Source organism: Trichocoleus sp. FACHB-262 (genome assembly GCF_014696035.1).
GTDB lineage: Bacteria > Cyanobacteriota > Cyanobacteriia > FACHB-46 > FACHB-46 > Trichocoleus.
On record NZ_JACJPK010000017.1, the window covers coordinates 1 to 57,671 of the forward strand.

At 49.2% G+C, this 57,671-nt stretch carries 48 protein-coding genes and 2 pseudogenes (1 of these 50 running past the window's edge); 21 read left to right on the forward strand and 29 right to left on the reverse strand.

The annotated features are described in order from the left end of the window. Positions 1-308, forward strand: a pseudogene (locus H6F68_RS29705) (IS1 family transposase); the annotation flags it as partial. 33 nt (positions 309-341) lie between these two features. Here H6F68_RS29705 and H6F68_RS01165 read toward each other — a convergent pair. Beyond that, a pseudogene (locus tag H6F68_RS01165) lies at positions 342-788 on the reverse strand (ISKra4 family transposase); the annotation flags it as partial. A gap of 74 nt (positions 789-862) precedes the next feature. Here H6F68_RS01165 and H6F68_RS29710 point away from each other — a divergent pair. Beyond that, entirely contained in the window at positions 863-946 is an 84-nt protein-coding gene (locus H6F68_RS29710) for a hypothetical protein (RefSeq protein ID WP_399312812.1), read from the forward strand. Positions 947-981: 35 nt separating this feature from the next. Here the strand turns inward: H6F68_RS29710 and H6F68_RS01175 are convergent, their stop codons facing one another. The 5 genes from H6F68_RS01175 to opgC all read right to left on the reverse strand — a co-directional run bounded on the left by H6F68_RS01175 (position 982) and on the right by opgC (position 8,880). Then, positions 982-3,600, reverse strand: coding sequence for a chloride channel protein (locus tag H6F68_RS01175; protein WP_190555869.1), 2,619 nt, complete (start codon positions 3,598-3,600; stop codon positions 982-984). Between the two features lie 299 nt (positions 3,601-3,899). Next, entirely contained in the window at positions 3,900-5,234 is a 1,335-nt protein-coding gene (locus tag H6F68_RS01180; protein WP_190555871.1) for a TldD/PmbA family protein, read from the reverse strand. Between the two features lie 111 nt (positions 5,235-5,345). Then, positions 5,346-6,209, reverse strand: a complete 864-nt coding sequence (locus H6F68_RS01185) for a Tab2/Atab2 family RNA-binding protein (protein WP_190555873.1) — start codon at positions 6,207-6,209, stop codon at positions 5,346-5,348. A gap of 125 nt (positions 6,210-6,334) precedes the next feature. Next, positions 6,335-7,657 (reverse strand): DUF3131 domain-containing protein, encoded by a 1,323-nt coding sequence (locus H6F68_RS01190; RefSeq protein ID WP_190555875.1) that lies wholly within the window; start codon positions 7,655-7,657, stop codon positions 6,335-6,337. A gap of 41 nt (positions 7,658-7,698) precedes the next feature. Then, positions 7,699-8,880, reverse strand: a complete 1,182-nt coding sequence (gene opgC / locus H6F68_RS01195) for an OpgC domain-containing protein (protein WP_190555877.1) — start codon at positions 8,878-8,880, stop codon at positions 7,699-7,701. 423 nt (positions 8,881-9,303) lie between these two features. Between opgC and H6F68_RS01200 the strand changes: the two genes are divergently transcribed. The 7 genes from H6F68_RS01200 to H6F68_RS01230 all read left to right on the forward strand — a co-directional run bounded on the left by H6F68_RS01200 (position 9,304) and on the right by H6F68_RS01230 (position 19,349). Further along, positions 9,304-9,948: a pentapeptide repeat-containing protein gene (locus tag H6F68_RS01200; RefSeq protein WP_190555879.1), complete on the forward strand. Its 645-nt coding sequence runs from the start codon at positions 9,304-9,306 to the stop codon at positions 9,946-9,948. A 75-nt stretch (positions 9,949-10,023) separates the two neighbouring features. Continuing rightward, positions 10,024-11,568, forward strand: coding sequence for a hypothetical protein (locus tag H6F68_RS01205; protein WP_190555881.1), 1,545 nt, complete (start codon positions 10,024-10,026; stop codon positions 11,566-11,568). Positions 11,569-11,731: 163 nt separating this feature from the next. Continuing rightward, a complete protein-coding gene (locus tag H6F68_RS01210; RefSeq protein ID WP_190555882.1) occupies positions 11,732-13,198 on the forward strand; it encodes a DUF3131 domain-containing protein in 1,467 nt (488 codons plus the stop codon). A 39-nt stretch (positions 13,199-13,237) separates the two neighbouring features. Beyond that, positions 13,238-16,159 (forward strand): DUF3131 domain-containing protein, encoded by a 2,922-nt coding sequence (locus H6F68_RS01215; protein WP_190555884.1) that lies wholly within the window; start codon positions 13,238-13,240, stop codon positions 16,157-16,159. A gap of 63 nt (positions 16,160-16,222) precedes the next feature. Continuing rightward, a complete protein-coding gene (locus tag H6F68_RS01220) occupies positions 16,223-18,199 on the forward strand; it encodes a glycosyltransferase (protein ID WP_190555886.1) in 1,977 nt (658 codons plus the stop codon). 81 nt (positions 18,200-18,280) lie between these two features. Continuing rightward, on the forward strand, positions 18,281-18,601 hold the full coding sequence (locus tag H6F68_RS01225) for an STAS domain-containing protein (protein WP_190555888.1): 321 nt from the start codon (positions 18,281-18,283) through the stop codon (positions 18,599-18,601). Between the two features lie 325 nt (positions 18,602-18,926). Continuing rightward, a complete protein-coding gene (locus H6F68_RS01230; protein WP_199299849.1) occupies positions 18,927-19,349 on the forward strand; it encodes an anti-sigma regulatory factor in 423 nt (140 codons plus the stop codon). Positions 19,350-19,394: 45 nt separating this feature from the next. Here H6F68_RS01230 and H6F68_RS01235 read toward each other — a convergent pair whose 3' ends face one another. The 4 genes from H6F68_RS01235 to H6F68_RS01250 all read right to left on the reverse strand — a co-directional run bounded on the left by H6F68_RS01235 (position 19,395) and on the right by H6F68_RS01250 (position 23,613). Continuing rightward, on the reverse strand, positions 19,395-20,036 hold the full coding sequence (locus H6F68_RS01235; RefSeq protein ID WP_190555890.1) for a pentapeptide repeat-containing protein: 642 nt from the start codon (positions 20,034-20,036) through the stop codon (positions 19,395-19,397). 139 nt (positions 20,037-20,175) lie between these two features. Further along, positions 20,176-21,903, reverse strand: a complete 1,728-nt coding sequence (locus H6F68_RS01240; protein WP_190555892.1) for a succinate dehydrogenase/fumarate reductase flavoprotein subunit — start codon at positions 21,901-21,903, stop codon at positions 20,176-20,178. A 190-nt stretch (positions 21,904-22,093) separates the two neighbouring features. Beyond that, on the reverse strand, positions 22,094-22,405 hold the full coding sequence (locus tag H6F68_RS01245) for a hypothetical protein (protein ID WP_190431802.1): 312 nt from the start codon (positions 22,403-22,405) through the stop codon (positions 22,094-22,096). A gap of 224 nt (positions 22,406-22,629) precedes the next feature. Further along, positions 22,630-23,613, reverse strand: coding sequence for a GntR family transcriptional regulator (locus H6F68_RS01250; RefSeq protein ID WP_190431801.1), 984 nt, complete (start codon positions 23,611-23,613; stop codon positions 22,630-22,632). Between H6F68_RS01250 and H6F68_RS01255 the strand changes: the two genes are divergently transcribed. From H6F68_RS01255 to H6F68_RS01265, 3 genes are all read left to right on the forward strand, one after another. Continuing rightward, positions 23,599-23,751: a hypothetical protein gene (locus H6F68_RS01255; protein WP_190555894.1), complete on the forward strand. Its 153-nt coding sequence runs from the start codon at positions 23,599-23,601 to the stop codon at positions 23,749-23,751. The genes H6F68_RS01250 and H6F68_RS01255 overlap by 15 nt on opposite strands. 145 nt (positions 23,752-23,896) lie before the next feature. Then, positions 23,897-24,646 carry a dienelactone hydrolase family protein gene (locus tag H6F68_RS01260; protein ID WP_190555896.1) on the forward strand — a complete coding sequence of 250 codons (750 nt, stop codon included), beginning with the start codon at positions 23,897-23,899 and terminating at the stop codon, positions 24,644-24,646. A gap of 103 nt (positions 24,647-24,749) precedes the next feature. Beyond that, a complete protein-coding gene (locus tag H6F68_RS01265) occupies positions 24,750-26,135 on the forward strand; it encodes a serine/threonine-protein kinase (protein WP_313929993.1) in 1,386 nt (461 codons plus the stop codon). 49 nt (positions 26,136-26,184) lie between these two features. Here H6F68_RS01265 and H6F68_RS01270 read toward each other — a convergent pair whose 3' ends face one another. Further along, complete coding sequence (locus H6F68_RS01270; protein WP_190555898.1) at positions 26,185-26,784, reverse strand: VWA domain-containing protein; 600 nt, start codon at positions 26,782-26,784, stop codon at positions 26,185-26,187. Between the two features lie 119 nt (positions 26,785-26,903). Between H6F68_RS01270 and H6F68_RS01275 the strand changes: the two genes are divergently transcribed. Then, complete coding sequence (locus H6F68_RS01275; protein WP_190555900.1) at positions 26,904-28,250, forward strand: serine/threonine-protein kinase; 1,347 nt, start codon at positions 26,904-26,906, stop codon at positions 28,248-28,250. Here the strand turns inward: H6F68_RS01275 and H6F68_RS01280 are convergent. Further along, positions 28,225-30,492, reverse strand: a complete 2,268-nt coding sequence (locus H6F68_RS01280; RefSeq protein ID WP_190555902.1) for a recombinase family protein — start codon at positions 30,490-30,492, stop codon at positions 28,225-28,227. The two genes, H6F68_RS01275 and H6F68_RS01280, sit on opposite strands and share 26 nt — an antisense overlap. Before the next feature lie 118 nt (positions 30,493-30,610). Between H6F68_RS01280 and H6F68_RS01285 the strand changes: the two genes are divergently transcribed. Then, positions 30,611-31,633 (forward strand): S1 RNA-binding domain-containing protein, encoded by a 1,023-nt coding sequence (locus tag H6F68_RS01285; RefSeq protein WP_399312429.1) that lies wholly within the window; start codon positions 30,611-30,613, stop codon positions 31,631-31,633. Positions 31,634-31,745: 112 nt separating this feature from the next. Here H6F68_RS01285 and H6F68_RS01290 read toward each other — a convergent pair whose 3' ends face one another. Then, complete coding sequence (locus tag H6F68_RS01290; protein WP_190555904.1) at positions 31,746-32,444, reverse strand: hypothetical protein; 699 nt, start codon at positions 32,442-32,444, stop codon at positions 31,746-31,748. Positions 32,445-32,650: 206 nt separating this feature from the next. On the opposite strand from H6F68_RS01290, the gene H6F68_RS01295 reads away from it, so the two are divergent. Both H6F68_RS01295 and H6F68_RS01300 read left to right on the forward strand, forming a co-directional pair. Next, a complete protein-coding gene (locus H6F68_RS01295) occupies positions 32,651-33,775 on the forward strand; it encodes an alpha/beta fold hydrolase (protein WP_190555906.1) in 1,125 nt (374 codons plus the stop codon). Between the two features lie 251 nt (positions 33,776-34,026). Beyond that, on the forward strand, positions 34,027-34,647 hold the full coding sequence (locus tag H6F68_RS01300; RefSeq protein ID WP_190431786.1) for a TMEM165/GDT1 family protein: 621 nt from the start codon (positions 34,027-34,029) through the stop codon (positions 34,645-34,647). A 132-nt stretch (positions 34,648-34,779) separates the two neighbouring features. Here the strand turns inward: H6F68_RS01300 and H6F68_RS01305 are convergent, their stop codons facing one another. Then, positions 34,780-35,676, reverse strand: coding sequence for a tetratricopeptide repeat protein (locus tag H6F68_RS01305; RefSeq protein ID WP_190555908.1), 897 nt, complete (start codon positions 35,674-35,676; stop codon positions 34,780-34,782). 486 nt (positions 35,677-36,162) lie between these two features. On the opposite strand from H6F68_RS01305, the gene H6F68_RS01310 reads away from it, so the two are divergent. Continuing rightward, on the forward strand, positions 36,163-37,284 hold the full coding sequence (locus H6F68_RS01310; protein WP_190555910.1) for a hypothetical protein: 1,122 nt from the start codon (positions 36,163-36,165) through the stop codon (positions 37,282-37,284). Between the two features lie 74 nt (positions 37,285-37,358). On the opposite strand, the gene H6F68_RS01315 is transcribed toward H6F68_RS01310, so the two are convergent. Both H6F68_RS01315 and H6F68_RS01320 read right to left on the reverse strand, forming a co-directional pair. Continuing rightward, positions 37,359-38,558 carry a homocysteine biosynthesis protein gene (locus tag H6F68_RS01315; RefSeq protein ID WP_190555912.1) on the reverse strand — a complete coding sequence of 400 codons (1,200 nt, stop codon included), beginning with the start codon at positions 38,556-38,558 and terminating at the stop codon, positions 37,359-37,361. A gap of 88 nt (positions 38,559-38,646) precedes the next feature. After that, the gene (locus tag H6F68_RS01320; RefSeq protein ID WP_190431778.1) at positions 38,647-38,841 is read right to left on the reverse strand and encodes a hypothetical protein; all 195 of its coding nucleotides are present in this window, start codon (positions 38,839-38,841) and stop codon (positions 38,647-38,649) included. A gap of 491 nt (positions 38,842-39,332) precedes the next feature. Between H6F68_RS01320 and H6F68_RS01325 the strand changes: the two genes are divergently transcribed. Then, the gene (locus H6F68_RS01325; protein ID WP_190555914.1) at positions 39,333-39,818 is read left to right on the forward strand and encodes a Coq4 family protein; all 486 of its coding nucleotides are present in this window, start codon (positions 39,333-39,335) and stop codon (positions 39,816-39,818) included. A 106-nt stretch (positions 39,819-39,924) separates the two neighbouring features. Here the strand turns inward: H6F68_RS01325 and H6F68_RS01330 are convergent, their stop codons facing one another. Then, a complete protein-coding gene (locus H6F68_RS01330) occupies positions 39,925-40,176 on the reverse strand; it encodes a hypothetical protein (protein ID WP_190431775.1) in 252 nt (83 codons plus the stop codon). A gap of 192 nt (positions 40,177-40,368) precedes the next feature. Here H6F68_RS01330 and glcD point away from each other — a divergent pair, with 192 nt between their 5' ends. Continuing rightward, positions 40,369-41,838, forward strand: a complete 1,470-nt coding sequence (glcD, locus tag H6F68_RS01335; RefSeq protein WP_190555916.1) for a glycolate oxidase subunit GlcD — start codon at positions 40,369-40,371, stop codon at positions 41,836-41,838. On the opposite strand, the gene H6F68_RS01340 is transcribed toward glcD, so the two are convergent. The 3 genes from H6F68_RS01340 to H6F68_RS01350 are packed head-to-tail and all read right to left on the reverse strand — an operon-like array spanning position 41,818 to position 46,597. Then, the gene (locus H6F68_RS01340; protein WP_190555918.1) at positions 41,818-42,936 is read right to left on the reverse strand and encodes a response regulator; all 1,119 of its coding nucleotides are present in this window, start codon (positions 42,934-42,936) and stop codon (positions 41,818-41,820) included. The two genes, glcD and H6F68_RS01340, sit on opposite strands and share 21 nt — an antisense overlap. Further along, on the reverse strand, positions 42,929-44,074 hold the full coding sequence (locus H6F68_RS01345) for an ATP-binding protein (RefSeq protein ID WP_190555920.1): 1,146 nt from the start codon (positions 44,072-44,074) through the stop codon (positions 42,929-42,931). The genes H6F68_RS01340 and H6F68_RS01345 overlap by 8 nt, the downstream gene beginning before the upstream one ends. Positions 44,075-44,089: 15 nt before the next feature. Further along, on the reverse strand, positions 44,090-46,597 hold the full coding sequence (locus H6F68_RS01350; RefSeq protein ID WP_190555922.1) for a PAS domain-containing protein: 2,508 nt from the start codon (positions 46,595-46,597) through the stop codon (positions 44,090-44,092). A 344-nt stretch (positions 46,598-46,941) separates the two neighbouring features. On the opposite strand from H6F68_RS01350, the gene H6F68_RS01355 reads away from it, so the two are divergent. Both H6F68_RS01355 and H6F68_RS01360 read left to right on the forward strand, forming a co-directional pair. Next, on the forward strand, positions 46,942-48,297 hold the full coding sequence (locus H6F68_RS01355) for an FAD-binding oxidoreductase (RefSeq protein WP_190555924.1): 1,356 nt from the start codon (positions 46,942-46,944) through the stop codon (positions 48,295-48,297). A gap of 5 nt (positions 48,298-48,302) precedes the next feature. Beyond that, positions 48,303-49,691 carry a (Fe-S)-binding protein gene (locus tag H6F68_RS01360; protein WP_190555926.1) on the forward strand — a complete coding sequence of 463 codons (1,389 nt, stop codon included), beginning with the start codon at positions 48,303-48,305 and terminating at the stop codon, positions 49,689-49,691. Here the strand turns inward: H6F68_RS01360 and proC are convergent. The 9 genes from proC to H6F68_RS01405 form a co-directional block, all read right to left on the reverse strand. Then, positions 49,688-50,500 (reverse strand): pyrroline-5-carboxylate reductase, encoded by an 813-nt coding sequence (gene proC / locus H6F68_RS01365; RefSeq protein WP_190555928.1) that lies wholly within the window; start codon positions 50,498-50,500, stop codon positions 49,688-49,690. The two genes, H6F68_RS01360 and proC, sit on opposite strands and share 4 nt — an antisense overlap. Positions 50,501-50,650: 150 nt before the next feature. Further along, positions 50,651-51,232 carry a cell division protein SepF gene (locus tag H6F68_RS01370; RefSeq protein ID WP_190431762.1) on the reverse strand — a complete coding sequence of 194 codons (582 nt, stop codon included), beginning with the start codon at positions 51,230-51,232 and terminating at the stop codon, positions 50,651-50,653. A 410-nt stretch (positions 51,233-51,642) separates the two neighbouring features. After that, entirely contained in the window at positions 51,643-52,326 is a 684-nt protein-coding gene (locus tag H6F68_RS01375; protein ID WP_190555930.1) for a YggS family pyridoxal phosphate-dependent enzyme, read from the reverse strand. Between the two features lie 36 nt (positions 52,327-52,362). Then, positions 52,363-52,632 (reverse strand): transcriptional coactivator PipX, encoded by a 270-nt coding sequence (gene pipX, locus H6F68_RS01380; protein ID WP_190555932.1) that lies wholly within the window; start codon positions 52,630-52,632, stop codon positions 52,363-52,365. A gap of 210 nt (positions 52,633-52,842) precedes the next feature. Further along, positions 52,843-53,265, reverse strand: a complete 423-nt coding sequence (gene acpS, locus H6F68_RS01385; RefSeq protein ID WP_190555935.1) for a holo-ACP synthase — start codon at positions 53,263-53,265, stop codon at positions 52,843-52,845. A 127-nt stretch (positions 53,266-53,392) separates the two neighbouring features. Then, a complete protein-coding gene (locus tag H6F68_RS01390; RefSeq protein ID WP_190555937.1) occupies positions 53,393-54,898 on the reverse strand; it encodes an anthranilate synthase component I in 1,506 nt (501 codons plus the stop codon). Between the two features lie 15 nt (positions 54,899-54,913). Beyond that, on the reverse strand, positions 54,914-55,939 hold the full coding sequence (locus H6F68_RS01395; RefSeq protein WP_190555939.1) for an energy-coupling factor transporter transmembrane protein EcfT: 1,026 nt from the start codon (positions 55,937-55,939) through the stop codon (positions 54,914-54,916). A 36-nt stretch (positions 55,940-55,975) separates the two neighbouring features. Beyond that, entirely contained in the window at positions 55,976-57,337 is a 1,362-nt protein-coding gene (der, locus tag H6F68_RS01400; protein WP_190431754.1) for a ribosome biogenesis GTPase Der, read from the reverse strand. Positions 57,338-57,526: 189 nt separating this feature from the next. After that, a protein-coding gene (locus H6F68_RS01405; protein WP_190431753.1) for a hypothetical protein crosses the window boundary here: on the reverse strand, positions 57,527-57,671 show its 3' portion. It continues 62 nt past the right edge of the window; only the last 145 of its 207 coding nucleotides appear in the window; its start codon lies beyond the right edge, outside the window; the stop codon is at positions 57,527-57,529.

Here is a 57,671-nt window from a genome sequence, read left to right on the forward strand (position 1 = left end):
CGATACTCCTACCTAGACCATTTGCCTGAGGTCAAGCAAAGGATTAGTGAGATGGCAATCAATGGCAGTGGCATCCGAGATACGGCACGAGTGCTCAAGATTAGCCCCACAACGGTGATTGAAGAATTAAAAAAAATTGTTACCTCGAACAGGTGAATCGCTCGCTGTTGGAACAGGAGGTGAGTTGCCCCGAGCCTGTGATGGTGGTGAAAGTTGATGAAGCTGAAATGGACGAAATGTGGAGCTTTGTGCAGTCTAAGAAACAGCAACGCTGGCTTTGGTTAGCGATTGACCACCGAGGTGGCAAGGGGTGCGTGTCACCTTCTCTAGAGAAAAATACATTACAACTGGTTATTGAGGTAAGCACACCGATGCGCTAAGACGTTTGGAACATGTTTCGGCTTCCATCGTGCCCCTGGAATTTTGAGCCGCTGATCAATTTGTTTAACCGTTGATTCAACGGCTCCAGAACCAATCGAGCAAATGCCTTCTGCTTGCAAATAACCATAGTTGACAATGCGATGCCGATGCTTTCGCAAATACTGACAGAAACAGCTAGCTTGATGGTCTTGACAACATTCAAACAACGCCAAGGTCTCATCCACGTTTCCCTGCCACAACAGGGAACGAGCCTGCGCTAAATGCTGGAATGACTTGCCAACTTTTCCCAGGTTCTCCATCAAGTGATACCAATCCAAAACTTCACGACGCTCGGTATCTCCCCTCATCTGCTCAAACAAATTCCAAATGCCATCATGCCCGTCTCCTAAACAGGTCACAACCGAAGAGAAGAGTTGCTCAATAAGCAACTCCAATAAGGCGCAATTGTCATCGAGCCACCCTTGATGAACCTCGTAAAACGATTTGTTTCTCTAAATCCATCTGGCTACATGATGTTGTCATTGGATTGTTCATTAATCGCCATAAGTTTGGTCGAGCCGTTTGACTACTTCCACAGGTCTAGAACACTACCGGCTAAATTTAGGCGATCGCACGGCGCACCAGGATTACGGTGCATTGACTATTGCGGGCGATCGCTTCGGGAATGTTACCCTTAATTGCTTGTTGCAACATGCCTTCCCGACTGGCTCCTAAGGCAATGACATCGCAGCGTTCGTTCTGGGCCAACTTCACCACCGCCTCGGACACCGAAGCGCCCCAAACCGGGGTCACGATAACGGGAGTCGCCAGGCGACGATCCAGCGATCGCGCCGCTTGGTCGAGAATGGCTGTGTTGGGTTCTTGCTGGCTGGGCTCAAACACCTGACAAAGTTTGACCAGCGGTGTTTCTCCGAGAGAGGTAAGAGCAGGTAGCAGTTGCACCGCATATTGAGCATTCGGTCCACCCGCGATTGGCACGAGCCAGCGATTAAAAGTTTCGGTGCCACGCAGTCTGGCTAGGACGACATCACAAGAGGCTTGGCGGATTACGGTATCGACAGCTCCCCCAAACACTCGCCCCGGAGTCGCAGTTGTGCCTTTCCAGCCCATTAAGATTAGGTCAATGTGACGGTCTTTAATGGTTTCTAGAATTGCTTGCGACACGTCATGGGCCACACGAATTTGCGTATGGACTGGAATCTGCCAAGCTCGGCCCAAGTTTTCTGCCTGCCGTAACAATCGCCGACTCTTGGCAGTGCTGACAGCAGTTTCTGCCGGAGAATTACTGCGCGGAATGAGTACTACTTGCAGACATTCAATTTCTAAGTTGCGATCGCGGGCAATGGCAGTAGCTAGGCGAATCAGAGAAGCTGCGGTTTGAGGATTGCTCAAAGGTAACAATAAGCGACCCCGACCCAAGGCGGGCGATCGCGTTTGGTACACCACATAGGACGCTTCCGGTTGCGGCCCCAACTGCTCCGTCTTACCACTCAGTTGATCCGATTGCGCCCGAATGATATCGGCTCGCGTAATAATGCCCACCAGCTTGCGGCCTTCGGTCACAGGCAAACGGCTGATTTTGTAACTGTTGAGCAAGTACAGCACATGAGACAGCGGATCTTTCGGGTTGACGGTGACAGGCTGTGGGGTCATCAAGGCACGAAGCGGCATGGTCTCAGATAGTTGCTGCTGAGCAATATTGCCCAAATCTGTTTGAGTGACGATGCCCACCAATTTCCCTTGATCCACCACTGGGAAGCCCCGGTGATGCGATCGCGAAAATGCTTGCACCACTTCTTCCAAAATCATCTGACTCGACAGCGTTTCCACCCGTCTTTGCATAATATCGGCTGCCGTCAAACCAGATAAACGGCCTTCAATCGGGGCTTCTTGCTCCAAATAAATGCCATTCCAAGCTAAGAGCCGCTTGTAAATCGAGCCACTGGCGATCGCTTCTGCCACCAAGTAAGCCACCACCGACCCCATCATCAGCGGCAGCACCAGATTGAAGTCGGTGGTCATCTCAAACACAATCACGATCGCAGTAATGGGGCCGCGGGTCACCGCACTAAAGAAAGCGCCCATTCCGGTTAGGGCGTAGGTGGTCGGAGAACCAATCGCGATCGCCAAATCAGGTGGGACTCCTAACGCCGTCTGTAGAGCTTCGGCACCAAGGCTGACCAAATACCCCAAGGCTGAGCCAAGAATTAGCGATGGCGCAAATAAGCCACCGGGTGCCCCGGAACCGTAAGCCACCAAAGTCAGCAAGAATTTGGTTACAAACGCCAGGGCCGTGATTTGCCAACCTGCTCCTCCTGTCACCAGAAACTCTTGCAGCCCAGTGTTGTCGCGCAGAGAAGCGGGCAAAAAAGCTAGAACCAGACCCGACAGCAGCCCAGCCAAACCGATTCGCAGCGGCAACCCACCTGTGCGCAGCAACTTACGGTTTAGGTCTAAGCTGACAAAAATCCCCTTACAGAATAATGCGCCCAACAACCCTGCTAAGACCCCCAACAGTAGAAACAGAGGAATTTCTGCCAGAGAAAATTTGGCATTCGAGGTTGTCAGGATCATATTCAACCCATGCCCCCCTAGTAAGCGAGACACCACCCCACCCACAAAGGAAGCCAGAATTGCTGTGCCCAGCGTCAGGTTAGACACATCTTGCAGCAGTTCCTCCACGACAAAGATCACCCCCGCGATCGGGGCGTTAAACCCAGCCGCCAAACCTGCTGCCGCTCCTGCCGCTAGTAACTGGCGTTGGTAGTCGGGAGAGGTAGGTACCCAACGACTAAACTGCGCGGCCAAAGCTGCTCCCACTTGCACCGTCGGACCCTGCCGCCCCAGGGTTAATCCAGACCCCAGTGACAACATAGTGGTCACCAGCTTGACCAATGCCACCCGTAAATTTAGGGCGATCGGCACGTAAGCCAAAGCCGCTTTGACTTGGGGAATGCCACTTCCAGAAGCTTCCGGGGCTAAGCGCTGAATCAACCAGCCTGTTAAGCCACCGCCAATCAAACCAATCGTTGGTAAAACTAGCCAAGCTGGAAATGTATGTCCCGCCATAATGCGCCAGCCACCCAACCACCCAGACCCCTGCTTGAGCAAAACCGCTGCTAAGGCAGAGACCAACCCAATCGCACAAGCTTCAAAGATAGCCAGACGCTTAGGCCGCAAAAATTGACGCAGATGCTGGGGAAGGGAAAGATACCACATCAGGCCGACGGCTCAATAGGAAGACTTGGACTCGGATAAACATCACGCTGGGGCGATGTCGTGTTTGCTTAAGGCGCAATAGGTAAACAGCAAATTAAGCCTGAATGATGCCAAGAGCCCACCCAGCAATCACTAGATCTCAGTATCAGACGGAAACTTGCTGTCGGTAGATTCCTCTTGGAGCAACTTGCATCAGCGCTTTACTCAAACTGCATTCAAGTTTCCCAAATCCTTAAAATTGAACTAGCGAGTGAACGACATCAGTCAGAGCCGCGATCGCTTGATTCTGGCCTCATGGCCTAGTGCCGCCCCGTTACAGACAGCCCTTCCACAATCAACGAAGGGGTATAGCAAGCACCGTTCCAGTCGGCATCACTGCCAATATCTACCAGTTGATTCAAGGCTGTGTAGACATTGCCAGAAATCATCGTGTCCTTGACACGGCCCACAATCTGCCCCTGCTTGACGCGGTAGCCTAAATCCACATTCACTGAGAAGTCCCCAGAAATGCCCGCGCCACCTCCCAACATCTGATCGAGCACCAATCCTTCATCAAGGCTGGCGATTAAATCTAGGAGAGACTTGTTGGCAGTCGAGCTAGCCATCATCGCACTAGGTTCGATCAACAAGTTAAACAAACCGGGTGTGGGATAACTGCCTAAACCAGGACGGAAGCCGTTGCCTGTCGTTCCGCTCCCCAGCAAACGCCCGCTGGTGCGATCGGTATAGAACAATTGCAACACTCCGTCTTGGATGAAAACCAGAGGCCGAGTGGGTGTGCCTTCATCATCAAAGGGGCAACTAAAGGGACCGCGACTGGGATGCTGAGAGATGGTTAGCGCATCGGAAATCACTTGTTCGCCCAAGCGATCGCTCCAAGGAGAGGCCCGCTCAATTACCTGCTTACCGCTCAGTGCTGCTTGCACCGTGCCCCAAATCATGTCGGCGGCTTTGGAGGTAAATAGAATCGGCACCCGACCGCTAGGGGTTGGCACATTTTCTTTCGCCCACTCCAAGCGTTGCAACACTTCCTGAGCCAAAGCCACTGGGTCTAAATTGCCACGTTGGATTTGCCCATCTGAGACGCTAAGAAAATCGTCACCGCGAATCCACTCAGCCGATAAAAAGCAGCTCAGGGTAGTGTCGGTATAGCTAAAATCCAATCCTTCTGAGTTGAGCAACCGGGTGCTCTCAGCTTCGCACTCCCACTCAGCGGTACAGAGACTTTCTGGGTAAGCCTCCCGGACTAAGGCGATCGCTTCCTTGCCCCAACCCACGAGCTGCTCAACGGCGATCGCCTCCCCTACATCTGGGTAAAACACTTTAGAGCCTGTCGTTAGCTCGATTGCCTCTGGCTCATTCAGTTGGCTGAGCGCCAAAGCTCGGTCCACTAGGGCTTGTGGCTCTACAGGACCATAGGCTACGGCTAAACCAGGACGGCCATCTTGCCAAAGGCGCAACGCCGTACCTTCAGACTGAGTACTCTCTAGCTGCTTGAGGCGATTGGCTTCAAAGAAAACAGGACGGGAAAGCGATCGCGATTGAAACACTTCCGCTGCTTCGGCACCTGCGCGGGCGGCTAGCTCCAACAGTTGTTCTGCTGGCATCTCTGGCTGTAGTTCGTCAAGACCCATAAAATCTGTGGACGAGTGAAGCTAACGGGGAAGCAGGCGGAGATTACATGACTCAATTAATCGCGTCACTTCATCCACCTGGGATCACTTTACGCTAGTTTGGAACCCAATTTAAGCCAGATTTAGTTCCTGCAATAACCAAAATCCCGCAAAAGATTCGGCTTCCGGATCAGACTGCACCGCCACAAAATGCACTTGTTGCGCGGCTTGTTTGGCTTGCTCGAATCCTTGCGCTTCCGCTTGCAGTTGTGGCGTGGTGAGATTGGCTAAAATCCAGCGATCGCTTAAGCCTGTTTCGAGCAACAATCTTGGTTTGGTGGTGCTATCCATTTTAAGAAAGGCCAACTCTAAACCAGACATCCAACCCGCCAAGGCTAAGGCTCTATGCGAAAAAATGATCAGTCCTGGAATTTTGGTATCAGGGGCTAGTTTCAGAATTTCTAGAGGAAAAGCCCTTGTAAAGGCAATTTCCCACTCTGCCATTTCTGCAAAGGCGCTAGCTTCGAGGGTGACAAAGGCCCACTGCTGACCGATTAGCGCATCGGGTAGCGGTTGTGGAGTGGTGGTTTCGTAACTAACTGACGGATTCGCTCCTGGTTGGAATCCTGGTTGATCGGGATAGACAACTTGCTCTCGCTCTTGCAACCAATGATTGAGGGCAAAGGTGCGGCGGCTGACTTCACAAGCAATGCCTAAATCTTCGCAGGCTTTGTTGATCATGTTCGTCATCTGACGACGAAAGAAACGAATCTCATTCGGGGGTTGAGGCGCTTGGGCGATCGCGTTTTGCAATGCTTCCTGCAACCACAGGGAGTTTACCTGGGTGCTGGGGCAATACTGGGCATAGCGAAAGAGGGTTTCGGGCTTTTGGCCTGCCTCCAAGGGGCTTTCACAGACCAGTACTTCCCACAGTTTTTTGCCACTTTCGTCCAGAATCGGACGTGAATAAAAATCTAATTCCCAGACGATACCCATACAGCCACACGTAAATCATTGAGCCAGAGCAGAACCAAACTATCTGCCCCATTACCAGTATCGGTGACGCTGGCTCTTAGAGGTACGACAACTATAGGGAGGGCGATCGCCTTACGTAGCTGTTTCTACTCTTCAGTCAGCCTAGGGCTATTGAATGATGCGGAGGAAGGTTGGGAACTAGTAGCCCAAACCTCTAAAGGTTGTGACGTCTGGTTATAGAGCAGCGCTTCCAAAATAATGGCATTGGTATTTAGGGTCAACGCTCGGTTGGGCTGTTGACTCTCTTCGTAGAAGCCAGCGAATACTCCCTGTTGGGGATCAGCCAGCCAGCGCATTCCCTTGTAGGTTCGCTCGGTGTAACGAGTGCGGAACAAGACATTCCAGGCGATCGCAATCTTGGTACTACTGCCTCGAAAAGCAGCCGCATCCTCTCCCCCAGGAGTCACAGTTTGCCAAGGACGACCATTCGCCACTACACAGTTATGGACCTGCCAAGGAGCCTGATCCAAATTCGTTTCCGACCAAGCTGTAAGTTGATTTGTCACTAAATATCGCTGCTGTTGAGCTTGGAGTAAACGAGCGGCATATTCTACGGGCAGCGCTTTAAAGCCGCTTTCTAGGCCATCCAAGACATAAGGTTCACTCACAACACAGTTGGGCTGCGCTCCCTGCTGATCGGTTGGCACCTCCACATTCATCACATCGACGAGTTGAGTTTGCGTCTTTACATCCAAAGCTTGAGTTAGCTTCAGGCCCAGCTTGCTCAACCCATAAGCCGCGTATTGCTCGTAGCCCAGCGTGCCTTCTGGCTGCCAAACTTCCTTACCAGAGGCAGTAGTTGCTGCCATGATCTGGCCATCCTTCACCAGTCGGCCCAACTTCCAACGACTGGTCACCGCTCGGCTAGCGGCAGCATGTTGGGGATAGCGTACTGCCACAATATCTAGCCAACGAGCCAATCTGCCCAGGTCTACTGCCGAAAAGCCAACCTCCTGCCGTTTTTCTGGTTGTCCGTAATCAATCGGCACCAAAGTCGTAGCGTTGTAGGCTTTGTTGGGCAACTCGTTACGATACAGCGGCAACTTTTGGAGAGTAGTTAGAACTTGAGTCATCCAGGGATCAAACTCTTGCAGAGAAATCAGACCCAGTTCTCGTGCTGCCACCATCCCTGCTAACTGATTGGCAACATCCCACATCGTCGTCGCGGGGAAGCCTGCGGCTGAAGTGACGAGTCCAGTCTGGGAGCGGTTTAATTCAAAATAGCGCCAAGCGTTGCGAGCCAGGTTTTTATCTTCGCCACTCAGGGGAATCTGTCGGGTGATAGGAACAGGCAAAACCGAGGTTTCGCGCCAAGCTAATGCTTTATGGACGCCAAAAGCAACCAAAAAGATAGCACTGCACAGGGCAACCTGCTGAATCAGATTGAAACGGCGATCGGATGTTTCCATAACAACTTTTTTAATAATGGAGCTAGCGAGGGATACGTCGTTTAGCGAGGCACCACATTGAACAGAAATTGTTTTTTGATGAGGAACCAGAAGAATCCGATCGCGATCGCCTGTAACAGGGTTGTCACTAGGGCGTTCCCTGTGGTGAGCCCCGGAACCATAAACCACAACACCGTCAGGGGCACATGCATCACATAGACATAAAGGGAGTTTTGCCCTAGAGGAATCAAAAGTTTGCCTAGTGCTTTATTAAGGGGGAGCCAAAATGTGTTGACCACCATATACAGCAAAGGAAACAAGCCTAATAAAGTCACTAAACGAATGGGACCATTGATACTGCGGTCAGTCCAGTGCAACCACTGCACCCGCTGGGAGACATTCGCAGGCCAAACGCCTAATTGCATGTCATACTGAGCCGCCACCATCGCCGCAATCACAATCGTGACTAGAACTGTAACCAGTGGCAGTTTAGGAATCCGCGCCCAAAGTTGCTGCAACTGCGATCGGTAGTAGCCTGCCACTAACCCATGCACATACAAGATCTGCCAAGAAGCAAAGGAGAAATAAGGATGGTCGCGATCGAGCGGATGGAAGCTGAGTGCGTAAGGATGCAACTGCTGCAAACTCCACACAGACCAGGAAATGGCCAGAAGTGGTGCCCACAGCCCTCTGCGTAACAGCCAAAACATACCGGGAGAGGCAACTAGGCACAAGACGTAGAGCTGCAAGATGTCAATTACTGGAGGAGCTAAATGCAATGTGGCAGCAGCTAAGAGAATTTGCCACCAACTTCCGGGAGCCGCTTCAAAAGCAGGGCGAGTCCAGCCTGGAAAGGAGATTGACAACAGCCCTAAGGTCGCCATCAGGATAAAGCTAGTTTTATACAGTGTCCAAGCTCGTTCTAATAGCTTTTTCATGGCTTCAGGTAAGCCAATCTTTTGAATTCGCTGGCGTGTCACCAACCCCAAAACCATGCCCGATAGAAAAACGAATCCTTCCGCAGAACTGGCGTAGATGTGACCCTGAGTAATGTTGTTGAAGTAAGAACGGCTCTCCAAGTGATTGATCACCATTGATGCGATCGCTAAGCCTCGCAGAAAATCTAGGCGGAGATCTCGCTTGGCATCCACGCTAGGGTCATAAACCCACTGCTTTCGGGAAAACACGTAGGTATTAGGAGTTGCCGTATCAGCCATGATCGGCTTTAGCTCTGAATCAGACATTGAGTGTAGGAGGAAGAATTACCAGGAACGAGCAGGCATGCAGATCGAGGCAGGCCTATTTTGTTATCCAGGTTACCGTCGTCTCTCCGCGTCCATCAAATGGCTGAACTCTTGCTGAATTTGCTACCACTACTGGTATCGGAGAGGAAAATAGCTTTGGACTACAGCCCGTCCTATGACTAAGAATCTGAAGACGTTACAGCCAGAGCAGGGCGATGCATCATCCTTCGAGCTTGAAAACATCCCACCTTAAGGAGCAATCGATGGCAAAACAAAAGAAGATATCTTAGCGCTAGAACTTAGTTTCAAATTTTACCAGTGGCGATCGCCCCTACGTGGAAAGCGAGTCGGGATTTAGCTGCCACTCTTTTCTCAACCAGCCTAGTTTGTTAGTAATCAATTAATCAGCCAAATATAGGATTTATGGATACTGCGACGCTCCAGAAACAATATGACTCCGGACAACGAGATTTTAGTCAGATTAATTTGGTAGGCGCTAATTTAACGGATGTAAATTTAGCTGGAGCCAATTTGAGCGGAGCAAACTTGATGGCGGCTAACCTCAGCAATGCCAATTTGATGGGTACAGACTTGTCCAAGGCCAATCTGATCGTCACTAAACTCGTAGGAGCCAACCTCACAGGGGCCAATCTTGTAGGGGCTAATTTGGATGGAGCCAATGTTAGTCAGGCTAACTTAACGCGATCGCATTGTAGTGAGGCCAACTTGACAGGGGCCAATCTCTGCATGGCTAATCTGACAGAAGCCAACTTCCAAAAAACTACTTTAAAGGGAGCAGTGCTGCTGATAGGAGCCGATTTAATTCGGGTAGACTTCAGTGGAGCTAACTTAAGTGGTGCAGTTTTAAGCGGGGCTAATTTAACAGCCGCTAACTTGGTAGGAGCAAATTTGAGTGAAGCCAATTTAAGCGGAGCTAATCTACGCCGAGCCAACTTTGATGGAGCCAATTTGCGTGAGGCGAACTTGCTGGAAGCAGACCTCACCGAAACCAATTTAGAGACAGCCAATGTGTTTGGCGTCAAACGCTCAGAGTCCTCAACAACATAATTAAAATCGCGTCATGCAGATGTCTAGAAAACCTGTGAGGAAAGCTTCCAAGTGAGTTTGCAGGATAGGATTACCATGTTTTTTCCAAGTTCACGACATCTGCGATCGCCTTCATTACCTTTTTGGAGTTTAGGCATCTGGATATTAGGTGGAACCGGAGTTCAAGCGATCGCTACAACTTCTATCTCCTTAGATCCCGAATCCTCCGCAATTTTGGCCGAGCTACAGCCTCGCCCAGAGCAATTTACTTCAGAAATAGATAATCACGCCGCTACAGAAACAGACATCCAGACGGCATCTTCACTTCCAGCACATCGCTCATCTGCCTCAGCACTATCTTTAGAGCCAGACCCTACCCCAAGCGCCAGCTTAGAGAATGCCGCGATCGCCCCAGGGAAGCCCAACTCTTTAGAGCCTGAATCTTCAGGTCTTCCTAACTCGCAAGCTTTAAATTCTGAAGCGGCAATCATGTCTGCGATAGAACATCAAGCGCTGGCAGAGTCTGACAGGCCGCAAGCTCGTTCTGTTACCTCGCTCTTCCCCACTCTTGCAGTTGAGCCAGAAACTATTACTGGCGTGGCAACGACAACCTACATTGCCACTTCAGGACCAGAAAACTTTAACCCTGAATTACGAGTACCACCGCCACCGCCACCGCCGCCACTGCCACCCCCTGCCCTACCCGCACCAGCACCAGCGCCGTTAGAGATACCACAGGAGACAGAACCAGGTACAGCTTCCCAAGAGCCTAATTCCTTTAAATTAGAAAATCTGCAAATTAATTTTCGTGATAACCAAGATCAATCTGGGCAACATAATCAGTGGATAGAGCCAACCGCTCAATTTCAACTGGGTAATAAGGGTGATCGCCTTCTAGTCAAAACGGGATTCAACACGTTTGAGGAGCCAGAAACTGAAACTATCACCAATATCCCCATTCAAATTGGCTGGCAGACCAAGGTCGGTAAATCAACTTTACAAGTGGCAGCGGGTGTAGACTTCTTCAACCGTTTGCCTGCGGCCCTCAATCTAGATGTTCAAGCCAGTGTGCCTCTCACGCCTTCCCTGACAGTAACGGGAGTTCTAGAACAAGGCCCTTATAAAGCCAATGCCAGAACGTTAGAAAACCAAATCACTGCTTGGAGATTTGGGCCTAATTTGTTTTGGCAAATCGATCGCAAAACAACTCTTTTTTCGTCATTCCGGGTAGGACTTTATAACGACGGCAACAGTGAGACACAGTCCTTTAGTCGATTAGAACGAAAATTTGGCCAATTTCATGTTGCGGCCAACTTGTTCTCTTGGAATGTGAGAAAGGATATGCAAGCGCAGAGCGGCTACTTCTCACCCCCAAATTTTCTTGTCTACAACGGAGAAATCGGGTGGCAGGGTAAGCCTTTTGACTTTCTCACCTGTCGGTTAACTGCCAATTTGGGAGGCCAGCGCTTAAAAGATACCAGTACCAACGGTTACAGCTATCAAGGTCTTTGCACAGCTGAGTTATCACCCTCTATTGAGATAGATCTTGGCTATACCGTTAGCAATATTTTTACTCGAGAAACAGGAGAAAGCGGTGCTCAAAGTGATGCAGTAGTCAGCCAACTTCGGGTCAAATTTTGACTTGATTCAGCCTAAAAGCCTAAGTAAATCTCCTATAGGGTATATTCCAAGCGGAGGTTCCTCAAGTATAAAAAGTATTGAAGATTACATAGTACGCTTACACGACCTTAATCTCTGTATTCCTTAAACAAACGTCATTCTTGTAGTTGAACTTCTTGACTCAATGGATTTTGAACCTCCTTCTAAAAGATTATCGTTACTAGCAATAGTAGGTGGAGTCCTCACCGCTGCCATCGCGATCGCTGGATTAGAAACACTGTCCCGTAACTCTCGGCAAGCTCCACAAGTCGTGACCTCCCCTAAACCGATTGCCAAACCGTTACCGTCTCTCCCTCCGGGTTTGCCACCTGAAGCTACAGAGATCGCAAAGCTAGATTCAAAATCCTGGAGTTTGCAAGGCACGCCTGTTTCTCAGCAACAACTTCAAGCAGTCAAAACGCCTTATGTAGCGGCAGGGGCAGGAGCAGGTAGCCTGACTCCCGAAGAACAGGCGATCGCTCAGACAGCCTGGAAATATTTTGAGGCCAACTGGAATGAAAAGACGGGACTAGTCAATGCGGTAGATGGTTTTGCTTCAATCACGATGTGGGACCAAGCCGCAGCACTAGCGGCATTAGTCAGTGCTAAAGAGCTTGGCATCGTTCCAGAAACGGAATTTAACGCCAAAATGAGCGTTAGCTTGAAAACCTTGGCAACAATGCCTCTCTACAAAGGCGAACTACCCAACAAGGTCTACAACGCTAAAACGCTGCTTCCTGTGGGCTATGGGCAGTTAGACAAGCGGCAGGAGATTGGCTGGTCTGCCCTAGACATCGGACGTATGGCTATATGGCTGAAAATCATTGGCGCTAAATATCCTGAGTTTCAAGAGCAGACTGAAGCCGTCTGGAAACACTGGAAGGTTGACCGACTCACCAAAGATGGTGATATGTACGGCACCGCAGTAGTTAAAGGCAAAGAACAGGTCAATCAGGAAGGCCGTTTAGGATATGAAAATTATGCCGCTTTCGGGCTAAAACTTTGGGGCATGAAAGTTGATAAAGCCTTGGACTATCAATCCAAAGTTGCCTACGTTAACCTCTACGGGCAAGGAGTCCCCTACGATCGCCGAGACTACTCCAATAGCCAAGCCAACAACTATGTCCTCAGTGAGCCTTTCATTCTAGATGGTATTGAAACAGGCTTTCAATCATTACCAAAGCCTTTTGCAGATCGAGTTCTTGAAGCTCAGGCGGCTCGTTATCGCACCACCAAGAAACTCACTGCTGTCACTGAAGACAACCTCGATCGCGCTCCCTACTTTGTCTACAGCACCTTGTTTGTGAACGGGGAACCCTGGTCAACCATTACCCCTGAGCAGAAATCACAATACCATCTCCGCTTCCTTAGCACCAAAGCGGCAGTGGGCTGGCATGTCCTCTACAACAACGACTACACCCAGAAACTATTCGATTTTGTCAACACCAATATGAAAGCCGAAAAAGGTTGGTACAACGGCTTTTATGAGTTGCTCAATGAACCGAATGCAGCGCTTACAGCCAACAACAACGGGGTAGTACTAGAGAGTTTGTTGTATCGAAAAGTGGGCAAACCCCTCACGGTATGGGCAGGAGTGCAAGCTACACCGTAAATCACAGCAATCATATCCGTCCCTAATTTGGTTTCCAGCATGCGGAGAACTTTTCAGCCCAAATGGATTCGAGCGATCGCCCTATTTTTAGTGGGGGTCTGCTTTCAATTCCTGCTCAATACTTATCTTTCCAAACCAGTAGTTGCTCAGCAACCCGTTGCCACAGGTGGCGCTTGTGCCGAAATCACAGTGCCTCTAACGCCAGAAGAGCAAGCCTACGCCACTACAGCTTGGCAATACTTCGTCAAGAACTATCAGCCCGCCACAGGATTAGTGAATTCTGTCGGCAATTATCCCTCTAGCACCTTGTGGGATATGGGGAACTACTTGACGGCTCTGAATTCGGCTCGTTGGTTGAATCTGATTGACCAAAAAGAATTTGATACCCGTCTGAATAAGTTCTTGACGACGCTCGCTAGCTTAAGACTATTTGAAGACACCTTACCCAACAAAGTCTACAACACTGCTACTGGGGCTTTAGTAGACTATGGCAATAACCCCATAGAACGGGGTATTGGCTGGTCTGCCCTTGACATTGGGCGTTTGCTCGCCGCCATGCACATTATTCGGACTTGCCATCCTCAATACGCCGACTGGACAAAAGGTGTTCTGTCTAAGTGGCAGTTGGCTCGCTCCATAAAAGATGAACAGATGTATGGAGCCGCAGTCCTAGAGGATGGCAAAACTCTTCCTGTACAAGAAGGACGATTAGGGTATGAGGAATATGCTGCTAGAGGCTATGAGCTTTGGAATCTGAAGCCCGCTAAAGCTCTGGAGATAGAACCTTTTAAGTTTGTTGATGTCAATGGCGTCCAAATTCCAGTCGATACCCGTGACTATCAAAGTTCCAATGCCAACAACTATGTCGTGAGTGAATCATATATCCTTGACGGCATTGAATTTGGTTTGGGAGGAGTCTTAGGGGACTATGCGGCTAGGGTGCTAGAAGCTCAAAAACGTCGCTATGACTCTACAGGTCAACTAACAGCCGTTTCCGAGGATAATCTCGACCAAGCTCCCTACTTTATCTACAACACCGTCTATTCCAACGGCGTACCTTGGGCTGCGATCAACGAAAAGAATGAGGCTTTCCCTCAGTTCCGCAACATCAGTACCAAAGCCGCGTTTGGCTGGCGTTATCTGTATCCCGATAATGCCTATGCTCAAAAAGTCTTTGATGCGGTCAAAACCTTAAAAGATCCAGAGAATGCTGGCTTCTATGCAGGTCTGTATGAAACCACCAAGCAGCCCAATAAAGTCTTGACGGGCAATACGAATGGGCTGATTTTAGAAATCCTGTATTACAAAGCTCGTGGCAACCGTCCGTTAATTGGTTCCAGTAATGTAACGTTTGCCTCTCCCCGTGGTGGTGCTACAGAAGCACAGTCTGCACCAACTTCCTCAGCGCCAACTCCTTCAGGGCCACCTACTGCTGCTGCCAGCCCTGCTGCTCTATCCACTCCACAACCAACTGCTGCTCCACCTACCCCACAGCAAGCTGCGACTCAAGCTCAAACTCCTCCAGCTACAACTGCTCGTGCGGCTGCCCCTCCGGTTAAGGTTGCAGCTATTGGCAGTGTAGGTTCTCGACTATCCAAGCCTCCTCTAACTGTTAAACCACTAACCGTCGCAGAGCGTCGCTATGCAGAAGCGGCTTGGAATTATTTCAAGTCCAACTACAACCCAGATACAGGCTTAGTTAGCGATCGCAGTGACCTCAAGACTGCTTCGCTTTGGGGCATGGGTAACTATTTGGCAGCTCTGAATGCAGCGCGATCGCTAGATATTGTTTCTGCTGCCGAGTTCGACCAGCGGGTACGGCTGTTGTTAGGCGCATTAAGGCAGGTCTCACTCTTTGGCGGAGAACTTCCTTATCGAGGCTACGACACAAAAACCTTGCAACCTGTAGATTATGGTGGCAACCCGATCACAGAGGGCAATGGTTGGTCTGGAACCGATGTAGGACGACTTCTAGCAGCTCTACACAACCTAAAAAGTTATCATCCCGAATATACAGAGGCGGTCGATCAAACCGTTCTAGATTGGTCCTTTCTGCGCGTAATTCGAGATGGCAAGATATTTAGTGCCATCACTACACGAGATCAGCAACCCCAGAGAGCTGCACGTTGGTTAACCCGAATCAAACCCGTTAACTATCTGGGATATGAAGAATATGCTGCTCGTGGCTTTCAGTTGTGGGGCTTTGAGGTCGATCGCTCAGCGGTAGGAGGTCGATACGAAACCGCTACTGTAGATGGTGCTCCAGTGCCTACACAGCGGTTGCAAGCTGGCAACAAAACAGAAAAACCTGCTTACACTGTCGCAGATCCCTTCGTGTTGTATGCCTTGGAGTTTGGCCTAGATCCGCAGATGAAGGAACTGGTGCAACCCATGCTGCAAGCCCAAGCCGAACGATACCGTCGGACTGGCACCTTCACCGCAGCGGGAACCACCTTGATCAACCGCAAACCCTACATTGTTCATAGTACGCTCGTGGGCAAACAGCAGCCTTGGGCCACACTGGCAGATGATGGTTCGGCCATTCCAGAGTTGCGGATTGTTAGTACCGCGATCGCCTTTGCATTCCGCGCCTTGCTGCCAGAAAACAAGTACGCGCGTCAACTTGGGGAGCAAGTCACAGACTTGTATAGTCCACTGCTGGGCTACTACGAAGGATTTTATGAGCAAACCGGGAAACCGACGATCGCGGCCTTTAGCAGTGGTACCAATAGCTTGATTTTGCAATCATTGCTCTACGTCAGTACTAAGCAACAACCGCTCATTCGTCCCACCCAATCAGCGAAATCTCCTTGGTGGGAGGCGATCGCGGCAGGAGACTCCGGGCGAGGGCTACCTGAGAGAGCGATGCAAGCAATTCAACTGGTGAGGGATAGAGCTGGAACCTATTGGGCATCAGCACCAAACAATACTGCGGTTCAGTCTCGCCAACCCAATCTCTAGCTCTGCGATTTCCTCGCCCCATCTGTGGTGTCATTCATCCCTGGAATCTCTAAGTCGTTTCGTATGATCAGCCCCATCTCTATCGTTGAAGGCAGTCCCAATTTTTCTGGTAACACCCGTTCTCGGTTAAAGCAGAGAACCCTTCTGTTTCGGTACTTGGCTGAAATCAATCTGATTTTAGGAGCCTGGTACTTGTATTGGCGGGTCAACAACTCGATCAATTTCGATGTGCTGTGGCTGTCGATTCCACTGCTACTTGCTGAGATATACAGCTACATCGGCGGACTCATGTTTACGATCGGGCTTTGGCGGCCCCTGAGCCGTCAGGTGAAGTCACTCGATCAGTTGACTCCGGCGATGCCTGCATCTAGTTGGCCCACCCTAGATGTGTTTGTCACCTGCTATAACGAATCGGTAGACATTGTAGAGCGAACTACTCGTGCTGCCCTGGCAATGGACTATCCCGTTACTAAGTTGCGGGTTTACATTCTGGATGATGGCAACTCTTCAGAGATCCGAGCGATGGCTGAACGTCTGGCTCTAGAAGATTTACAGCTACCTCAACTTCAAGAAGAAGTTGCCCGCCTCAGTCGTGAGCGAGTCCAGCTAGCTACTCGCTTAGAAGAACTGAAACAACTAGAACCCGACACGCAAGCCGCCGAAGCTTTCTTGGAAGATCCATCTACCATTAATCAGGGCAACTTAGTATTTGGGTGGTTACAAAGTCTTCAGAAGCTAGCGCTGATGCTGAATCCAGGACATTCCAGCCTGTGCGATCGCCTGTCCGCCGAAGAAAAGCAAACCGAGCAATCGCTGCATCACAAAGAACTAGAACTGAGCGAAGTCCTACGGTGCCGCTACATTGCTCGGCCAAAGCCTGCTGGAAAACCCCACTACGCCAAAGCGGGTAACATTAACTACGCTATTTTTGCGGGTGGCACTGCCGGGGAGTTCATTCTTACCTTAGATGCAGACCATATTCCCAAACCCCATTTCCTGAAGCGGGTACTTTCCTACTTCTACACTTACAACGTAGCTACAGGCCGTTACGACAGTAATCGCATTGCCTTCGTTCAAACGCCTCAGGATTTCTACAATATCCCGCCAGGTGACCCTTTTGGACATCGGGCCAATCTATTTTATGGTCCCATCCAGCAAGGTAAAGATGGTCTCAATTCTGCCTTTTACACAGGCACTAATGCTATTCTCCGGCGCGAAGCGCTGGTCAATGTAGGCCTGCGGCATTTCTTCAACGAGTACAACAAGAATGAGCGTCAGTTAAGCGATTTCGACTTGGTCGGTGGGATGTCTAGCAACAGCATCACCGAAGACATGAATACGGCAATGCGCTTGCATGCCAATGGCTGGAAGTCGATCTACCATAACGAAGTTTTGGCAGAAGGATTAGCACCTGATGACCTAAGTTCCACGTTAAAACAACGATTGCGTTGGGCTCAAGGAACCATGCAAGTTATGGTTCGGGAAAATCCTTTCACGAAACCAGGGCTGACATTCTGGCAGCGATTGCAGTATTTCCAAACCATGTATAGCTATCTATCAGGTTTTGCGACTGTAATATTTATTGCCTGCCCAATTATCTACTTTTTCACAGGCATTATTCCAGTCACATCCTTTGGCCCTGATTTCGCTATACACTTTTTCCCAGCATTTATTTTGAATCGCCTCACCTTTATGGTGGCGGGTTGGGGCGTGCCCGCTAGAGAAATTTGGCGGTCTGAACAGTACGCGATCGCTCTCTTTCCATTGTTTATTCAAGCGGTGGTTAGTGTCTTCACCAACCGTCCGATTAGATTTCAAGTTACTCCTAAACAGCGGCAAGCAGGCATTTATTTAGGGCTCGTTATTCCGCAATTAACTGTTTTTGTACTGACCATACTTGGTATAGTTTGGAGTCTGTACCGCTTAGTGACAGGCACATTAGAGGACCCTGCGGTTCACCTAATCAACGCAGCGTGGTCAGTTTATAACCTAGCGCTGTTACTCGTCATTATTCGTGCAGCCGTTTGGCAGCCTGAATAAGCCCTAAAGCATTGCTTTAACTACTTTCGAGCAGCGAGAGCAATATCACTTAAACCTAGATTCGTGAATGGATAGATGATCATGGACTCTCAAGTTACAGTAATTCAAGCTTCTGGATCAATTGATAGCATTAGTGGCAATCAGCTTCGGCGAGATGTGAGTGATGCGATCGCCTCCGGTGCAAAAACAATTTTAATTGACTGTGAAAAAGCTACCTTTATGGACAGTTCTGGGTTAGGGGCTTTAGTCATGATCCTGAAAACCGTGCGAGAAGCAGGCGGTAGGCTCGCACTTTGCGCCATTATTGATCAGATTGAAATGATTCTTCAGTTAACCAGTATGGACAGTTTGTTCGAGATTTTTCCCAACCGAGAAGCATTCGAGCAAAAGGTCGCCAGCTAGCTTAGATTTGGCGAAGAAGCTGATATTCTCCTTAGCGCAGCTTCATGCAGTAGCATCTATTTATTCCATCCCTGTTTTCTTTGAAGCAACTTTTAGGAATCAGGGGTGGGGTAAGCTTTAGTTACCTTCAATCTGACAACAACTCTGGTACATCAAAAATATAATGAACCTGAGTTTCCACTCTGAAAATTTTGCTTTATCATCCTTTGAGTAAGACAAAGCCAAGAAACGGTGGGACTGCATGAGTTAAATTTTTCTTGAGCTTTTCAAGGGAAATTTAACTTCTAAGCTCACTATAGTAATAGTTATTTAGATTAGGTTCCAGGTGACTTCACAAAATCGCCTTCAGGTAACGACAAATCTTACAGAACTCAATCAAGTATTGCTTTGGTTCGAGCAGTTGCATCAGCCAACAATTCCTAGAAAAATCTGGATTCAGTGTCAGACAGCCTTAGCCGAAGGATTTACCAATGCGGTCAAGCATGCTCATAGCAACTTACCGCCTGACACAATTGTTGAGATTGAGGTAACTATTACACCTCAACAACTAGAAATTTATGTCTGGGATTCTGGACCACCTTTTGACTTAATTCAAAATCTCAAAAGTCGCGAGCAAACCTTTGATCCGACTGCCTCTAGTGGTAGAGGGCTACAGCTAATCGCTCGGATTGCCGATCAAATTAGCTATGTTCGTACTGATGAGCAGCGTAATTGCTTATCAATGATTAAGTACTACCAAGCATCCTAAGATTGAACCAATCAGACGAGCGATCGCGGATATTAAGTTTTGGGCTTAGAGATGGCAGGTTGGATCTGGCAAAATAGCTCGGCTAAAGTTAGCAGAACTCAAATCAATTTCACTCAGATCGGCTCCGTGACAATTGGCATCACTAAAGTCAGCTTGACTGACAGCAGCACCTCTGAGATCAGCTTCTCTTAAGTCAGTTAAACTAAAATCTGTCTTAGTCAAACAAGCATTCACTAAATTCGTTCTGAGCAATTTAGCTTCACAAAGAATAGCTTTGTTTAAATTAGCAGACTTCAGAATTGCACCAGAGAGATCAGCGCCGCTAAAATCGGTTTCTTCCAGACTAGCTCCTGTGAAGTCTGCGTCTACTAGGGTCCCTCCCATAAATTTTGCCTGAGTGAAAATAGCGTCCTGAGCATTCGCACTTACTAAATTGCTACCGTTAAGATTAGCTTGTTTGCAATCCGCTTGCCGCAGGTCACTATTGAGTAAAATAGCTCCACTTAAATTTACTCCTCTTAGAATTGCGCCTTGGAGATTAGCAAAGCTGAGATTGGCTTGAACCAAACTAATTTCTCTTAAGTCTAAGTTGCTTAAATCTACCTGAATCTCAGGGTTTGCTTTTCGCCACTGGTTCCACTGCGAAACACCTTGCCGCAATAAGGATAAATATTCTTCGTTTTGCATATCAGACTAACCTAATCATTCTCTGGCGATCGCACAGTTAACTCACAACTGTGAGGAAGTTCAACAATTGTATTATTGAACTCGCTAGCTACAGTAGCGCCTTACGTAGGAAGTTCTTAAGAAAACTCGTTTCGAAAACTCAATATTTACGCTCTTGCGGCTGGAACATTGTGATAGTCACAGGGCGATCGCGCACATCAACCCCTGCCGGGGAGTAGTAAGACAACGTGTGCTTGAGGAAATTCGCATCATCTCGTTCGGGGTAATCTTCTCGCGAATGTGCCCCTCGGCTTTCTTGCCGCCATAGGGCTGACGTGATGATCATTTCTCCTACGGTCATGACGCTGCGGAGTTCTAAGGCTTCTAGAATTTCGGTATTCCAGAGTTTGCCTTTGTCATCTAAATAAATTTGTCCGTACTGTTGTTGCAGCGATCGCACTTTTTCTAGACCTTCGCGCATCCGAGCCTCGGTGCGAAACACCCCACAGTAGTCGGTCATGCAGTCTTGAAAGGCTTCCCGAATTTGGTTAATGCGGTACTCACCGGGTTGATCAAGCAAAGATTGGATTTGATTTTGGGTATCCGTCAGGTAACGCGACTCCTCCACATCTGGCAGCTTCCGGTTTTGCACATACTGAGCGATCGTTGCTCCAGTTTTGCGCCCAAAAACCACACACTCTAGCAGCGAGTTACTGCCTAAGCGGTTAGCGCCATGCACCGAGACGCAAGCGGTTTCTCCTGCGGCAAAGAAACTCTCGACCAAGCCCTCAGTACTACTGCGTACCTGACCTTCCGTGTTGACGGGAATGCCACCCATTGAGTAATGAATCGTAGGCCGCACAGGCATGGGTTCATGGACCGCGTCAATGCCAATCAGGCGATGCGCTTCTTCCCAGCAGAAGGGAATGCGGCTCATGATCTTTTCTTGGCCCATGTGGCGGAGGTCTAGGTAGACAAATGGCCCCCCAGCACTGCCATCGCGATGAACGCCTCGCCCTGCTTGGATTTCTCGCGCGATCGCCCGTGAAGTGATGTCCCGTGGAGCCAGTTCCATGCGGCTTGGCGCATAGGTAGCCATAAACCGCTCCCCTTCACTGTTGATCAGGTAAGCACCTTCGCCTCGCACAGCTTCGGAAATCAACACGCCCACTGGATACAGCCCTGTGGGATGGAACTGGACAAACTCCATATCTTCTAACGGCAGACCCGCGATCGCCGTCATCGCCAACCCATCTCCGGTGGAAGCAAAATCGTTGGAGGTGGTGTTGTAAACACGGCCATAGCCTCCAGTGGCGAACATCACTGCTTTGGCCCGCAGCACCTCCAGCTGCCCGTCTTCAATGCGGTACATCACCACACCTTTGGCCTGCCCCTCCTCCAAAATCAGGCGAGTCACATACCACTCTTCGTAAAGGTGCACGCCGTAGCGCATCAAATTAGTCACCAGTTCATGCAAAATCGCATGACCCGTTTTGTCAGCAGCATAACAAGTGCGATTGTGAGAATGCCCCCCAAAGGCTCGCTGAGCAATCCGACCATCGGGTAAACGGGAGAACAGCACTCCCATGTGTTCTAGGTCGATCACTACCCCTGGCGCTTCTTTGGTCAGAATTTCTACCGCATCCTGATCGGCCAGATAGTCGGAGCCCTTGACTGTGTCGAAGGCGTGAGCTTCCCAAGTATCACTGCTATCCACATTTTTGAGGGTTGCGGCAATGCCACCTTGAGCCGCTACCGAGTGGGAACGAATGGGATGGGTCTTAGCCACCAGAGCCACACTGAGGTTGGGGTCAGTGCGGATAATTTCAAGGGCAGCTCGACAGCCAGCCAAACCGCCCCCAACAATAATCACATCATGATCAATCATGCTCGAACCAGCTGGAAAACGCTTGTTCTACTATGGTGACGCAACTCAAAGTTTCCTAGCCAGCAGGTGAGAACTTCTTTAGAAATCTTTGATTGAGAGCTGCTAGGTAGACACAGCAAAGCATCACACCTCTCTACTGAGAAGCGTGATGCTGACACCAACTTTCTAAAGAGTTTCTAAGAAGGGCAGCTTAGCTAGCAGCCTGAGCGGGTCTCTGCGCTGGGATGTTGTTGGGAGCTGTTTCTGGTTTGGTTGCTGCATCTGTAGCCGTGACTTCAATATGATTAAACAGCGTAGTGACGAAAGCAAATAGCAAAAATGGCAACGACAACACCAGGATTAAACCTACCGTTGCTAAGGCATAAACGGGACGACTTGCTCCCATCAAAGCCAGAGCTGCGGCCAAACTTAAGAAAATTACAATCAACCAAACAATAATTTGACCATAAATATCCCCAAAGGTCAGAGTACAGATAAAACGATATTTCTGTATGTTATTCATGGTGTCTCTCTAGGTATTCCTTTAAATTCTTAAGTTAATTCGTGGTTCAACTTTTGGACAACTTCTCAATCTTTCGACAAAGGATGCAATATGTTGTTACAAAGCAGTCACTTTGACGTTACATAAGCAGTCACTTTTTGCGATTTAACCTGCGATCGCCCTGATTGGTATTAAAAAATATCTTCCCTCCCAAGCTAGAAATACCAACAAATTTTTAAGATGAACTATTCCAAGCCCAATTCTCGCTTGAGTAAGTTAATTGACTTGGTATTGATGTAGTTCTCACAACAGATGACTTGAGGAGGCCGAATAATATCCTCTCTCGCTGCCGCAACTGTCGCTTTCACGATCGAAAAACTGGCTTGGTCACTGATGATAATTTGGGCACTCCGCACGATCGCATTGAGCTTGTACGTGTCCTCGAGTTGCGAAGTCATCACCAGTACATCGTCTCCTCGCAAACTGTGAATAATGACTTCAGCGGCGCGGATAATGCCCGAACTGAGACTGATTAAGCCTAGGCAACTATCCTTCGAGAGCTTCTGAATAACTTGAATTTCCTGGGCGTAGTCGTAGATATCTACAGGGATCACCCGCACCGATTTAGGGCCTGCGATCGCCTCTGCTTCGCCAATAAAGTAGCGACTAGTCACGACCGTTCCAGAGCGAGTTTGAGCCAGCGTCCGCTCCAGTTCCTCCATCGGCACCAATTGCACCGGCATTTGCAGCTCTTGCTCGAGTTGGCGCACCATCAGTTCACCTGCCCCAATATCCTGGGTAGGAGCCGTGACTAAGACGCGAGCGCTACACCGCAGCCGCCAATCTACTTCCGCCAAAAATAGTTCTCGCGCCTCATTCAAAGAACTACCTTGCTTCAGCAGCTCATCCAAACTTTGCCGAATCAGCTTGTGGGCTTGAGGATATTGTTCTAGCAAAGGCGATCGCTGTTTGGAGGAGCCTTCATCTCCTTGAATCCGCACGTAGATGCCAGAGCCAGCAATAGACTCTACAAACCCCGCTTCTTCCAGTTGGCGATAGACCTTACTGATCGTGTTGCGATGCAATCCAGTCTGCATAGCGAGCTGACGGGTACTCGGCAAACGATGCCCTGGGGGAAACTGCCGCGAGGCGATCGCGAAGCGAATTTGGTTGAAGAGTTGGGTAGACGCCGGAATTTCACTATCCGGTTGAATATGAAATTGGATCATGCCAATGCCTCCAGCGGCCCCGATACAGGAATTGATGGTCTACAGCTAGTGATGATCGAAGCTTATCAAGCCCTAGCTCGTAATTTTCAGAAAAAAAGTGTTTTGCTTGCCAGTGCTCACAAAACCATTCCAGTATGAACTGCGATCGCCCCTCAGCGCTTCCTTATATTGGTTCACCTGATGGTATGAGCTTGTCATCGTCACAGATTTCTAGACTGAGTTCAGCCAAATAAATTTCTTCCTCTAGAATTTGAAGGGCGGCTTCACTCAACTTGAACGGCATATGGCAGACCAAGGAATTCAAACTCAACAGATTCAGGTTTCTAGCGGAGGTCTAGAGATCGCAGCTTATTTAGCCCAGCCTAGCGCCGCAGGGACATTTCCTGGCGTTGTGGTGCTGCAAGAGATTTTTGGCATCAACTCGCATATTCGGGACGTGACTGAGCGAATCGCAAAACAAGGATATGTCGCGATCGCCCCTGCTTTGTACCAGCGCCAAGCGCCGGGATTTGAAACTGGATACCAGCCAGAAGACATTCAAGTAGGCAGAGAGTACAAAGACAAAACCAAAGCCAGTGAGCTTTTGGGAGATATTCAAGCCGCGATTAACTATCTGAAGAGCTTGCCCAATGTAGCGGGCGATCGCATTGGTTGTATTGGTTTCTGCTTCGGTGGTCACGTTGCTTACCTCGCCGCCACCCTACCCGACATCAAAGCCACTGCTTCTTTCTACGGAGCTGGTATTGCCACGATGACCCCAGGGGGTAGCTTACCTACAGTCAGCCGCACGGGTGAGATTCAAGGTAGCCTGTACGCTTTCTTTGGGGAGCAAGATGCCAGCATTCCGCCAGAGCAAGTGCAAAAGATCGAAGCCGCTCTCAAGTTACATCAAATTCCGCATCAAGTCTTCCGCTACTCTGAGGCTGAACACGGCTTCTTCTGCGATCAACGGGCAAGCTACAACTCAGAAGCTGCTCAAGACGCTTGGCAGAAGGTATTGCGCCTGTTTGAGACAACTTTAACTGCTGGCTAGTATGAAACCTTCACATTTCTCAAACTCAGCGAATCTGCGGCTAGATTGGGAATGCTAATTTCTCAAGCTTTACAATTGCCGTCAGATGTTGCAAGCAGACTAAGTGTTTCAGGAGCGCTACCAACTCAAACAAAAACTAAGGCAGAATGCAGGACGGCAAACCTGGCTGGCTGAAGATTTACAAGTAGCGCCCCCAGAGCCTGTGATTATCAAGCTCCTCACCTTTGGCGGGGATATGCAGTGGGATGACTTGAAGCTGTTTGAACGCGAAGTTCAAGTCCTCAAGCAAGTCAATCACCCCCACATCCCCAAGTACCGAGATTCTTTTTCCATTGATGACCGCACGCTTTGGTTTGGCTTGGTTCAGAGCTACATTCAGGGTAACTCGCTCAAGGATCTCCTAACGCAAGGCAAGAAATTTACCGAGACCGAAGTTCGTAAAATCGCGGTTTCAGTTCTGCAAATTCTGATTCACCTGCACAAACTCAATCCCCCGGTTCTGCATCGCGACATCAAGCCCAGCAACTTAATTTGGGGCGAAGATCAAAACATTTATCTAGTAGACTTTGGTGCGGTGCAAGATCGAGCCGCAGCAGAGGGGGCAACATTTACTGTTGTGGGCCCCTATGGCTATGCCCCAATGGAGCAGTTTGGTGGTCGTACTGTCCCTGCTTCCGATTTATACGCCTTGGGCGCAACTCTGGTTCATTTGTTAACTGGCGTGGCTCCTGCGGATTTGCCTCAGTCTGATCTGACAATTGAGTTCCGCGATCGCACCAACGCTAGTTCTCATTTAGTCAGTTGGATTGAAAAACTAGTAGAACTATCTCTCAAGCGGCGCTTTAGTCAAGCCCAACAAGCACTAGAGGCTCTCAAATCAAGCACTCTAACCCACACAGCGAATTTGAAGAGCCATTCAAGCACTCTAACCCACACAGCGAACTCGAAGGGCCATCCACCTGTAGGGACTCGTGTAAAGGTTCAGAGGTCTAGACATGAACTTGTGATTGCAATTCCTCCAAAGAAACAACCTTTTTGGAAAGCTCCAAGAGCGGAAGCTCAAGATTTCGCAATCATTTTTATAGGTTTCAGTCTAGTTTCTTTGTTGGCTGTCTTTGGTTCTAGTTTTTTTCCTGCCTCTATCGGCTTTAGTTTTTTTGCTGTCTCTATTAGCTTTGTTTATGCTGCATTCTTCTGTTTTCACCTAATAAGGGTGTACACTCACCAGCGCATTGTAATTAACCAAAACCAGTTTTCGGTTCAGATATTTGTGTTAAATGACTGTATTGGGCAACGTCAAGGCTCTTCTAAAGACATTCTAGACGTGTTTCAAAGCGTACAAGTTTCAAGGGATGACAGAGTAGGGAAGGAAATAATTACCATCCAGACATCGACTCAGTGCTATTCTTTTGGACTGGGTTTAAGTACGATGGAGTGTCTTTGGATTGCCCAGGAAATTAGGAGCTGGTTGGCCTTGGAGCGTCAGTGAGCTGTATTTCGCTAAAGTTGAAGCTTCCGGTGCAGCTCACCTAGGTTGCTTAATCGTGGATTGCGTTTGTCAGCACTTCTGCAAGGCTCATATCTGCCATGTCATCAAATGTAATGGTGTCGCAGATATCAAACTTTGCCCCAATGCCTTGCATTTGGTCGTCCAAGGCTTTGAGAAATTTACTAGCTTGGGAGTCATTGCCCACCTGGATGAAGGAAATCGCTAATTCTTCGTCTCGCTCAAGCTGGCGGGAAGCGTTCACAATCACTTCCATTACCGCTCGGCGATCGTCTGGTTCACCGTCGGTAATCACCAAAATCGTCTCTCCCTGCTTTGTCTGTTTGGCCTGCTTGCGTTGGAGATAGCTGTTGGTGGCATCGTGCAACACAGAAGCCAGATTGGTTGTACCAGACGGATCGTTCTCTAGAAACAACTGATCAACCTTTGCCGAGGTGACGTTGTCGTAACGCTTGAAACGGCTAGAGAACAGATAAACGGTGATGCCATCTGGATCAAATTGCTCACACTTTCTCGCTAGTGCCAGGGTAGATTCTTGCACTTCTGCCCACCGGGTTCGCCCTCCCCGCTGGTCTGGAGTAGACATGCTACCGCTCTTATCGATGATGAGTGTGTAGTCGCGGTCTTTCATGGATCTGTAGAGGATTTTTGTTCATCCTAGTGAGTCTGATTAGAGAAACACACCAGAATTTGCAATTCCTTAAGAACAGGTGGCACATTGGAGGAAAAGCAGCAGGGTACTCGAACAGGATGCTAGAGCCAGGACAGGTGATTTGCGATCGCTATCAACTCCAAGCCCAACTCAACGATCATCCTGTCCGAAAGACCTGGCTAGCCATAGATTTAGCAGTAGCAGACGATGAAGCCAACCAAGTCGTTATCAAATTGCTAGCGGTTGAAGGCTTAACTCAGTGGGAGCATGTGAAACTGTTTGAGCGTGAAGCACAAGTCCTCGAACAGCTAGATTATCCTCGTATTCCCCAGTACCTCGATTACTTTTGTTTGGAGAAGAAGCCGCTGTGGTTTGGCTTGGTAGAGGAGTACATTCCGGGTGTCTCTTTGAAAGAGTTAATTACCCAAAGCGAAAAGTTTACTGAGTTAGAGATTCGAGACATTGCCACAGCAATTTTGGAAACGTTGATTTACCTGCACGAACTTAGCCCTCCAGTGCTGCACCGAGACATCAAGCCCAGCAATATTATTTGGGGCGATGATGGTGAGATTTATCTAGTAGATTTTGGGGCGGTGCAAGATCGAGCGGCGACGGAAGGCTCTACGTTTACCGTGGTGGGAACTTACGGTTACACGCCTCTAGAGCAGTTTGGGGGTCGTGCAGTTCCTGCTTCCGATCTTTATGCCTTGGGAGCCACTTTGATTCACTTAGTCACAGGCGTTGCTCCCGCCGATTTACCCCAGAAAGATTTGCGGTTGGAATGGCGCGATCGCGTTAGTCTCAATCCTCATCTGCTCGACTGGATTGGCCGCTTAACGGAGCCTGCTCCCGACAACCGTTTCAGTACCGCTCGTGAAGCATTGGTTGCGCTGGAATCTGGGTTGCAAGGAGCGAAGGAGCGATCGCGCCAGCATCCGACTGCTCCTCTAGCAAAAGCGCCAGAGGGAACTCAGGTCAAGCTAAGGCAAGCCGAAACTGAGATGCAAATCGAAATTCCTGCGAGAGGGACAGGGCTTACATTGCCCTTCTTGTCATTAGCTTTGTTCTTTTTTGTCTGTTCATTTCTAATTGCGCTAAGCCGAGGCTATTGGGACTGGGCGTTTGGCTACCTAATTCTGTCGCTCACAGTCTCGTTTTTGACTTATACGTCTGCTTGCCCAACCCGCGTTTACTTCGACAAACACTGCTTCGTCATCTACAGAAAAATCCTGGGCTATATCCCGGAAAAACCGGATGGTGGTATCGGCGAAATCGAAGATGTGTTTGAAGATAGCACCGAATCTAAAATCTCCTCTGGAGCAGAAGTTCGCCGCAGAATCACGATTCAGGCAGGGATGCGTGAATATTCTTTTGGTGAAGGTTTGAGCCGAGCTGAGTGTTTGTGGTTAGTGCAGGAAATCAAGGGCTGGTTGAACTTGCCATAAGGGCATCCTCTGTCACCATCGGTTCTGTCACCATCGGCACTGAAGCATTCACCAACGACAGCAGCGTGCCGATTTGCTCTTGACCGTTGGTTGCCAAGTCGCTATGGCAGAGAAATACGCGATCGCCCGCTCGACCTAACAAATCCAGCAAAATCCGTTGCAACCGTCGCTCTAAAGCGGCCATCGAATCGGCTTCAGTCCAAGGCGTGCCTGACCAGCTTCGCAAAAATAAAGGTGCGCCAAACAAAGTTTCAGAACCTGTGAGCCAGCGCGGGGAGCCTGCATCTAGCCAGAATTGCCAACGATGAGACAAACGGTTGGAGCAGTACTGAAAAATCGTTGCCAAAGTCACTGCTTGATTGGCAGTCCTCCCAGTCCTCACTGGATAAGGATCGGCTGTGATCGTACCACCGCGCAACAGTTGAATAAAGTTGCTAACCGTGACAGAAGCGGGCGTATCGGCATTCTCGCTTTGCCGTAGTCGCGCATCCACTTCCCAATAATGCTGGGCGGTCTCTATCAGTTCTCGGAGAGTCGCGAGTTGATCGAAGGGCAGGTGACTACCATTCCACAAGAACTTTTGCATGGCGCGGTCCAGAATCGCGATCGCCCCTGGAACTAGGTGTTGTTCTTGCTGTAACTTCTGAGTTTCGATCCACCGCACAATCTCGTCATAAGCCTTAGTTGCTTCATAACCCAAGCGATCCCAGCGGGGGAATTCGGTAGTAGGAAGTAATCGGGGGGAATCCGGGTGCGGTTCAAAACAGTGATCGGCTAGGAGGCCAGCACGGACGGGGTCGATGGAGGGATGAAGGATGTTCGCCTTTGGCGTTCCCGTAGGGTGGGATGAAGTTTTGGAGTTGGTAGATGCTAAATCTTGCCCTTCAGGGTGGGGAGTTTGGCTGAGGACGACTAGCATTTCGGCTACAGCGTCTCGGTTGATCAGTCGGCCTAAGTTGGGGTAGACCAAGGTGAGCAGCGTCAGTAAGGCTCGCACCATTGCGGAACTGGCTAGGGGCCGTTGGTCATTAATCGATTCAACTGCGATGCCATGTTTGCCCAGGATTTCTCGCAGGGTATAACGGGCGATCGCGTCTACACCAGGGCCAATCACGGCAATTTCGTGGGGTTGTGCTTGCCCTGACCCCACCGCTTGCACGATCGCTTGAGCGGTCTGCCGCAACAACTGCGCGCGAGAAGTCGTTTGTAACGATTGCACTGCCTCTGGTAGCTGGGTGAGAAATAAAGGATCGGTGACAACTTCCACCACAGACAACCCCACCTGATTCGCCAAGCCAGGATTGACGTTTGCAGATAACTCCACGACTCGACACCGCGTTGCCAAATCACCTAAATGCTGTGGATCAGCACCCAAACCCAGACGGATGCCACCCTTAGGGTTGTAGGTAAACGCGCCTACGGCTCCGTGCTCCAGCAAGCATTCAAACAACTGCCGCGCGATCGCAGGGTAGTTATCCACATCATCGGCTAGAACTGCTTGATAACGCCGACTCAGGTGCTGCTGATAGGTGAGGTTGGGCAACAGATAGCGCCAGTACAGTTCGCAGAGCAAACCGTAGGTGAGCAAGCCACGTTCCAAGCACCAACTGCGCCACTGGCACAACAACTCCCCAAACAAAGCCGAATCTTGCCCAGATAAACCCACTTCTACAATGCCAGGAATATCCTCGGTGGCAGTACCCGCCAGAGCCGCCAGTTGTAACCAGTCCAACAGTCGCCGCACCAGCCGATACTCCCCCACACCAGAGCGTTGCAACACTTCAGGCGTGAGTTGCGATCGCCACAATCTCGTAGCCAATTCTTGCTCATTTTCGGGTCGCAGTCGGACAGGAAACTGCGCTTTCACTTGTAACTGCTCTACCAACAGCGGCCAAAACAGCAACACTTCATCCTGAAAGAAACCAATTGGCGTAGCAGACTGAATTGGGCACTCGCCTTGAGTTGCGGAGGTAAGACGATCGACCAACTCTAAACGGTTGTCCCCAGTGGCGGCAAAAACCAAAATTGCGGAAGCAGTTTGCTGCATCTGGGAGCGTTGCGATCGCTCTACCATCAATTGCTGAAGTCGCTCTGAAACGGGTCGCCCTTCTTTCATGGGGACGGGTGGGCGATCGCGATTTTCTCCTAGCCCCGCTTGCACCCAAGCCTTAAACTGATTCACCAAATAAGCCGTTTTACCGCTACGGGTTGGCCCCACGATCCAAACAGAGTCAGCAGCCACCAGAAATGCCTCAAGCGCCTATCACCCCCAGGATAGACTTTTTCTCAACCGTCCTGAACTGCGTAGGAATTGACTATAGTGAGAAAATCCACTCTGCCTCTGCCGTTGCCCTTGCTTCATGAAGAGTCCTGACGGAAAGCTTTCAGTTGCATCTGAGCGCGATACCTTAGAGCAAGTGGTACTGAGCATTATCGCCTCAGTTCATCTCATTATTTTCACTGTTCAATCTCATATGACTTCAAAATCGCCCCGTTCTCAAGCTACTCCGTCCTTCTCGATGGATGATTTTGCGAGAGCCTTAGAACAACATGACTATGGGTTTCAATCCGGTCAAGTTGTGCGAGGAAAAGTGTTCAACTATGAAGCGAATGGCGCTTATGTGGACATTGGTGGTAAATCTCTCGCCTTTGTGCCGACTGAAGAAGCTGCCTTGAGACGGGTTACAGATTTATCCGCAGTTTTGCCGCTCAATGAAGAGCAAGAATTTGTCATTATTCGCGACCAGGATGCTGACGGTCAAGTCACGTTGTCTCGTCGTCGCTTGGAGATGAATCGAATTTGGGAAGAAGTCGCTGACTTGCAAAATAGCAGCCAGTCGGTCCAGGTGCGGGTCACAGGCACCAACAAGGGTGGCGTCACTGTGGATGTGCGCGGGTTGCGTGGCTTTATTCCGCGATCGCATTTAGTAGAGCGTAACGACCTGGAAGCCCTCAAAGGCCAAACTCTCACCGCGAGCTTCCTAGAAGTTGACCCCAACCGTAACAAACTCATCCTCTCTAACCGGATGGCGACTCGTGCAGCTAGCATGAGCAATCTGGAAGTAGGTCAACTGATCGAAGGCAAAGTCACCAGCATCAAGCCGTTTGGCGTGTTTGTAGACTTCAGCGGCACCACGGGTCTGCTCCACATCAACCAAGTCAGCAATCGCTTCATCGAGTCCCTGCCCTCTCTATTCGAGGTAGGGCAACCCATCCAAGCCATGATTGTAGACCTAGATGCGACTCAAGGTCGTGTGTCTCTCTCCACGAAAGTTCTAGAAAACCACCCTGGAGAAATGGTGGAACAAATGGCAACCGTCATGGCCGAAGCCGAAGCCCGTGCTGAAAAAGCGAATAAGAAGCGTGAGCGAGACAGCGCTTAATTAATTCGTAGTTCGTAATTTGAAATTTTAAGGTGGGCCATGCTCACCTTATTTTTTTATTGATGCAATGAATCAATAGCGATCGCAAGATTAAAAGAAGCAGAAAATCAGATTAATTGGGTTCCTCTACGTTGTCTTCAGAAACTGGCTTGTACCTCTCCCACGTAAGCTCAACTATTTTTGAGGTTGGATTGACTACAAGCATGTGATCACTGGTCAAGATAACTAAGTCATTCTCGACTATGAACAATTGCACGGAAGAGTCTCGTGCATACTTACTCAAAACTTTGGAGATTAAATCATGAGAAATGTCGATAGCTTCAAGCAGCGCGCCTTCTGCATTGTATTGTGCAATCATTAGTTGGCTTGAACTACTGTGGTGCTTGAGTATGCCATAGAAACGATCTTCTTTAGGCTCGTAAGTCAGCGCCGCTAGATTGATATTCTGCATATCTGTGACAACAGCCCACTGCTGAGTTGCTGGCAAGTACTCATACATGTAACCACTGACGACAATGAGGCGTTGACGTTTGGTATCAAAGGCAATTCCACACGGCCAGCTCAATCTCGGTACATTGTCTGTTAGTTTCATTTCAGTAGCCGTCTTATTTTCAAGGCTGACCTGAAATACTTGATGTGTAGACAATCCGTAAAGCTGTTCCGTTGCTGGGTCGCAAACAACATGCCTCAGCTTACCTGGCAGAGGTTTGAGACGATCAACGTTTGGGCCTGTCAATGTAAAGTCGCCGTAAGAGGTTAATAGGTGGGGATGGAAGCCAACCTTTGTAAAAAAAGTTGCTCGAAAGCTCATTAGTGCTGCTCTAACCGCTGTTCCCTTGCTGCTTCAATAAGAAGTCTAAAATCTGACCAATACGTTCTAGCACAGAATTTGTGGTTTGCTGATTGCTGAGCAAAGTTTCTAACCTCTGGTGGTTGCTGAAGTTGAGGCGTTTCTTCTAACCTACTTCTCAATGTCGTAAGACATGGGTTATAGGAGTCGGAGCCAAGAGGTTAATCATGCTATTCACGCCCCTCGATTTTGTGTTTCGGTGGCTGGCAGGAATATTTTCGATCGCGTTACTAGGCGGCGGCATCTACATCCTGCACGAATGGTATGAGGGGGATTTAATCTCACGGGCTTGGTTAATTTCTGGCTGGGTCATGACGCTTTGGTCCTTTGTGGGTTTCCTACCACTCATCCTCTTCCGCCGTTCTGGCAAGGATGAACCTAAAGCCATTCGCAGTAAAGAGGTTCGTAAGATTCCCCGACCGGATGGCAGCGAAATTCATGTCGAGTTTTACGGCCCAGCCGATGCTCAACCGATTATCTTCACCCACGGTTGGGGACCGAACAGCACCGTTTGGTACTACGCTAAGCGGCAACTGAGCGATCGCTTCCGCTTAATCGTTTGGGACTTACCTGGTTTAGGTAAATCTAAAAAGCCGCAAAACGAAGATTACTCCATCGAAAAATATGCCAGTGATTTAGAGGCAGTGTTGGCAATGGTAGGAGACAAGCCAGCCATTCTCCTGGGACACAGCATGGGTGGCATGATTATCCTCACCTTTTGTCGCTTGTTTTCACAGGAGTTGCGCGATCGCGTCGCTGGCCTTGTCTTGGTGGACACGACCTATACCAACCCTCTCAAGACCGCAATTCTGAGTCGCCTGTTACAAGCACTCCAGAAACCTTTAATGGAGCCACTGTTGCACTTGACGATTTGGTTATCGCCACTGTTTTGGTTAATCAGTGGCTTGAGCTACCTCAACGGTTCCATGCACATCACTACTGAAATTTCTGGCTTTACCGGGCGAGAAACACGAGGGCAACTCAACTTCTCTACTATTCTGGGACTGATTGCTCAACCAGGCATTTTAGCCAGAGGGGTGCTGGCGATGTTGCGCTACGACGAGAGAGCCACGCTACCCACCGTTGCTGTGCCGACGCTAGTGATTGCGGGTCATGCAGACATCGCCACCGTACCTGCCGCTCACGAATACATGAGCAGCCACATTCCCAACGCCGAATTGAAGTTCCTCCGCCCTGCGGGTCACATGGGGTTGATGGAACGTAACGAACAGTTTTCCGCAGCGGTCAGCTCGTTTACAACTGCTTGTTCCTGCTTCAAGGGCTTGGCGTAGTTTAAGAGGGCGATCGCAAAACTCGTAAATCCATGTATAATTACTCATAGTTTGAAGGGGAGTAGCTGCTAGCGCAGAACAGCTAGCCCATCTGAATCAACATACTGGCGATGAGCCTGGTTCAGGTGACAAGTTTTTAGATTACTTGGAAGCGAGACCTTCACTAAGTTCACATCTGAGGTGAGCTTGGTGGGGTCTTTTGCTCTACTTAAGCCACCTCAAGGCTAGAGACGTTTGAGGAGCTTGAGTCAGTGCTGACAGCCTTTACTGCTGGGTTATCGCTAATTACGGTTTCCGAATTAGGAGACAAAACTTTCTTCATCGCCGCAATCTTAGCGATGCGTCACCCCCGTCGGTGGGTCTTTACGGGTGCAGTTTTAGCGCTTGCCCTCATGACTGTTTTATCTGTGCTGTTGGGGCAAACGGTTTCCCTGTTTCCTAAGGCGCTGATGCACTACTTGGAAGTCGTTCTACTCGCTGCCTTTGGGCTGAAGCTGCTGTATGACGCGCAGCAAATGCCTGCCGAGAACACCGGAGATGAAGCGAAAGAAGCCATGAATGTGGTTGAAGAAGCGGAAGCAAAATCACCTCAACACCAAACTTGGTTAGCGATTTGCATTGAAGCATTCACACTGACTTTCGTCGCAGAGTGGGGCGATCGCACGCAATTTGCCACTATTTTTCTGTCTGCCGCCAACAACCCCATTGGGATCACTTTAGGGGCAATTCTGGGTCACGCCATTTGCGCGGCGATCGCTGTATTTAGTGGCCGCCTGGTCTGTCAGCGGATCTCCGAGCGAGTCATGACCGCAATAGGTGGTTTGCTATTCCTGATTTTCGCAGGAGTGGCTTGGTTAGAAGGTAGCCATTAGGAATGAGAAGTCAGACGTGAGGAATCAGAAGCCAGAGAGTCCGACGTAAGGCATTTACGAGAGGCTCACTTTCTTGACTGCTAATTTCTGGCTCCTCATTCCTGATAACCTTCATCCCTCATCCTTAGCGGCCTAAGGTGCCGCTGGCGAAGGTTGATCTGCTGGTGGGCTAGCAGGTACTTGACTTGGAGCAGTGGTCGGGGCGGTTGTGGGTGGCGTTGGTGGTTTACCGCTTGCCAATTGGTTAATTTGGTCTTTGTACTCAGCGGGAGCTAGGCTGATCGCGGAATTAAACAGGGGTTTAGCAGCCTCATCCTTACCTTGCTGCTTGAAAACAAGGGCTTTAGCTAAAACTGGACGAAAATCTTTGCCGCTACTCTTAATCGCTTCGTCATAGATTGTGATCGCCTCGTCGTAGCGCTTCTGCTCCGCGTATACCTGGCCTAGTAACAACTGGACAGAGGGCACATCTACGCTTCCTGGCTTTACCTGGTTGGTTTCATTGGCTGTTTTGAGAGTATCTTGCAGTAAGCCCACAGCAGCTTCAGGCCGTTTTTGCTCAATCAGCAAACCCACCAAGCCTTGCAGCGCTATCATATCTCCCGGTTTCGCGGTCAAAATAGTGCGATAGGATTCTGCCGCACCTTCGCGATCGCCCGCGTACTGCTTCGCTTGAGCCAGCAACACCCCATAGCGGGTTTGGTCAGGATTCAGCTTGGCCAGCTTTTCTAAAGGCTCAACCACGCCTTTAATATCTTGCAGTTGTAGTCGTGCCTCCACTAAACCCCGGAGAGCGGTTTGGTTGTCTGGCTCTCGCTGCAAAACGAGTTCATACCCTTTCGCCTGAGCTTTCAATTCCTCTTGCTTCGCGGTAGGCGTGGCTTGAGCCGAGGAGGGAGTTGGCTCACCACCAGATTGCTCGGCCTTAAAAGCATCCCCTAGGAGCGGGAACAGAGAAAAGCCGACAAAGGCAACGACTGCCAGAATTAGCACAACATTAACGATCCAGCGACGCCGCTTCTCAGTCACACAACTGCCTTGAACTCTACGAACATTTTAACGGTCTCCGGGTCAGACCTCTGCTTTCAGCCAGCGTAGCCCGACCCCTAAGCTATTTACTTTAGTGCAGAGCGGTTCTCAATAGCTGGGGTTCCCACCCTGATCGCACTTCCTGCTGAGCTCATTGCAGTTCAAAAATAATCTTGCTTAATCTCCACTGGCTAACTCGGTAGATAAAGCGATCGCATCAAATATTAAGCTTTAAAGTTTTCTTTTATCCTAGAAAAACACCTTGACAGAATTGAACTCATCCTCTAAGAACTCCCTTGATCGGCTTTAGAGCAAAAGTTATGTGCAATACGTTTCTACAGACTGCGAGAATTTACGCACGGGTTGCCTAAATCACTAATTCCAATTAAAGATTGCAGAAACTTTGCGGATCGGTCCGTAGAGTGATTGCATTCAGTAAAATAAGCAGACTGATGCAATCATGCCTCCTGTCTGCAAACAACATCTATGAGTTCCTCTCCCAAGCGGCCCCATAAGCCCCCTGAGTCTGTATCATCTCATCAGGCTTCGCCTGCTTCTGACCCAACCTCCAACTTGGGTTCAGACTTTGCCCATGAGCAGACTTCAAGTTCATCTCCTGCTCCCACCCCTTTACAGACTCCAGCAGATCAACTATCTGAAATGACGTCAGAATTAGCTTCAACTGTGAATGCAGCAGAACTGACCCCACCGGCTGCTCCTGTAGCCCTTGGGATCAAAAGTTCTGAAGACCCAGTCTCCCGTAGCGAGGGTGACGAACTATCCGAGCAGGCATCAGTTATGCGGCAACAACCCATCCCTCCCCCAAGCGAACCCAAGCAGTACCGGGCCATTGGCTTAATTCGAGGACGATACGTTGCATCGCCAGACCACTTTACTCGCGGCAATCTAGTCACCTCTGATGGCACCGCTATTGATGCTGTGCTGTTAGGTCGGGTGATGAGCTTGGTGAGAAAGCATTTAGATCTAGAGCAAGAGCACCTCTGGGTTGTGTATCCACGTACAAGGGAAAAAGAGGCAAACTTACACGCCCAAATTGTGGGAGTTTGGGAGCCAGAAAAATTAAATCAGGCTGATGAAGGCACCCCTCAACCCGCTACCGAGGAACCAACCGAGGCAGGCACCCCCGAAGTCTCGGCTTCTTCTGATCACGAAGATGGCTATTTTTCCATTCGGGGTGAGGTAATTTATCAAGCTCTCGATGAGGAGCGAATTATTGTCAAAATTAGACAGTCTCCCCGCAAAGATGCAGATGAGGAGAAAACTTTTAAGCTATTACTTCAGGGTAATTTAACGGGTAAGGCAGTTGGCCACTTCTGGGATTTAAATGCCTATCGTCAAGGCGATGTTTTAGTGATCCGTGATGGCACCTCTATTGGTCTGTTGCCTCCGCGCAAACGCCAAGCGCACGAGCGGCCCAGAGCAGGCGGTGTGGGTGGCAGAAGACCCAGAGATGGGCAGCGTCCGAGCCGTCCGAGTACTCGTCCAGTCGCTAATGCTGGAGGTAGCGCTGGAGTAGCACCCGTCAGAAAGGCACCCTTGCCTAAGCCAGTAAAGCGGAAGGACAGTTCAGACGCACAACCTGAATAAAGTTAATTTTTTTGCAACAGTAGGTTGAAAGGGGAGACAATGTCTCCCCTTGTTTCTTTGTGAGCTGATCTCAGTTAATCCAGGCTTACCTGAGAACCCCACAAATTTTGGGGCATAAAAGCCCGGTCTTGCGGAATAGGAGCCACTGATTCACTGAGCAAGAATTTTCCTGCTTCAATCCATTGCTTCAGCTCAACAGCAACCTGACGCGACAAAAAGATGCTGGCCAAGGAAGCCACCCGGACAGGCTTACCATCAATCGTAATTCGCCCCGATTTGAGTTGGGCGTAGCTAATCAACCCAAAGGTAGGACGGACTCGACGAGGAATTGAGAAATCGACGATGGGTGCGACCAAATCCCTATCCTGGACGGCACAGCGAGCAATGACTTCTTCATGCAGGACAGGCAAGGGCACGCCAACTCCTATCATGAGCGAAGGGCCATAGTTCTTAAAATAGCAACCTCTGACCCAGCGCGAATCCATTTGTTTGGCATCCCCAATTAAAGCTAATGTAGCCGCAGGACCGATGGGAGCCCGGTTAGGCAAGCGCTTTTGCAAAGGAAAGTGTTGCGTGCCTTCCCAAGCAATATAGCCAGTGCCACCCCCTAGAAAAATCCGAGAACCAATGCCAATCAGTTGTAAATCTGGGTCATTCAGAAGCGGTGAAATGGCTCCTGGGTTGGAATAAACTGCATTTCCTAGCCTAGGCTGCAAAGGGCCTAGATACGTAAAGAGCGGGCGATCGCCCCCATTCACCCCCACAATAAAGTTCTGGTATAGATTGCGAGGATTAAACAAGTAAAACTGGTTGATGGTGTCACGGGTAATCGTCGTCTCAAAAGCAGCCCGTGGGTAACAATCTGTGACTTGTCCTAAGGCTCTCAGTTGCACAGGTTTACCCGCAATCAAATCTTCAATGACGTGTCCTCCACCTCTTTCACGGTTTTCTTCTCCGTCGGCCGCTTCTGACATGCCAGGGTAATCAACAACTTGCGTTGCGCCTAAATAGAGGTCAACTGCGCCAAATCCTGAATAAGCCAAGACTCCATCTAGCCAGCATTGCCGAATTTTGATCGGGGGATCGGTATGGCCCAGGTTAAGGATGGCTCCCGACGACTCCATTGGCTCAAACGTACCTGTTGTGACGACATCCACGGTTTTCGCTGTTTGTGCCACCCCAACTTCTGCGACTCTGGCTTTGACTTCTTCCGCTGTGCAAACCACAGCAGCTTGTCGGCTAATTTTGTCGTTAATTTCAGCAATCGTTCGCATAAAAGGGTTGTCGAGCCAGAATTTACCAAAACCAGGATCTACAGAGCACAACTGCCGTTTAAGTTCGGCAATCAGATAAGTTTGAATTTCAAGACAGCGATCGCTGCTGCCAAGCTCGCCAACCTAAAGCCATTGCCAAAGCAAAGCTGGGAAACAATACGACGAATAGTACAGTTTCAGGAGTGGCTTGCACGACTAACGTGCGTCCTACAAATCGGATGGCGATCGCGACCAATGCAGAAATCACCATTACTTTCACGACAAAGCCAAGATTAGTGCCCATACAGTTGGCTCGCTCAACAAAACATAATTGCCAAATCTGTACTGATGCCAGATCCGCGCTTGGATTTAGTTAAACACTTTTGAGCCAATGTTGATTGGTCTTGAGAAAACTCAGCTAGGTTACATACAGTCTCTGTCTCGCCCGAAGTGAGTTTGCCGGGACGGATATAGGAGTCATAGACCGTAATCTCTGGCTTTAGTTTTGTAGCTTTAGCCGCTACTTCTCCTTGAGCCTACGAAACTCGCCTCAGTAATCCCTTAGGTTCACGTTAGAGATATCTAGTATTAATACTTAGGTCCGAGCACCCATCCCTTTCATTGACCTAGAACTACGTAACTCCCGGAAAGCTTATCTAAATAGCATTTCAAGGAAGAAAGTCCTTTTCTTGAAAACTTTGCTTTTAAGAAAAAATTAATCTTTATCCGTAACTCTTCAATCAAAGCCTGTAGAAATACGCAGAGAGCCTGATAGACAGTTACGGAATCGTCACTATGCAAGATTTACGGACAGAAGTGGTCTTAAAATTGGCCCAAATTATCAACCCCCAAATTCGCGCCAACGACAAATTTTCGCTAGACATAGAGTTCTTGCGTCAATTACCCGATGGCACCTTAGGCCGAGAGGTTGCTCAGTTTCTCGATCAAAATGGGTTTGATCCCCTCAATTCGGGAGATTGGATTCAACGCACCCATGATATTTGGCATGTACTTACGGGGTTATCTGCTTCAGAACATGATGAGTTCGTGCTGCAAGCGTTTGTTCGCAGTCAAGTGTTTCGGCCTTCTAGCGCCATCTTGGTTATTGCTGGTTTACTGACCCGTAAATGCAATTTGAAAGAGGTGGCCCAAAGCATCAAAACGGGTCGGGTAGCTAAGCATATTGTTGAGTGGGATATTGAGTCTGACTGGGAAACTCCTCTGGAGTTGGTGCGGCAGAAACTCGGCATTGTGCCCTTAAGCGCTTACTCACTAAAGTAGGCTCCCAGCTACGTATACCCAAATGCACAGACATAAAAAGCGATCGCTCTTCTGGAATTACTTTTCCAAGTGAGAGCGATCGCTTTTCTAAGTCAAGTCAAGCTAATCAGGCACTGGGCTTCGGCAACTTAGCACAATATTTGTCATCCACCACAATAGAGTTCATGTTAGAACCTGCCTTTTTACTGGCATAAATGACAATATCTATTTTCTTACAAACGAAATTAGTTTTTTCACCGTCTACCCCTTGGACGCTCCAAGCGTAAGTTTCTGATTGGCTGATTGGCTTGGAGGCTCCATTGCAACTCGCTAAAAAGAGTGAAACGGCCAAGGAAATCAAAGCTGATTTTCTCAACATACCTTCTTGCTTCTCCCTTTTAGTCAAGAACTCAAGCTTGATAGTTTAAAGCAACTTGCCTCTCCACTGCTACCCAAGGACTACGGAAGCCTCATCATTGGTTTCTAGGTTCAGAGACGAAAGATTCCTGTCACAATAGGCATGAGGGCAGGTTCATGACCTGATGAGAGCATAAAGAAGGGAGCAACTTACATGATCACCCGTGACAAAACTCAGGACTGGTCAACGGTGATCAAACAATTTGAGGCCGTAGTGGGTAAAAACGGTGTTGTTCGTAGACCCGAAGAGTTGCTGGTTTACGAATGTGATGGCCTCACTAGCTATCGGCAACGTCCAGCAATAGTGGTTTTACCTCGAACTACAGAAGAAGTTGCAGCCATTGTTAAGATCTGCGATCGCCAGCGGTTGCCTTTTGTCACCAGAGGCGCAGGCACAGGGTTATCGGGTGGCGCTTTACCCACGGAGAATTGTGTTCTGATAGTCACGGCGCTGATGCGAAAAATTTTGCGCGTTGATTTAGCCAATCAGCGGATTGTGGTTCAGCCCGGAGTCATCAATAGCTGGGTGACGCAAGCCGTGAGCGGTGCAGGATTTTATTATGCCCCTGATCCCTCCAGCCAAATCGTCTGCTCCGTAGGCGGCAACGTAGCTGAGAACTCTGGAGGAGTTCATTGTCTCAAATATGGTGTGACGACCAATCACGTTCTCGGTCTCAAGTTGGTCTTGCCCGATGGCTCGATTGTTGAAGTGGGTGGAGAGGTGGCCGAGACTCCCGGTTACGACTTGACAGGGCTGTTTGTAGGCTCTGAAGGTACCCTAGGCATTGCCACAGAGATTACGCTAAGAATTTTGAAACAACCAGAAGCTGTCCGGGTTTTGCTGGCAGACTTTACCAATGTCGAGGCGGCGGGTGCAGCCGTTTCTGACATTATTAGTGCTGGCATTATTCCAGGTGGCATGGAGATCATGGATAACCTCAGCATCAATGCGGTGGAGGATGTGGTGGCGACAGGTTGCTACCCCCGTGATGCAGTGGCTATTCTTTTAGTCGAAGTGGATGGTTTAGAAGTGGAAGCGGCGGCGAGTAGCCAGCGAGTGGAAGCGATTTGTCGCCACAATGGAGCGCGCAGCGTCACGATCGCTACTGACCCAGAACAACGTCTGAAATTGTGGAAGGGGCGTAAAGCGGCATTTGCAGCAGCGGGTAAGCTCAGCCCAGACTACTATGTTCAAGATGGCGTCATTCCCCGCACCAAGCTTCCCTTCGTCTTGCAAGAAATTGAAGCGCTCAGTCAGAAACATGGCTATAAAGTCGCCAATGTGTTCCATGCTGGAGACGGAAATTTACATCCTTTGATTCTCTACGACAATTCCATCCCTGGCGAGCTGGAGCGGGTCGAAGAATTAGGCGGGGATATTCTCAAGCTTTGCGTGGAAGTGGGGGGCAGCATTTCCGGAGAGCACGGCATTGGGGCCGATAAACGCTGCTACATGCCTAATATGTTTACCCCTACCGATTTAGAAACGATGATGTGGGTGCGTGAAGTGTTTGATCCGCAACGCATCGCCAACCCGGACAAAATTTTTCCGACCCCTCGCACCTGTGGAGAGGCAGCGCGAGTAGAAACGAGCAAACAATTCTCAGGGATTGAGCTTTTCTAGCGGTAAAACAACTCGAACTGTTGTTTGTTTGCCCAGAATACTCTCGATCGCCAGTTCGCCTTGGTGTAACTCAACCAAGCGTTTAGCGATCGCTAAACCCAAGCCTGCTCCCTGCTGTTCGTAAATTTTACGCTCAAACTGCATATATCCACCTAAGTTGGCGATCTCCTCAGACGGTATTCCACGGCCTTGATCGCTAACGCTCAATACAACGGCTTGCTGGTTCTGCGTTGTCATTCCATGAGTTGTACTTAGACGTATCGGAGTTCCGGCAAGGGAAAATTTGCAAGCGTTGTCTACCAACTCTTCGACAACTTTTTTCAGTCTGAACTCTGCCATCCACACTGACAGTTCTTCTAGGTCTAACTGAAGATCCGTTTGCCGACCCGCTTGCTCTACCACCTGCATTGCAGCGCTGGCGATCGCCGCCTTAGAGCAAGGCGTTACATCCTTTTGCAACTCTTGCAAGCGGGCTGGATTGGTAGCAATTAGTTCTAGTTCGGCATACAGCAAGAACTTTTGAGTGAGTTGATATAGACGCTCCGCAGAGAGGTAAATATCCTTGGCAATTTCTAAAATCTCCCCGCGTTCGATTCCCTGATACTCATCGATCAGCACTTGTGAGAGGCCTAAGATTCCATTTAAAGGAGTGTGCAGTTCGTGGGGCAGGGCTACGGTGATGTTATTTCGGAGATCGTCTAATTGAGTTTGAGCTTGTTGCTTCAGAACCTCTTGCTTGTTCAGCCGCGTCGCGATCGCATTGAGCAACTGCGCTGAGGTACAAGGTTTAATCAGATAGTCATCTGCGCCCAAGTTCATACCTTGACGCAGTTCGTCTCTGCCTCCCCTAGCTGTGAGAAAAATGAAAGGGAGAGTTGCCGTGAGGCTATTTTGGCGAAGTTCTCTTAAGACACTGTATCCATCGATATCAGGCATTTGGATATCGCAAAGCACTAAATCAGGTAAATTTTCTTGGGCCAACCGCACGCCAATTTGACCATTTTCTGCTCCAATGGCTTGGAAACCTTCCACCTCCAAAAGCTCTAAAACCGCTTCACGAAACGGTTGCTCATCTTCAATCACTAAAATCTTACGCATAGGGAGCTGATGAATGAGCAAGGGAGTAACTCAACGGAAGCGTGACTGTGAATAAGGTCCCCATCCCTACCTCGCTGACAACTTGGACCGTACCACCATGAGACTCAACGCACTGTTTAACAATAGATAACCCAAGTCCAGTCCCTGCAATGTTACTTACATTAGTACCACGGTGAAAGGGGCTGAAAAGCTGTGCTTGATCTGCAACTGGAATACCCATGCCATGATCTTGAATCCGCAAGATAGCCGCTTCTGGTTGATAGTATAAGTCGAAGTTTATTTTGCTTCCTGTAGGAGAATACTTGATCGCGTTTGACAGCAAGTTAATTAAAATATGCTGGAGTAACTTCGTGTCTAAGCAAGGCAAATGCGTACCAGCGGTGAATGGTTCTGGAAAATCGTGATTGTTAAAGCTAATCACACAATTAGTATTAGTACTAAATTGCAGTTCTTCAATTAGATCAAGACAAAATTGATTGAGATCCGAAGGAGTAGGGTTACAGATAAGTTTTCCGGCATCTGTTGCGCCAATGGCTAAAACATTATCTAATAACTGACTCATCCGCTTTACCGCAGCTTGAATTCGCTGTAAATAAGTTAATCTTTTCGCTTCGCTAAGTCTACTTTGATATTTTTCCAATAGCTCTGTGGAAAACAAAATTGTGCTGAGTGGATTGCGAAACTCGTGAGAAACCACAGAAACAAATCGCGATCTGAGCTCGCTAAGTTCTTTTTCTTGTTGTAAAGCCTTACGGGTTGCTGACTCTGCCCGATGCCGAGACAAGGCAATTTCAATCGTAGTAACCAGTTCTCGGTCTTCAAAAGGTTTCAAAATGTAGCCAAAGGGGTCTGATATTTTTGCTCTTTTAAGGGTAGTTTCGTCAGCATGAGCGGTTAAGTAAACTACGGGTATATCAAAGCGATCGCGAACAATTTCTGCGGTTTTAACGCCATCAAGATCACCTTTGAGAATAATATCCATCAAAACCAGATCCGGTTCAACCTCAGGAATTTTCTCAATCACCTGCTCCCCAGAACTAACGATCGCAGGAACGATATATCCTGAGCTTTCTAAACTTTTCCGAATATCAAAAGCGATTATTTTTTCGTCTTCAACTACTAGAATTTTGGTAGACATTTGATTTTAGTATTTTTATTTTATCGGCTTTAAGCTAATCCTAAAAACTGCCCCAGAGCTGCGATCGAGCTCAATTCTGCCTTCTAGTTGCTCAGTGAGCATGCAGACTAGTTGCAAGCCTAAAGACTCCGTATGATAAAAGTCTAGCTCTTTTGGTAAACCCACTCCATTATCACTCACGACTATTTGGCATTCTCCAGCCTCAGTTGACACCAACTCAACACTGACCTCACCCTTTTGGTTTTCGGGGAAAGCATATTTTAAGGAGTTAGAAATCAACTCATTGATAATGAGACCACAAGGAATTACAGCATCAATATCGAACAAAACATCTTGAACATTAATCTTTGCCGTAATGGTTTGCGATTTGACGCCATAAGACCGAAATAAGTTAGCGACTAAACTATGCACGTATTCAGCAAAGTTAACCTTAGCCAAATCTTCAGATTGATAAAGTTTCTCATGCAGCAAAGCCATTGCTCTGACACGATTTTGGCTTTCCTTGAGAATTTCCAGGACATGATACTCCTTAATAGAGCCAGCCTGTAACTTGAGTAAGCTAGAAATTACTTGTAGGTTATTTTTGACCCGATGGTGAATCTCTTTGAGTAGAACTTCTTTTTCTCGCAAAGATAGTTTGATTTGCTCTTCTGCTCGCTGACGCTCAGTAATTTCAGTTAACAGTTGCTCATTAACTGCTTGCAAAGCATTAGTCCGCTTCTGAACTTTCAGCTCTAAAGCTTCATTTAATAGCTGTAGATCCACTTCTGCTTGTTTGTGAGCTGTAATATCTGTGGCTACTCCTAGCACTTGGTAAGCTTTGCCATCTGGTGACAACAATGGCTTCTTAATAGTTTGAAACCAAAAAGTTCGTCCGTTAGCATCAGTTACTGTTTCTTCTGGGATAACTTTGTCCTGCATGCGAAGAATCACTTCTCGATCAGCTTGCAGAAATTGCGCTACCTCTGTTGAGTTCGGGTTAAAATCAGCGTCGGTTTTGCCCAGCAAATCTTCTACGCTAGTACCATACATATTGGCTAATGTCTGGTTAACCAGCGTAAATCGTCCTTGCCAGTCCTTGACGAAAATCAAGTTAGGCACCGTATCAATCACATGGCAAAGAAATTCTTTTTGCGCTTTTAAGGCGGCTTCTGCCTGCTTGCGATCGGTAATGTCTCGTACAATGACTAGAACCTCATCCTCTCCGCTCACGGCAATCCGAGCTTCTTCTGTAAATGTTTCTCCTTCTAAGCACAACTCAAATTCATAAACTTGAGTCATCCCTGTTTGCAAAGCTCGCTCAACATAAAACATCCGCTCTTGAGCGATCGCGGGTGGCATGACTTCATAAACATTTTTCTTCTGCCAACCTGTACTCGATACAACGGTTTTGAAATTTTTAGCAGGCAGAAAGTCGAGGTAGTCTCCAGCACTATTCATGCGAATCATCAAGTCTGGAATTGCTGCTAGCAAAGCTCGCGTTGTAGCCTCACTTTTACGTAATGCGGCTTCTGCTCGAATGCGATCGCTGATGTCACGGACAATCACCAGCATTTTTTGATCCAGAAAAGGCAGAATTCTAGCCTCGAAATGTCTATGGGTATCTTGCCAGGGCAGAGAATATTCGACTGCAACTAAAGTGCGAGTAACTACTACCCGATCAATCGCAGCTTGTACTTCCTTGGTGACAGAAGGCGGCAAAATATCTCGCATTCTTTTGCCAAGAAATTCTTCTGGCGGCACATACAAGTCATCATGATCGTTCGCGTGGTAATCCAGAATGGTGCCATCGACATCAACTTGAAAGTAGAGGTCGGGAAAGGCTTGAAAAATTGTTTTTAGCTCAAAAGTTCTACGAGACAACTGAACTTCTGTGCGACGATGATGGACAATTTCAGCAATCAGTTCATCACTGGCCTGTCTTAGCGCTGCGGTTCGCTCCTCAAATTGATTTTCTAGTTCTGCCCTAGCAATCTGTAACGCGGTTTCTAGAGGTTGAGGCGCTTCTTGAGTAGGCCGCGGTTGTCCATCTCGTACCTGGGCCATGACGGTTGCCCATTTCTGCTCCAAACATTGGTTTTCTTGCGGGTAGGACAGCAGAGCCAAGCAGAGACGCTCCAGGGTAGCCACTCCTATAATCTGCTCTCGCTCATCCGTGATCACCAAATATTGAGTCTGTGGTTGTGGCAATAAAGCTCCCACAGTGGTCCAAGCGGTGGCTTCTGCTTCCTGAAGTACCAGCGGTGGCTCGGCCATGACTTCGGCGACACAAAGTCCTGGCAGACTCATATCACTCACCATCAAACACAGGATCTGCTGAGCAGTCACAAGCCCAACCAGTCGGCCTGCTTCCATGACTAGGGCGCAAGGCTCAGGTAAGGCAGGGCTAGCCAGCAAGCGATCGCTCACACTCAGCAACCTTGCCACCTCCAACACCGGAGTTTGAGGCGTCACCCTCAGAGGACAGCGATCGATTACAAGCTCTAGAGGATTGACGGGGAGGGCTAGGGGGTTGAGCGGCATAATCAATCCGTCACTGGGTAACTGTTGCAGCAGTAAAAATTTACAGTCTCTTCAGCATGCGCTTCTTAGTGCTGAGACTCGGCATAAGTCTTCAATGATGCTGCTTCCCTTTATTGTGGCCCGTGACAACTCTGCGGTTCATGGGATTTTATACGGAGGTTTCTCAGGAGAAGATCCAAAACTTAAGTAACTCACCCTAGGATGCCAATCTCTCTAAGCTGCACACAAGCGAGCAAAACTCTTGGTAAATTAAGCCAATAGGTCTCTGAATCCAGAGCAGCACGCCTCCTAGGAGCAGCGCTGTCACCTTAAGTTGCAGCATTTAAGAAGTAGTAGAAAAGTGGATGGCAGCAATTCCTGCGGAAGATTATGCGAATGCACCTCGTCTCGGCCCTCCAATCGAGGAACTCACTTCTATTGTGGGAGCAGAGAAAATCCGCTCTTATGGAGAGCTGTCTGAATCATGGCAGCAAGCGATCGCCCAAGCCGTCGCGCCCGGAACACAGATTAGCGGTGTGGTTTATCCCGGCACTTCAGCAGAACTAGCCGAAGTTGTGCGTCAAGCGGATGAACATCAATGGGGCATTTTACCCTGCGGGAACGGCAGCAAGCTCAGCTGGGGAGGGCTGGGCTCAGACATTAACTTGGTGGTCAGCACTCAACGGCTCAACCGAGTGATCGAGCATGCGGTGGGAGATTTAACCGTTACCGCTGAAGCGGGCACGAAGTTTGCTGACCTGCAAGCCCTCCTAGCCAAGGCAGGTCAATTCCTAGCCCTTGATCCGGCTTATCCGGAAACGGCTACTCTTGGTGGCATCGTCGCCACTAGTGATGCTGGTTCACTACGGCAACGCTACGGTGGTGTGCGAGATATGCTGCTGGGTCTTTCTTTGGTGCGGGCTGATGGAGCGATCGCCAAAGCTGGTGGGCGCGTGGTGAAGAATGTGGCAGGATATGACCTGATGAAGCTGATCAGCGGCTCCTATGGTACTTTGGGCATCCTCACCCAAGTCACGTTCCGCCTGTATCCCTTGCAGACAGATTCGGGAACGGTGATTTTGACCGGAGAGGCAGAGGCGATCGCTCAAGCCACCCAAACCCTCCTGCATTCCGCCCTAACTCCCGCTGCCCTGGATATCCTCTCCACTGCTACGGTCACTAATCTGCAAATTGGTAAAGGCATGGGCTTGGTGGCGCGTTTCCAGAGCATGGCTAGCAGTGTCAAAGCTCAAATAGATCGCCTACTAGAACTTGGGCAAACGTTGAGTTTATCCAGTCACTTATATGCCGATACTGAGGAACAACAGCTTTGGCAGCGCTTGGCAGCATCCATGTCCACAGATTCCTCAGAACCCATTGTTTGCAAGATTGGAGTTAGACCTGCCGAGGCGATCGCGGTCTTAGCACAAACCGAGGCCATCACCTCCCTGACAGCCGCAGGGCTGATTCATGCCAGCAGCGGGCTAGGGAAGTTGTACCTGGACAGCCAAGCTACCTCTCCCGCTACCTTGCTAGAACTGCGGACCTTGTGCCAGGCCCATGGGGGTTTCCTTTCAGTGCTGCAAGCGCCGATCGCCGTCAAGCAGGAGTTCGAGGTTTGGGGCTACGCTGGTAATGGGCTTGATCTCATGCGACGGCTGAAACATCAGTTTGACCCCAAAAATCTTTTAAGCCCCCATCGTTTTGTCGGCGGTATCTAGTGAGCATGCAAACTTCAGACTCTCTTGTTCCTCAGTCAAACCATTCATCCAGCGCCCCCTCCAGCAACCAAAGGCCTGCCACTCTAGCCGACTTTCAGGGCTTTGATGAGCATCATCCGCCTGATCCCAAACTGATTGACGCTTGCGTGCATTGTGGTTTCTGCTTGACCACCTGCCCTAGTTATCGAGTCTTGGGAACAGAAATGGACTCACCCAGAGGCCGTATCTATCTAATGGATGCGATCGAGGAGGGCAAAGCCCCTTTGTCTGAAGCTTCCGTACAGCACTTTGATACTTGCTTGGGTTGCCTTGCTTGCACCACAGCCTGTCCTTCTGGCGTGCAGTACGACAAACTGATCGCGGCGATGCGGCCCCAAATTGAGCGTAACTATTCGCGATCGCTCCCTGACCGATTGCTGCGACGCTTGATTTTCTCGCTATTCCCTTACCCGGAACGCCTGCGGTTACTGCTAGGCCCCTTGGGAATCTACCAAAAATCTGGGCTACAAAAACTAGTGCGCTCCTTAGGCTGGCTGAAACAGATCTCGCCTCAACTGGCAGCAATGGAGTCGTTGCTGCCCCAGGTTTCCCTCAAATCGTTTCAGAACTCGATCCCGACTTTAATTCCCGCTCAAGGACAACAGCGCTACCGAGTCGGCATGATTCTCGGCTGTGTCCAGCGTTTGTTTTTCCCCGATGTCAACGAAGCGACGGTGCGAGTGCTCACAGCCAATGGGTGCGAAGTTGTCGTGCCCCCCACTCAAGGTTGTTGCTCCGCGCTTCCAGCTCACCAAGGGCAAGAACAACAAGCTCAGGCGATCGCTCGGCAAATGATCGATAGCTTCGAGGGCACGAATGTTGATTTCATCATTATTAATGCAGCAGGCTGCGGCCACACCTTGAAGGAATACGGTCACATTTTGCAAGATGACCCGCTTTATCGCGAGAAAGCCAAAGCTTTTGCTAGCAAAGTTAGAGATGTGCAGGAGTTTCTCGTCACGGTTGGCTTAACTGCTCCACTCTCTCCGGTGCAGGAGCAACCTCTAACCTTGGTTTACCACGATGCTTGCCATCTCTTGCATGGGCAAAAAATCAGTGTGCCGCCGCGCCAGCTTTTACAACAAATTCCTGGAGTGCAGTTGCGCGAGCCTATTGATGGAGCCTTATGTTGTGGCAGCGCTGGAGTCTACAACATGCTGCAACCTGAAGTAGCTGACGAACTCGGCCAGCAGAAAGCTCAAAACTTACTTAATACAGGCGCACAAATGATCGCCTCACCCAATCCTGGCTGTAGCCTACAAATCAAGAAGCATATGCCAGACGCAGGTAAAGACTTAGCGATCATGCACCCGATCGAACTACTCGATTACTCAATTCGAGGTGTACAGCTTTAGCTGCCTAGCTCCTTGGCGCGATCGCAGGCTTTGGTCACAGCTTGAATCAAAGCGGAGCGAAATCCTGCTTGCTCCAATTGAGCAATCCCAGCGATCGTTGTGCCTCCTGGACTGGTGACACGATCCTTCAGCTCTGCTGGATGCATTCCCGATTCATGTAGAAGCTGCGCTGTACCTAAAACCGTTTGCAAAGCTAACTTCGCCGCGATCGCCCGTGGTAATCCCGCCGCTACCCCACCGTCAGTCAGGGCTTCTATCGCAATCGCCACGTAACCGGGTCCAGAACCAGAAAGCCCCGTGACAGCATCGATCAAATTTTCTGGCACCTCTACCACTTCGCCCACAGCCCCAAAAATGGTTCGAGCTTGTTCTAAGTGAACGGGCTGAGCTAATTTGCCAGGGGCGATCGCGGTCATCCCCGCTCCCACGGTGGCAGGCGTATTAGGCATGGCTCGTACCACGGGGCATTCAGGGAAAGCAGCTTCTAACTTGTGCAGTGGCACCCCCGCCAAAATGGAAAGGACAATCGGAAGGCGATCGCGTCCTGTTAGTTTGGGAGCTAGCTTAACCGCAACAGCGTCAAACACCTGCGGTTTAACCGCCAGCAACACAATTTCAGTTGCCTCGAAAGCGACTTCGTTCTCTGAAGTCACAACAACACCATATTGCTGCCCCAAAAAGTCACGTCGCGGTGGATATGGCTCACTAACAATGACTTCTGAAAGCTGATAAATTTTCTGAGCGACGAGGCGGGATAACAGAGCTTCCCCCATTACCCCGCCGCCAATTAAACCAAATTTTGCAGACAACCTGTTTGCTGTCTCCTATATAAATTAGTGCGATTTAACAGGAGTCTCTGTGCCAAATCTTTTATGAGTGATATCGAAACTTCGATCCACTCACAGACTTGGCTTGATTGATAGACAACAAAGCGAACATAAACTGTAGCTAGTGAGCTACTAAGCCATGCGAGCTTGCTCAGCAGTCCAAGCGGGCGTAGGAGCAGCAGGACGGCTGGGGCGCGCTTGAGGCTGAGGCGCTTCTTGAACCACACCTGCTTGAGTCGTAACTTGCACGCAGTTGGGGGTGAAGAGGAAAATGCTTTCGCCAATCCGCTCTTGATGACCATCGATCGCGTAGGTACCACCTGCCACAAAGTCAACGGCTCGTTGAGCTTGGTCGGGGTCCATGATCGTCAGGTTCAAAACCACTGACTTCCGTTCGCGCAAGGCTTGGATGGCTTGAGGCATTTCCTCAAAAGAGCGAGGCTCCATTACCACCACTTCAGAGAGGCCATTGATGGCTCCCGGCATGCCAATTACGTTATTCATGGTTGAACCAATTCCTGTTTCAGTGGACATTGATACGCGCTCACGAATGCGACGGCGATTCCGGGCATCTTCCTCTGGCGCGGGTTGGGGGTTCTCTTCTCGATAGAGATTTTGATATTCTTCCCCATCCGTCTCGTCATACTCATACTCATAATCGACGGGATCGTTAAAACCAACAAAATCCCGTAACTTCGTGAAAATATTGTTCACGGTTCACGCTCCATCACAACAATAGTTACCTTCAGTAAACAACTTCATTATTAGGAGGAAAAAACGCTAGTAGGCCTAAATTGACTTAAGCCCCTTAAAAAGCGTGCCTCCTAGTTGAAGCTTACGGTCGGACTTTAATAAAAAATTAAGAGCCCAAATCCATAATGAAGCTTGCGAACACCCTGGCTGACTTTCCTGAATTGACTCCACAGTATACATCGATTTCTTACTTGTAATCTCAGAAAAAGCCAGAAGTGCAGTGTTGATTTACAGGCGCAAGAGCGTGGTGGCAATTAACACAACACAACAGAAGCCAGACTTCATGGAGGGATTGCAAGCTCTTGTTACTAATACTGCCTAATAAATAAAGCATGCACATACTACCTGGGTCTAGGAATTTAGGCAAGAGGTTAGATACCCCGTTCTCCAAATAAAATTGTGCCCAAGCGGATCATTGTCGCCCCGGCTTGCACAGCCAGCCGATAATCATTGGACATTCCCATTGAAAGCTGAGCCATCTGGATATTAGCCCAACTCTGCTGCCGAATTTTCTCCGCTAATTCTTGCGCCTGCTGAAACACGGTTAAGGTGTCCGATTCACTCAGCCCTAACGGTGGAATTGTCATCAATCCTTGAATTTTCAAGTTGTGGCAGTGATCAAGTTGTGGCAAGTCGGACCACAGCTCATCCACTGTCCAACCCGTCTTATTGGGATCAGGCAAAAGTTTGACTTGCAAACAGACTTGCGGCTTCACTAGCAACGGCTCGGCCAAGCGATCGAGACGTTGGGCTAACTTCAGGCAATCCACCGAATGAATCCATTGAAATAGCTCCAAAGCTTTTTGGGCTTTGTTACTTTGCAAGCGTCCAATTAAGTGCCAGGTGATATCCGGCAAATCTTGTAGTTCAGCTTGCTTAGTTTCGGTTTCTTGAATTCGACTCTCGCCAAAATCTCGCACACCTGCCGCGTAAGCAACTCGCATTGCTGCCACTGGCACCTGCTTAGTCACAGCAATCAACTTTACCGCAGGAGGTAAGCTTTGCTGAATGCTAGCAATGCGATCGCGATAGATACTTGGCTGGGATGAAGTCATTGCGTCGAAGATAAAGGCGACAGCGCGATGGGAGCCTTATTGGAAAGTTTGTTTGTAGATTGCCTGTAGCTGCTCTTGCTCTTTAGCCTGCCCTGCCCGCCGTAGCAGCCGCAGCCGATTCTCGACTAAGATCCGGGCATCTGTCCGACCAATAGGTTCAAACTTTAAGCCGCTGGGTCCGCTATGCACCATAAAAAAGAGCCGTTGGGCATACAAAGTCGCAAACAGTTCTTGGCTTTCCTCAACAAGACAAATCCTGAAGAGTAAGCCAAAGGTTGGGTGATTCAGATAAGTTTCAGTACTCATTCAGCTTCAAGCTGGCAGCAATAGCTAGGTCAAAATTAAGGTTTAGATTACAAGCTAAATTTGGTAGTTGCGATCGCCAACAATATTATTAAATCGTGGAGTCTGTTTCAGTATCGCTCTAAGCGTGACTAATTAGTTCAAATCAGCCTAATAGAATTCCATAGACTTCCATGCAGGATTTAAGGCAATTCACTATTTAGTCGCGGCAAACTAGTCACGGCAAAAAGCAATTGCCGTTGCGATCGCATAATCACCATCATGACTCAGGCTCACTTGCCAATGATAATCTCCCCACGTAGACACCGCGATCGCCGCCGCTCCATAGAGACAAACTTTTGGCTGTCCACTGGGCTGACGTTGAACTTCAATATCGGTGTAGCGCAGACCTCGCCAGCCAGTACCTAAGGCTTTCGCAACAGCCTCCTTGGCAGCCCAGCGTCCTGCTAAACGACTTGCTGAAACATCAGTTTGCTTTTCGTGAAGACCAACCGGAACAGGGACTTGAATTAAAGCCCCAGCGTCCTGCTGCTCGGCGGGCGTGTAAACTCGTTGCAAAAACCGCTCCCCAAAACGGTCTAGTGCCGCTTGAATGCGAGGAATGTAGACAATATCTGTTCCAAGGCGAATATTCAAGCCAACCTATCTTTAACGACCAGATTTCATCACTTTAGGAGAAACTGTGCCCTTTTGCTACCAAAACTGGGCCTGCTATCGGTTAGCACAGTTTTGGTTAGCAGAGTTTTTGCCACAGACTTCTGATCTAGGAGCTAGTTTCAGCCTGCAATTCTACAAGTCGTAAGGCTGCTAACTGGGCTTGCGCTTTGTGCAGCGACTCATACCACTCTCGTTCCGGATCGCTATCAGCTACAATTCCCGCTCCCACTTGACCCCAGACCTTAAAACTTTGAGCTGAGTTACTTTGTGGAGGGCGATCGCTTTTGGTGATTAACAAGGTCCGAATCAAGATATTCAGGTCGAGGTGACCACGCCAATCTAAGTAGCCACAGGAGCCATAGAACAAGCTGCGCCGCACAGGTTCCAACTCTTCAATGATTTCCATACAGCGAACTTTAGGACAGCCCGTAATTGTGCCGCCAGGAAACACTCCCCGAATCAAATCGATGCTGTTGTATCCAGGCTGGAGAGTACCAATCACGTTACTCACCAAATGCATGACGTGGCTGTAGTACTCAATCGTGAGCAGTTCATTCACCGCCACCGAACCCCATTCGCAAACTCGGCCTAAATCATTGCGCTCCAAATCAACCAGCATGATGTGTTCCGCTTGTTCTTTGGCGCTGGCTAGTAGTTCTTGCTGCTGCGCTTGGTCTTGTTCGGGCGTTGTGCCCCGCGATCGCGTCCCGGCGATCGGTCGCGTTTGAGCTTGTCGCCCCTGCAATTGCACGAGTCGCTCCGGAGAACAACTGACAAGATCTCCCCAAGGAGTCTGCCAATAGCTGGCAAAGGGAGAGGGGTTCACTTGCTGTAAGGCACGGTAAAGCGACCAACTATCGCCCGTTAAGTCTGCTTCAAAGCGTACCGAAAGATTAGTCTGAAAGATGTCTCCAGCCGTAATGTAGCTCTTGGCTTTGAGAACTGCGGCTTCGTAATCAGCTTGAGCCGTATGAAATTTAGGCAGGAGGGAGGGAGCTGTTAGCGGTGCATTTTGACTCAGGCTTAGCGATTTGTAGTTCCCAGCCTCCTGCCTGAGGGCCAATTGCTCCTCTAGTTGATCCAGCTGCGGCTCCTGAGTCGTAGCTAACCAAAGAGTTTGCTCCCAATGGTCTAAAACTGCAAAGCAGTCTGGCTCGTACCAATAAGCCACGGGAAACGGCAGCGCATCTGATTTGAGCTGGGGCAAATGCTCAATTTCCCAAGCTAAGTCGTAACCCAACCAACCCAACCAACCTCCCGTAAACGGCAAAGCATCTGGGCGCGATCGCTCATCCGCTAAACCAAAGTTCTGGCGTTGTAGCAGTTGCTCCAGAAACGGCAAAATATTGCCCACTTCAGGCGTCCAAAGCTGCAATTGGCCATCTAGCACACGGGGAGCGCCAGCACAAATCGAGTAACGGGCTTGAGCTTGCTGCAAAGCACTAGGAGCACCTAGATTACCCAATGGGTAAGGGCTTTCTAAGAGGGTAGCGATCGCAGATTCAGAAGTGGCTTGAGTGGTGGGCTGATGGAATAAGGCAGCGAAGATTTGCGAACCAGTGCGGTCTGCTAAGGGGAGCGATCGCCAATACCAAGGTTGAATTGAATGCATAGTGAGGTACGACGACTATGAAACTTCCGATCCCCAAATCAAACGAGCTCCCCACAAGCCTAACAGCGCTAATAAGGCCAACCAATCGCCACGGCCCAGTCGTAGTTGATGCCACTGCACCCGATGCTGGTTAGGGCTAGTAAAGCCGCGCACTTTCATCGCACTAGCAATCTGCTCTGCTCGTAGCAACAAATTTTCTAATAGCCGCTCCGCGATTAACATCCAAACTTGAATCGCCCCACGAAACCCTAACTTTTTCCAGTTAATCGCCCGAGTCCGCACGGAGCGAATCAAATTTTGCACTTCTTCCAGCACCAACGGAATAAACCGGAGTGACAAAGTTAGGGTTAACACAATCTCGGTGACAGGCCAATTCAAGCGGCGCAGCGGTCGCATCAAAGTTTCTAGACCGGCAGTAATTTCCTCAGGCGCGGTAGTGAGCAGGAATAGATTCGTGCTGTAAATCAAAGTAAACAGCAAAGTGCTGACCCGAACTCCTAAGTCCAGCGATCGCCGCGTCACCAAAAATGGTTTTTGCTTAAACAGCACATAGTTATAAGCCGTAGGCTGCGGTAAAGACTCAGTCAGAGCCTGCTGATTAGGCTGTTGCTCAGATTGGCGCTCACCATTGGCATCAACCGAGTCTCTGGTCAGCCAGCGGCGAGGATCGAGCCATACAGGGCGTTGTGCTGCTGCTGGAGTCGCAGATTGCTGGGCAAAAGCTAACTCATTGGCGGGCAGGCGAGGTTGCTGCTCCGCACTCAATCCATCTGGGGCGATCGCGGTCAGCAAAAAGACAAAGAAGCCCAGCATCAATAACCAAGCCATTTGCTGCCGCCAAACCCGAAACGGAATCATCGCTATCAGGGTGAGCAGGACTAGTACCACGACCAAGAACAAGCGCCAGAGGGGATTTGCTAGGAGAGGGGCCAGCAAAAAACTCATTAACCAAGCTAGCTTGACGCGGGGATCAAGCTTATGGAGCCAAGTTTGCGGTTGTTCTAGGTACAGTCCTAATGGCAGCGATCGCAGCAGATCCATTCGATTTGGGGGATGAAACTCTCAATCACTTCATTGTTAAACACGAGTGGCCCGGTTAGCGCTACCCCGCTCCATTTCTCGCACCTTCTTGCTCCGCCAAATCATGCGGATTGGCGTACCGGTGAATCCCAAACTCTCGCGAAATTGTCGCTCAATATAACGGCGATAGTTGTCATTGAACAACTTAGCTTCATTCACAAACAGCGCGATCGTAGGTGGCTGCGTACTAACTTGAGTGCCGTAATAAATTCTGCCCTGACGACCTTGGCGCGTGGTTGGGGGCGAATGCCAATTCCCAGCCTCCTCCAAAACCTCATTAATCACTGAGGTCGTCACCCGCCGTTTATGCTGCTCAGCGGCTGTATTCACCAGTTCTAGAATCTTCTCAACTCGCTGCCCTGTCTCAGCACTGACAAAGATCAACGGTGCCCATTCGGTAAACTGCAAGCGGCTTTTAACTTGCTCCCCGTAGTCATAAATGGTGTAAGCGTCTTTTTCGACTGCATCCCATTTGTTAACCACAATAATGCAAGCTCGCCCTTCATCTGCAATTCGACCTGCAAGTTTCTGGTCTTGCTCAGTCACGCCATCTAGGGCATCAAGCACCATCAAGACGACATCAGCTCGACGAATCGCTTTGAAAGCGCGGTTAATGCTGAAAAATTCTGGGCCGTACTCAATATGCTTTTTCTTGCGAATGCCAGCCGTATCAATTAAGCGATAGGTTTGGCCTTCTCGTTCCACGACTGTGTCAATGCTGTCGCGGGTGGTACCGGAGATCGGGCTGACGATGGCACGATTTTCACCGACGAAGGCATTAAGTAAGCTTGACTTACCGACGTTAGGCCGTCCCACGATCGCCACTTTGATCTCTGAAGTTTCTGGCAATTCCTCCTGCGGGGGCAAATGCTTGAGCGCTTCATCTAAGAGATCGCCAGTACCGTTGCCGTGAATCCCGGAAACAGGATAAGGCTCACCCAAACCTAAACTCCAAAACTGAGCGGCTTGAGCCATTCCTTGCTCTGGAGACTCACACTTATTGACAGTCAGCAACACGGGTACAGACTGCTGCCGCAACCAGGTAGCAATTTCTTCATCAGCTGTAGTAGGGCCTTCTTGACCATCTACTACAAAAATCGCCACACTGGCTTCGGCTAAAGCTGCCATCGCTTGTTGCCGAATTAGCGGCAAAAATTCAGTGTCGTCATCAAAGATTAAGCCACCTGTATCGACCACCAAAAATTCGCGATCGCGCCAGTAAGCGGGTTGGTAGGTGCGATCGCGTGTGACACCGGGCTCGTCAAAAACAATCGCGCCTTTCGTTTCGGCCAAACGGTTCACAATCGTTGACTTGCCCACGTTCGGACGACCAAGAATAGCAACAATAGGCAAGGACATAAGGCGATCGCACTCAAATAATTTGTGGAGTCTAAACTTCTATTCTAAGGGCTGCGACCCATTGTTGCTCTATCTGTGATATGTTGCCCAACGTGGTAACGGGCTCACTTAGCTGGAGCAGGTTGAATGTAGTAGCTGAACCCTCTGAAGCCAAGTTTTTGGAAAGCCAAGTTTTTGGAAGTCAAATTTTTAAGCCACCTCTGCGATTTGCAAGAGGCCGTGGCGAATCCCATACAAAACTCGATCAATTAAGACTTTGTCCGATTCTTGAGCCGCTCTGGCCGTAGACAGAGTAATCAGCCATCGATACTCTGTCGCAGTCAAGCTACCACAC

Coding starts and splice junctions, on each gene's coding strand:
- H6F68_RS01355 (WP_190555924.1), top strand. CDS start 46,942: ATGGCAGCAATTCCTGCGGAAGATTATGCGAATGCACCTCGTCTCGGC.
- H6F68_RS01235 (WP_190555890.1), bottom strand. CDS start 20,036: ATGCAAAACGAAGAATATTTATCCTTATTGCGGCAAGGTGTTTCGCAG.
- H6F68_RS01340 (WP_190555918.1), bottom strand. CDS start 42,936: ATGCGTAAGATTTTAGTGATTGAAGATGAGCAACCGTTTCGTGAAGCG.
- pipX (WP_190555932.1), bottom strand. CDS start 52,632: ATGAGTACTGAAACTTATCTGAATCACCCAACCTTTGGCTTACTCTTC.
- H6F68_RS01320 (WP_190431778.1), bottom strand. CDS start 38,841: ATGGGCACTAATCTTGGCTTTGTCGTGAAAGTAATGGTGATTTCTGCA.
- H6F68_RS01310 (WP_190555910.1), top strand. CDS start 36,163: ATGAGTTCCTCTCCCAAGCGGCCCCATAAGCCCCCTGAGTCTGTATCA.
- H6F68_RS01330 (WP_190431775.1), bottom strand. CDS start 40,176: ATGTTGAGAAAATCAGCTTTGATTTCCTTGGCCGTTTCACTCTTTTTA.
- der (WP_190431754.1), bottom strand. CDS start 57,337: ATGTCCTTGCCTATTGTTGCTATTCTTGGTCGTCCGAACGTGGGCAAG.
- H6F68_RS01240 (WP_190555892.1), bottom strand. CDS start 21,903: ATGATTGATCATGATGTGATTATTGTTGGGGGCGGTTTGGCTGGCTGT.
- H6F68_RS01220 (WP_190555886.1), top strand. CDS start 16,223: ATGATCAGCCCCATCTCTATCGTTGAAGGCAGTCCCAATTTTTCTGGT.
- H6F68_RS01175 (WP_190555869.1), bottom strand. CDS start 3,600: ATGTGGTATCTTTCCCTTCCCCAGCATCTGCGTCAATTTTTGCGGCCT.
- H6F68_RS01210 (WP_190555882.1), top strand. CDS start 11,732: ATGGATTTTGAACCTCCTTCTAAAAGATTATCGTTACTAGCAATAGTA.
- H6F68_RS01275 (WP_190555900.1), top strand. CDS start 26,904: ATGCTAGAGCCAGGACAGGTGATTTGCGATCGCTATCAACTCCAAGCC.
- H6F68_RS01270 (WP_190555898.1), bottom strand. CDS start 26,784: ATGAAAGACCGCGACTACACACTCATCATCGATAAGAGCGGTAGCATG.
- H6F68_RS01375 (WP_190555930.1), bottom strand. CDS start 52,326: ATGACTTCATCCCAGCCAAGTATCTATCGCGATCGCATTGCTAGCATT.
- H6F68_RS01185 (WP_190555873.1), bottom strand. CDS start 6,209: ATGGGTATCGTCTGGGAATTAGATTTTTATTCACGTCCGATTCTGGAC.
- H6F68_RS01395 (WP_190555939.1), bottom strand. CDS start 55,939: ATGGATCTGCTGCGATCGCTGCCATTAGGACTGTACCTAGAACAACCG.
- glcD (WP_190555916.1), top strand. CDS start 40,369: ATGATCACCCGTGACAAAACTCAGGACTGGTCAACGGTGATCAAACAA.
- H6F68_RS01315 (WP_190555912.1), bottom strand. CDS start 38,558: ATGCGAACGATTGCTGAAATTAACGACAAAATTAGCCGACAAGCTGCT.
- H6F68_RS01390 (WP_190555937.1), bottom strand. CDS start 54,898: ATGCATTCAATTCAACCTTGGTATTGGCGATCGCTCCCCTTAGCAGAC.
- H6F68_RS01360 (WP_190555926.1), top strand. CDS start 48,303: ATGCAAACTTCAGACTCTCTTGTTCCTCAGTCAAACCATTCATCCAGC.
- H6F68_RS01290 (WP_190555904.1), bottom strand. CDS start 32,444: ATGAGCTTTCGAGCAACTTTTTTTACAAAGGTTGGCTTCCATCCCCAC.
- H6F68_RS01225 (WP_190555888.1), top strand. CDS start 18,281: ATGGACTCTCAAGTTACAGTAATTCAAGCTTCTGGATCAATTGATAGC.
- H6F68_RS01255 (WP_190555894.1), top strand. CDS start 23,599: ATGAAATTGGATCATGCCAATGCCTCCAGCGGCCCCGATACAGGAATT.
- H6F68_RS01260 (WP_190555896.1), top strand. CDS start 23,897: ATGGCAGACCAAGGAATTCAAACTCAACAGATTCAGGTTTCTAGCGGA.
- H6F68_RS01295 (WP_190555906.1), top strand. CDS start 32,651: ATGCTATTCACGCCCCTCGATTTTGTGTTTCGGTGGCTGGCAGGAATA.
- H6F68_RS01325 (WP_190555914.1), top strand. CDS start 39,333: ATGCAAGATTTACGGACAGAAGTGGTCTTAAAATTGGCCCAAATTATC.
- H6F68_RS01245 (WP_190431802.1), bottom strand. CDS start 22,405: ATGAATAACATACAGAAATATCGTTTTATCTGTACTCTGACCTTTGGG.
- H6F68_RS01215 (WP_190555884.1), top strand. CDS start 13,238: ATGCGGAGAACTTTTCAGCCCAAATGGATTCGAGCGATCGCCCTATTT.
- H6F68_RS01190 (WP_190555875.1), bottom strand. CDS start 7,657: ATGGAAACATCCGATCGCCGTTTCAATCTGATTCAGCAGGTTGCCCTG.
- H6F68_RS01180 (WP_190555871.1), bottom strand. CDS start 5,234: ATGGGTCTTGACGAACTACAGCCAGAGATGCCAGCAGAACAACTGTTG.
- H6F68_RS01200 (WP_190555879.1), top strand. CDS start 9,304: ATGGATACTGCGACGCTCCAGAAACAATATGACTCCGGACAACGAGAT.
- H6F68_RS01285 (WP_399312429.1), top strand. CDS start 30,611: ATGAAGAGTCCTGACGGAAAGCTTTCAGTTGCATCTGAGCGCGATACC.
- H6F68_RS01205 (WP_190555881.1), top strand. CDS start 10,024: ATGTTTTTTCCAAGTTCACGACATCTGCGATCGCCTTCATTACCTTTT.
- H6F68_RS01345 (WP_190555920.1), bottom strand. CDS start 44,074: ATGTCTACCAAAATTCTAGTAGTTGAAGACGAAAAAATAATCGCTTTT.
- opgC (WP_190555877.1), bottom strand. CDS start 8,880: ATGTCTGATTCAGAGCTAAAGCCGATCATGGCTGATACGGCAACTCCT.
- H6F68_RS01350 (WP_190555922.1), bottom strand. CDS start 46,597: ATGCCGCTCAACCCCCTAGCCCTCCCCGTCAATCCTCTAGAGCTTGTA.
- H6F68_RS01250 (WP_190431801.1), bottom strand. CDS start 23,613: ATGATCCAATTTCATATTCAACCGGATAGTGAAATTCCGGCGTCTACC.